Genomic DNA, 53,619 nt, shown 5'->3' on the forward strand with positions numbered 1-53,619 from the left:
CCATCGCCATCGCGGTGTTGGGCAATCTCGGCCCCGTCATCGTGCATCTGCACGAATCGAACTACCCGATCCACGTCAACATGCGCACGGGCACGGTGATGTCCCTCACGAACACGGCGACGGGCAAGGTTTTCGCGGCGCTGCTGCCGCCCAAGAAGATCGAAAGCCTGCTGCACGAGGACTTCCTGCGCCTAGGCGCGGTGCCGTCGCTGGGCAAGACCGAGAAATTCGAGCGGACGCTGCGGGAAGTGCGCCAGCGCGGCATCGCCCGCGCCGTCGGCGATCCCATCCCCGGCATCAACGGCCTGAGCGCTCCGGTGTTCGATTCGAACGGCAACGTCGTCCTCGTCGTCACGGCGATCGGCGCGGCCGGCGTATTCGACGCCCGCTGGAGCAGTCCGCTGGTCGACGAAATCAAACGCTGCGCGGACGCCATCTCCGCCGAGCTCGGCTGGCAGAATCGCGACGTGCGCGCCACGAGCCGCGGCTAGATGCAGGAAGGCCGCGGCACCGGTAACGCCCGGGCCGCGGCCTTTATGACATTCTGGATCGATGCGGCATGGCCGCCGCCATTCAACGCATCAGCACCTTGTCCAGCGATTCGGTGAAGCGCTTCGCATCCTGGAAGCCCACGACGCGGGCATCGGGCAATTCCTTGCCTCCGGGTTCGAAGAACATGATGCCAGGCGGACCGAACAGGCGGAACCGCTTGAGCAATGTACGGTCGTCAGCGTTGTTTGCCGTCACATCCGCCTGCACCAGCACCATGCCCGCCATGCGTTGCGCAACGCCTGGATCCGTGAAGGTGAACCGCTCCATCTCGCGGCACGACACGCACCAGTCCGCGTAGAAATCCAACATGACAGGCTGGCGGCTTTGCGCCAGCACGGCATCCAGTTCGGCGTTGTTGCGCACGCGGGTAAAGCGTACCTCTCCGCCGGCATTCGCCGCGGCGACGGATACATCGGAACGCGCCGCCAGGTGCGACAGGGGCTGCAGAACGTCCCGTCCGCCGCTCGCGGCTCCCACCAGCCATGCGGCGGCCGCCAGCGCCAGCAGCAAACCCATTCCCTTGCCGAACATGCGCCCGGCGCCCGCGCCCTCAGGCAGGGCGTCGAACGCGCGCAGCATCACGGCGGAAACTACCGCCAGGAAGGCCCAGCCCGTCATCTGCACCCACGTCGGCACGACGGGAATCAGCATCCACCACGCCGTCGCCAGCAACAGCATGCCGAACAAGCGCTTCACACCGTCCATCCATGGGCCGGCCTTGGGCAGCAACGCGCCCGAGGACGCGCCGACGATCAGCAGCGGCACGCCCATGCCCCACGCCATCGCGAACAACGCCGACCCGCCCAGCACCACGTCGCCGGTCTGCGAGATGTACAGCAGCGCGCCGGCCAGCGGCGCGGCCACGCACGGCCCGACGATGAGCGCGGACAAAGCGCCCATCACCAGCGCGCCGGTATAGCGGCCGCCGGGAATGCGCGACGAGCGCTCGGACAACCGGGCCTGGATACCCGACGGCATCTGGAAGGTGAATGCGCCGAACATGGCCAGCGCCAGCACGGCCAGCAGGGCCGCGAAGAGGCTCAGGATCCATGGGGTCTGCAGCCAGGCGGCCAGCCCCGCGCCGCTCAGGCCGGCAGCCACGCCCAGGGCGGTATACACGACGGACATGCCCAGCACGTACGTGGCCGCCAGCGCCAGGCCGCGCCCGCGCGAGGGCCGCGCTTGCGCCGAACCGCCGACCACGATGGAGGAAAGGATGGGAATCATGGGCAGCACGCAAGGCGTGAATGCCAACAGCAGGCCCAGGACCAGGAACACGCCCGCCGTTTTCACCCAGCCAAGCCCGCCGAGGGCGTCGGCCAGCCCGGTATCGCCGGCGTTCACCAGCGCACCCAGGCTTCCGGAAGCGCTCGACGAGCCTGCCGCCGGGCCTGCGGGTCCTGCCAGCGCATAGCCGCCGGCTACCGGGGTAAGCTTCACGCTGCTGTCCATAGGCGGATAGCACAGGCCGGCATCCGCGCAGCCCTGGCCAGTCAGCGTCAGTGTGAACGGCTGGCCGCCCGGTGCGATGGGCACGCGTATCGCCACGTCCTTGTGGAAGACCTCCATGTCTTTCTCGAAGGTCGGGTCATACTTGACCTCGCCCTTGGGATAGACGGGCTCGCCCAGCGTGGCGGCGCCGATGGGGCTGATGGTGATGCCGAAGCGTTCGCGGTACATGTAGTACGCCGGCGCGACGCGGTAACGCAGCTCCAGCATGTCCGGTGTCACCATCTCCGCGCTAAACACGAAGGCCTTCTCGGGGTCCAGGAAGTCCGCCTCGGCCCGCGCGGCGGCCTGCCAGCCCAGCAACACCAGCGCCATGGCCAACAGGGCGAGGCATCGCCCGAAGAACGCGCGGAACGCGTGGGGCTGGCGCCTCGGCGCGCTGACGAAACCGGCAAATTGCAACATCAGTCTCTCTTGTTCTGCGTGACAGCCGTCTGTTCGCGCACCCAGTCCAGGTAGGGCGCGGCGCCGCCGATAACCGGCAGCACGATGATCTCGGGCACATCGTAGGGGTGCATCTGCGCCAGGGCCTGCACAACGGCCTGGTGGCGCGCATAGGTGGTCTTGATGTGGATGGGGATTTCCTCTGCCCCTTCGACTTCTCCTTTCCACATGTAGATGGACAGGCCCGGCGCGCCAAGGTTCACGCAGGCGGCGAGCCCGTCTTCGACCAGGACATGCGCGATCCGCTTGGCCAGAAGCAGGTCGGGCGCATTGCTGATGACCAGCACAACGTCGTCATCGCGCAACATGATGCCTCCTTGGAATACCCGTATAGGACGTAACTCAGGGTATTTTATCGGTATTGCGGCCATCGCCCGGATCCTGCGGACCCGCAAGCGCCGCCATGCAACCTGTTTTCACCGAGGCCCGCATGTCCGATAACTGTCTGTTCTGCCGCATCGCCCGCCACGAGATCCCCGCGCACATCGTCCACGAGGACGAGCGCCTCCTGGCCTTTCTCGACATCCAGCCCGTGCGCCCAGGGCATACGCTGATCATCCCCAAGCAGCACTATCCCTACTACGAGGACATGCCGGCCGATCTGGCGGGCCATATCCTCAACCTGGGCCAGAAGCTGGGACGCCACATGAAGCGCCTGTACGGCGTGGACCGGGTGGGTTTCGCGTTCACGGGCATCCACGTGGCGCATGCGCATGCGCACATCATCCCCATGCACCACCCGCAAGACGTCACCTCCACTCAGTACATCGAGCAGCAGGACCTGACATTCAAGATGCCGCCCCAGGCCGCGCCAGACGAACTGGCGACAACGGCCGCGCAATTGCGCGGTGAGCTGCACGCCTCCTGACACGCGCACGCCGCGGCCCATCCAGGCGGAGAAACGCGCGCGCAAATAGAACAAGGGCGGGTCCGAAGACCCGCCCTTGTCGCTTATCGCTCTGCCGAAACTTACTCGGCAGCGCTGTCCTCAGCGGCTTCATCGACTTCCGGACGGTCAACCAGTTCCATGAAGGCCATGGGAGCGTTGTCGCCTTGACGGAAGCCCATCTTCAGCACGCGGGTGTAGCCGCCGTTGCGGGCCGCGTAGCGCGGGCCGATTTCGGCGAACAACTTCACCACCGCATCGCGATCGCGCAGACGGGCAAAAGCCAGACGCTTGTTCGCGAGCGTGGGCTCCTTGCCCAGCGTGATCAGGGGTTCGATGACGCGGCGCAATTCTTTCGCCTTCGGCAGCGTGGTCTTGATCGCTTCGTGGGTGATCAACGAAACGGCCATGTTGCGGAACATGGCAAGACGGTGACTGCTGGTGCGGTTGAGCTTACGCAAGCCATTACCGTGACGCATGATAAGTTTCCTTTGAATCTAAAGACGGCGTTTCCGCCATCGGGTTGTCCGGCTCTTCTATCAACCTGCAATCAGGCCGCGGTCCGGTAGAAAACGGTGCATTTTACGACGATTTCGCAAACGGGCCGGCGCAAGGCCGGCTGCTTGCGGGAGCCGCCCCTTTCCAGGAACGGCCCCCTTTCAAGACTTAGGGACGCTCCAGGCCCAGGGGGGGCCAGTTTTCGAGCTTCATGCCCAGCGTCAGGCCGCGTGCGGCCAAGACTTCCTTGATCTCGTTGAGCGACTTGCGACCCAGGTTCGGGGTCTTGAGCAGCTCGTTTTCGGTACGCTGGATCAGGTCGCCGATGTAGTAGATGTTTTCGGCCTTCAGGCAGTTGGCCGAACGCACCGTCAGCTCCAGGTCGTCGACCGGACGCAGCAGCACCGGGTCGATCTGCGGCGTGCCGCGGACCGGGGCTTCGTACGAGTCGCCAGCGCCTTCCAGCGCGGCAAAGACCGAGATCTGGTCCATCAGGATGCGAGCCGACTGGCGCACCGCTTCCTCGGGCGAGATCACGCCGTTGGTTTCGATGTCCAGCACCAGCTTGTCCAGGTCGGTGCGCTGTTCCACGCGGGCGCTTTCAACGGCGTAGCTCACGCGGCGGACCGGGCTGAACGAAGCGTCCAGGACGATGCGGCCGATGGTGTGGGTGCGGTCTTCCGACAGCGCGCGCACGTTACCCGGCACGTAGCCACGGCCCTTTTCAACCTTGATCTGCATTTCCAGCTTGCCTGCGTCCGTCAGGTTGCAGATCGCATGGCCGGGGTTGATGATCTCGACGTCGTGCGGCAGCTCGATGTCGCTGGCCAGCACCGTGCCGGCGCCGGTCTTGCGCAGCACCAGGGTCACTTCGTCGCGATTGTGCAGCTTGAAAACCACGCCCTTCAAGTTCAGCAGGATGTCGACGACATCTTCGCGAACGCCCGGGATGGTCGAGTATTCGTGCACCACGCCCGTCATCTGCACTTCGGTCGGCGCGTAGCCGGTCATCGAAGACAGCAGGATGCGGCGCAGGGCGTTGCCCAGCGTATGACCGTAGCCACGCTCGAACGGCTCCATCACGATCTTGGCATGGTGCGTGCCGACCGGTTCGACTTCAATGGAGCGCGGCTTCAGGAAACCTTGAGTGGACATTTACTGTGTTCCTTTTCAATACCCTCGGCTCGTTACACCGATAAGGCTGATGGACAGGGTGAAACTTGAAACGCGGACGGCGCGAAAAACACCGGCCGATACTTACCGCAAAGCCCGCTCCGCCAAAAGGCGGAAAGCGGGCTGCTGCGGGACGTGCAAACGGGTCGCGAGACCAGCTCGCCGACGCCTTGCGAAGGTAGCGCCGGCAGGCTTGATTAACGCGAGTACAGTTCGACGACCATCGACTCGTTGATGTCGCGAGCGACGTCAGCGCGATCGGGGGCCGACTTGAACGTACCGGTCAACTTGGTCGTATCGACTTCCACCCACTGGGGGATGCCGATGCTGGTGGCCAGATCGAGCGATTCCTTGATGCGGCCTTGCTTCTTGGCCTTTTCGCGGATCGACACGACGTCGCCAGCCTTGACCAGCATCGAAGCGATGTCAGCCGTGTGGCCGTTCAGTTCGATGGCGCGGTGGCTCACCAGCTGGCGAGCTTCGGCGCGCGTCGAGCCGAAGCCCATGCGGTAGACGACGTTGTCCAGGCGCGATTCCAGCAGCTGGATCAGCGTTTCGCCGGTGTTGCCACGGCGACGCTCGGCTTCAGCGAAGTACTTGCGGAATTGCTTTTCCAGCACGCCGTACATGCGCTTGAGCTTTTGCTTTTCGCGCAGCTGCAGGCCGTAGTCGGAAGTGCGGGCACCCGAAGTGCGGCCGTGTTGGCCAGGCTTGGAATCCAGCTTGCACTTGGAATCCAGCGAGCGACGGGCGCTCTTCAGGAACAGGTCAGTACCCTCGCGGCGCGAGAGCTTGCATTTGGGTCCAATATAACGTGCCATGTGGATTCCCTTTAGATACGACGACGCTTCGGCGGACGGCAGCCGTTGTGCGGAACGGGCGTGATGTCGGCGATGGACGAAATCTTGATGCCCAGCGCGTTCAGAGCGCGGACCGACGATTCGCGACCGGGGCCGGGGCCCTTGATGCGCACTTCCAGCGTCTTGATGCCGTACTCCAGCGCGACGCGGCCAGCCGTTTCAGCAGCGACCTGCGCGGCGAACGGGGTCGACTTGCGCGAGCCCTTGAAGCCAGCACCGCCCGACGTGGCCCACGACAGTGCGTTGCCCTGACGATCGGTGATGGTGATGATGGTGTTGTTGAACGAAGCGTGAACGTGCGCGATGCCGTCCGAGACGTTCTTCTTGACCTTTTTGCGCACGCGCGAAGCGCCGCTGGTGGAAGCTTTCGCCATAATCCAGTTCCTCGATTATTTCTTCAGGGACGCAGCAGCACGACGCGGGCCCTTGCGGGTCCGGGCGTTGGTGCGAGTGCGCTGGCCGCGCACGGGCAAACCGCGCTTGTGACGCATACCGCGGTAGGTTCCCAGGTCGATCAAACGCTTGATCGAGAGCTGTACTTCACGACGCAGGTCGCCTTCAACCGTGAACAAACCAACATGTTCGCGGACGCGTTCCAATTCAGCGTCGTTCAGATCCTTGACCTTCTTGTCAAAGGGTACGTTTGCCGCTTCGCAAATCTTGCGAGCGCGCGTACGACCAATGCCAAAAATGGCGGTCAGTCCGATCTCGGCGTGCTGTTGCGGCGGGATGTTAATGCCAGCAATACGGGCCATGACTATTCCTTGAATAAATCTGTTGCGTAGTCGCTAACCCGAGTTAGCCTTGACGCTGCTTGTGACGCGGGTCGGTGCAGATAACGCGCACCACGCCGTGACGTTTGATAACTTTGCAGTTGCGGCAGATCCGCTTAACCGATGCCATTACTTTCATGGTTGACTCCTAATTTTCCGTAATCCGGTTCCGCTCATTTGGAGCGGAAAACTATCCTGGCTCGCGTCAGATCATAGGGCGTGAGCTCCACTGTGACCTTGTCACCCGGCAGGATCCGGATGTAATGCATACGCATCTTGCCGGAAATATGGCCCAACACCACGTGGCCGTTTTCGAGCTTGACGCGAAATGTCGCGTTGGGGAGGTTCTCAAGAACCTCGCCTTGCATCTGAATGACGTCGTCCTTGGACATCTTTTGCTTACCGCATCGGCAAACCCGAGCCCTTGAAGTTCGCCTTCTTGAGCAACGAGTCGTACTGGTGAGACATCATGTAGGCCTGAACCTGTGCCATGAAATCCATCGTCACCACCACAATAATCAACAGGGACGTACCACCGAAGTAGAAAGGAACGTTCCAGCGCATCACCAAGAATTCCGGCAACAGGCACACCAACGTGATGTAGATGGCACCTGCGAGCGTCAAACGCATCAGGATCTTGTCGATGTAGCGCGCTGTTTGTTCGCCCGGACGAATGCCCGGAACAAACGCACCACTCTTCTTCAGGTTGTCCGCCGTTTCGCGGCTGTTGAACACCAGAGCCGTGTAGAAAAAGCAGAAGAAAATAATCGCGACCGAGTACAGCGTGATGTAGAGCGGTTGACGAGGCGACAGGGCCGCAGCCAGGTCGCTAAGCCAGCGCATGTTCTCGCTGCTGGAAAACCAGCTCGTGATCGTGGCCGGGAACAGAATGATCGACGATGCGAAGATCGGCGGAATCACCCCTGCCATGTTCAGCTTCAGCGGCAAATGCGAGCTTTGGCCACCATAGATCTTGTTGCCGACCTGACGCTTGGCGTAGTTCACCGTGATCTTGCGCTGTCCGCGTTCCACGAACACCACAAAAGCGGTAACCAGCACCACCAGAGCCACGATGAACAGTGCCGACAGCACGGACATCGCGTTGGTGCGGACCAGGTCCAACAGTGCAGCCAGCGCGGCAGGCAAGCCTGCAACGATACCTGCGAAGATCAGGATGGAAATCCCGTTGCCCAGACCACGTTCCGTGATCTGCTCACCCAGCCACATGACGAACATGGTGCCGGTGACCAGGGTCACGACGGTCGTAAAGCGGAACAGCATGCCCGGATCGATCACCAGTCCCTGCTGGGACTCCAACGCTACCGAAATGCCCACTGCCTGCACCAGCGCCAGCACGACAGTGCCGTAGCGGGTGTATTGGGTAATCTTCCGACGGCCGGATTCGCCCTCTTTCTTGAGAGCTTCCAGCGACGGCACCACCACAGACATAAGCTGCATGATGATGGATGCCGAAATGTACGGCATGATCCCCAGGGCAAAAATCGAGAAGCGCGAGAGCGCCCCGCCCGAGAACATGTTGAACAGGCCGAGGATCCCGCCCTGGTTCTGGCGGAACAGGTCCGCCAGCGCATCCGGGTTGATGCCCGGTACCGGGATGTGAGTACCCAACCGGTAAACCACCAGGGCGAGCACCAGGAACACGAGACGGCGCTTTAGGTCGCCGTACCGTCCTCCGGTTTTGCCCAATGCCTGCGCGTTAGCCACTCGTCACCTCGTGATCAGGCAAGCGAGCCGCCCGCGGCTTCGATGGCGGCGCGAGCGCCGGCCGTCGCGGTAATGCCCTTCAGCACAACCTTGCGCGAGAGTTCACCCGACTTGATGACCTTGGCGTAACGAACCGCCTGGCCGATCACGCCAGCCGCCTTCAGCACTTGCACGTCGACTTCGTCGATGGGCAGGGCTTGCAGGTCCGACAGACGAACTTCGGCGTACAGGTGCTGGCCGAGCGGGGTGAAACCACGCTTGGGCAGACGACGCTGCAGCGGCATTTGACCGCCTTCGAAGCCAACCTTATGGAAACCGCCCGAGCGCGACTTCTGACCCTTGTGACCACGGCCGGCGGTCTTACCCAGACCCGAACCGATGCCACGGCCGACGCGGCGCTTGGCGTGCTTGCTGCCCTCAGCGGGCTTCAGCGAATTAAGTTGCATATCCGACATGGTGATTCCTTAGGCTTCCGAGACGGAAACGAGATAATCCACCTTACGGATCATCCCACGCACCTCGGGCGTATCGACCAACACGCGGCTGCTGTTGATGCGACCCAAGCCCAAACCGCGAACCGTATCACGGTGCGATTGCTTGGTACCGATCACCGAGCGCACGAGGGTCACTTTGATCTGCTTCTGAGCCATGATTTACCCCAGGATTTCTTCGACCGACTTGCCGCGCTTGGCAGCAACATCAGCCGGGGTCATGGAGGCGCGCAGGCCGTTCAACGTGGCGCGAACCATGTTGTAGGGGTTGCTCGAGCCCAGGCTCTTGGCAACCACGTTACGCACACCCATCACATCAAAAATAGCGCGCATCGGGCCGCCGGCGATAACACCGGTACCTTCAGCAGCGGGCGAGATCAGCACGGTAGCGGCGCCATGCTTGCCAACCACGGTGTGGTGCAGCGTGCCGTTCTTCAGGGCGACCTTGAACATGCCGCGGCGGGCCTGTTCCATCGCCTTCTGAACGGACACCGGCACTTCACGCGCCTTGCCCTTGCCCATGCCGATGCGACCATCGCCATCGCCAACCACGGTCAGCGCGGCAAAGCTCATGGTGCGACCACCCTTGACCACTTTGCTCACGCGGTTGACCGCGATCATCTTTTCGCGGAGGCCGTCATCGTTCTCTTTTTCCGCAGCGTTCTTGCCTTGTACTTTAGCCATTTGACAGATCCTCGCTTAGAACTTCAGGCCGGCTTCACGCGCGGCATCGGCCAGCGCTTTCACGCGGCCATGGTAACGAAAGCCCGAGCGATCGAAAGCGACCAGTTCGATACCGGCAGCCTTGGCCTTTTCGGCCACGCGCTTGCCAACCAGCGACGCAGCGGCTTTGTTGCCGCCCTGACCAGTTTGGCCGGCCAGTTGCGCGCGCACTTCGGCTTCGACAGTCGAGGCGCTGACCAGAACGCGATCGCCTTCCGGCGAAATGATGTTGGCGTAGATGTGCTGGTTCGAGCGGAAAATCGAGAGGCGATGAACGCGCAGCTCGTTGATCTTCCGGCGGGTCGGAACCGCACGACGCAAACGGGAAACTTTTTTGTCCATGATTCGTCCTTGCGTGCGCCGTTATTTCTTCTTGGTTTCTTTGATGACGACGCGTTCGTCCGAGTAACGCACGCCCTTGCCCTTGTAGGGTTCGGGTTCGCGGTACGCGCGGATTTCAGCGGCCACCTGACCGACGACTTGCTTGTTGGCGCCCTTGATGACGATTTCCGTCTGGGTGGGGCATTCGGCCTTGATACCGGCCGGCAACTGATGCACGACGTCGTGCGAGAAACCGAGCTGCAGCTTAACGGCGTCGCCTTGAACCGAGGCGCGGTAACCCACGCCAACCAGGTTCAGCTTGCGCTCGAATCCCTTGCTCACGCCGTTGACCATGTTGGCCACCAGCGCGCGCACGGTACCCGACATGGCATTGGCGTGACGGGTTTCGTTGGCGGCGGCAAACGTGAGCTTGCCTTCGTCCAGCGCAACCGTGACGTCGCCAGTCAGGGCTTGGGTCAAGGAACCCAGCGGGCCCTTGACGGTGATCTGATCCTGCTTGATGTCAGCTTCGACACCCTTGGGCAGCTCGACCGGATACTTAGCGATACGTGACATTCGAATTTCTCCTTAGGCCACGTAGCACAGCACTTCGCCGCCGACGCCGTTGGCGCGAGCCTTACGGTCGGTCATAACGCCGCGCGAGGTCGAAACGATAGCCACGCCCAGGCCGTTCATGACCTGAGGAATGCTGGTACGGCCCTTGTAGATACGCAGACCAGGGCGCGAGACGCGTTCGATGCGCTCGATAACCGGACGGCCAGCGTAGTACTTCAGGGTGATCTCGAGCTCAGGCTTGGCCTGGGTGCCCTTGATTTCAAAGCTGTCGATGTAGCCTTCGTCCTTCAGCACGGCGGCAATGGCCGCCTTCAGCTTCGAGGAGGGCATGTTCACCGTAACTTTGTCCACTTGCTGCGCATTGCGAATGCGGGTCAGCATATCGGCGATGGGATCGCTCATGCTCATATTGTTTCTCCTACCAGCTGGCCTTGGTGATGCCGGGGATTTCACCCTTCATCGCCATTTCACGCAGTTTGTGGCGCGTCAGGCCGAACTTGCGGAACACACCGCGCGGACGACCGGTGACCACGCAACGGTTACGTTGACGCGTCGGGTTGGCATTGCGCGGCAGCTGTTGCAGCTTGAGCCGAGCTTGGTAACGTTCTTCGTCGGTCTTCGACTGGTCGTCGATGATCGCCTTCAACTCAGCACGCTTGGCGGCGAACTTGTCAGCCAGCTTGGCGCGCTTGATGTCGCGATTGATGAGGGAAAGTTTAGCCACGTCATCAGCCCCTTAGTTACGGAACGGGAAGCTGAAGGCCGTCAACAGCGCCTTGGCTTCTTCGTCGGTCTTCGCGGAGGTGGTGATGCTGATGTTCAGCCCACGCAGCGCGTCGATCTTGTCGTACTCGATTTCGGGGAAAATGATCTGCTCTTTCACCCCGATGTTGTAGTTGCCACGGCCGTCGAACGCACGACCCGAGATGCCGCGGAAGTCGCGCACGCGAGGCAGCGCAACCGCCACCAGGCGATCCAGGAATTCGTACATGCGCTGACCACGCAGCGTGACCATGCAACCAATCGGGTAGTTTTCGCGGATCTTGAACCCGGCGATAGCCTTCTTGGTCTTCGTCACGACGGGCTTCTGGCCGGCGATCTTGGTCAGGTCCGAAACGGCGTGCTCGATGACCTTTTTGTCAGCGACGGCTTCCGAGACACCCATGTTCAGGGTGATCTTGGTGATGCGCGGCACTTCCATCGTGCTCTTGTAGCCAAACTTGGCCTGCAGGTCGGCAGCGACCTTGCTCTTATAGAGATCTTGCAAACGAGACATGTCTATCGCCCCTTACGCCTTGGCGCCGACAACGGCACCATTGGAACGGAACACGCGGACCTTGCGACCTTCGACTTCTTGCACGCCCACACGGTCGCCACGACCGGTCGCGGGGTTGAAGAGCGCCACATTCGAGATGTGGATCGGCATGGTCTTTTCGACGATTCCGCCCGGGTTGTTGGCCATCGGGTTGGCTTTCACGTGTTTCTTGACGACATTGACGCCTTCGACCAAAACGTGGTCGGCGTCAACGCGAGCAAGCACCGTACCGCGACGCTTCTTGTCGCGGCCGGTCAGGACGATGACTTCGTCGCCTTTACGAATGTTGTTCATCGTAGGGCTCCTTACAGCACTTCCGGGGCCAGCGACACGATCTTCATGAACTTCTCGGTACGCAGTTCACGCGTCACGGGTCCGAAGATGCGGGTGCCGATAGGCTCCAGCTTGGCGTTGAGCAACACGGCGGCATTGCCACCGAAACGAATCAGCGAACCGTCTTTACGGCGCACGCCCTTGGCGGTACGAACCACCACGGCATTGTAAATTTCGCCTTTCTTGACGCGTCCGCGCGGAGCCGCATCTTTGACGCTCACCTTGATGATGTCGCCGATACCGGCATAACGGCGCTTGGAGCCACCGAGCACCTTAATGCACATGACATGACGCGCACCAGTGTTATCGGCCACATCCAGCGTGGTCTGCATTTGGATCATGATTTTTCCTGTTCCAACTTAACTGGAAATACGGTTTTCCCAACAAGGGAACACTGCAATTCCTGCCAGTTTTGGTCCCGTCAGGTCTGCCGCCCTGCTTTAGTGTTGGCACGCCTAGTGCTTTCGCCCTACGCCTGCAACTGGTTGGCAACGCAACGACCCTGGGTTGAAATCCTGCGGGTATTCCCCCAACACGCCGAGTTAACTTGCCATTGGCTTGGGCCAACTCGATCGACAATCTGGGAAAGCTGATCATTCTAGCCTGGTTAAATTTTGAGCGCAAGCACTTTGTTGGGATAACGCACAAAAGACCACGTTTCGGCTTGGCGAGGCACCGCCGGCATCATGCGTCCCCTTATTTTTGACGATAGTACCCCTTCTCCCAGGCGTCGTGATTGGCCTTGCCGCGGCGGATTTCATCCGTGAATGGCGCGGCCATAAGCACCAGGCGGTTCAGCCACCTGACCGGCGCCCGGCACGGCCGTTCAAAGTCCACGAACAGCACGGCGCGCAGGCCGGCCGTATCGTTATGCACCTCGTGCGGGTACAGGTCGTCGAACACCACGGCCCGCCCTTCCTGCCAGCTATAGCGCTCGCCCCCGACCTCGATCCAGCACCGCTCGGCGGGCTCCGGCACCACCAGGCCCAGGTGCAGGCGCAGCACGCCGTTGTAAGGGCCGGTGTGCAGCGGAATTCTTTTGCCCGCCTCAAGGATGGAAAAGAACGCGGTGCGGATGCCCGGGATTCCCGCCAGCGCCCGGGCGGTGGCGGGACAGCGCGCCAGGTTACGGTCGGAACGCAGGCCATAACCCATGAACACGAACGTTTTCCATTGGTCGTCCGAGGTGATCTGCCCCACGTCGGGCGAGATCTCGTGGAAGGCGGGCAGGCGCTGGCGCTCGGACAGCAGCCCCGCCAATTCTGCGCGGATGGCGGGCGCCTGCGCCTCAAGCCCGGCCACCCAGGGAAACTGGCTGTTCCGGAAGATGGGATGGTCTCCCACCAGCGACGCCTGGGCAATACGATGGCGCAGCCAGTCTATGAACCGGAAAAAGACCCGCGAATAGACGCTGGGCTTGCCGGACGGACGCGCATCGACGGGTTGCACAATGGGTAATCCGGTAGGCAGCCAAAGATGCATCATTTTGTCCATGGCGGGGCACGCATGCAAGGTTTGCGCGCCGATTGGCTCCAAGGCTCCTGCCGCTATTGGACCTCCCCGCCGCCGGCAAGCTGGTTTAGACTGGCATGGGCGACAGCGATCGCTATCCACTCCTACTTCGCAAGGAAAGACAGGCATGTATGAACAGTTGGCGCTGTATATCGACGGCGAATTCGTCGCCGGAGAGGGCAGGCGCACCCAGGACGTCATCAACCCGGCCACGCTGGAAGTGCTCGGCCAGCTGCCCCACGCCACCGAAGCGGATCTGGATCGCGCGCTAGCCGCCGCCCAGCGCGCGTTCGAATCCTGGAAGAAATCTTCTCCCATGGATCGTTCCGCCATCCTGCGCAAGGTCGCCACCCTGTCGCGCGAGCGTGCCAAGGAAATCGGCCGCAACATGACCCTCGACCAGGGCAAGCCGCTGGCCGAAGCCGTCGGCGAGGTCACCTCCTGCGCCGAACATGCCGACTGGCACGCCGAGGAATGCCGCCGCATCTACGGCCGCGTGATCCAGCCGCGCAACCCTGACGTGCGCCAGATCGTGGTGCGCGAACCCATCGGCGTCTGCGCCGCCTTCACGCCCTGGAACTTCCCCTACAACCAAGCCATCCGCAAGATCGCCGCCGCGCTCGGCGCCGGTTGCACGGTGGTGCTGAAAGGTCCGGAAGACTCGCCCAGCGCCGTCATGGCCATCGCCCGCATGTTCCACGATGCCGGCCTGCCCAAGGGCTGCCTGAACATCGTTTGGGGCGAACCCGCCAAGATTTCCGACTATCTGATCCGTTCGCCGATCGTGCGCAAGGTCTCGTTCACCGGCTCCGTGCCGGTGGGCAAGCAACTGGCCGCGCTGGCCGGCGCCCACATGAAGCGCGTCACCATGGAGCTCGGCGGCCACTCGCCCGTGCTGGTGTTCGACGACGCCGACATCGACCGCGCCGCCACCATGCTGGCCAAGTTCAAGGTGCGCAACGCCGGCCAGGTGTGCGTGTCGCCCACCCGCTTCTACGTGCAGAACGGCGCCTACGAGCAGTTCCTGGCGCGCTTCTCCGAGGTGCTCAAGAACATCAAGGTCGGCGACGGCCTCGAAGCTGGCATCGACATGGGCCCGCTGGCGCACGAGCGCCGCGTCCCCGCCATGAGCGCTTTCATCGACGACGCCAAGAAGCATGGCGGCAAGGTGGTGGTCGGCGGTGGTCCGCTGGATCGCAAGGGCTTCTTCTTTGCCCCCACGGTTGTCACCGACCTGCCCGACAACGCCATGCTGATGACCGAAGAGCCCTTCGGCCCGGTGGCGCCGGTGGTCCGCTTCACCGACACCGATGAAGTGCTGGCGCGCGCCAACAGCCTGCCGTTCGGCCTGTCGTCCTACGTCTTCACCAACTCGCTGCAGACCGCCACCAAGGTCTCCAACGGCCTGGAAGCCGGCATGGTCAACATCAACCATTTCGGCAGCGCCCTGGCCGAGACGCCCTTCGGCGGTATCAAGGACAGCGGCATCGGCAGCGAAGGCGGCCTGGAAACGTTCGACGGCTACCTGGTCACGAAGTTCATCACGCACGTCTGATCCTGCCAGGCGCCAAGAAAAAGCCCCGGGCGTCGCCGTCCGGGGCTTTTTTTCGTCGTCGACGGCCGCGAGTCAGGCCGCCTCGACGCGCAATCCCGCCGCCTTCCATTCCGGAAAGCCAACATCCAGCCTGCGGGCGCGCAGGCCCCGGGCCTGCAGGGCGGCGACCGCATCCGACGACAGGACGCAGTACGGCCCCCGGCAATAGGCCACGATGTTGGCATCGGCCGGCAGGTCCGCCAGTCGGCCTTCCAGCTGCTCGGGCGGAATATTGACCGCCCCCGGCAGATGGCCCAGCGCGAATTCCTCCGCGGGACGCACATCCAGCAGCACGACGCTTCCGCTATCGAGCAGGCCGAGCAATTCGTCGACGGACACGCCGTCCAGGCGATCCCGCTGATGAATGCTGTCGGCGATGATTTCCTTGATCTCGGCGCGCTGGTGCTCGGCATAGCCGCGCAACGCCGCCAGCAACTGAGCGACCGGCCCCGTGCCCAGCCGGTACAGCACGCGCTTGCCGTCGCGCCGCGTCTGCACGAAACCTGCTCGGCGCAGGTGCTGCAAATGCTGGGACGTATTGGCCACCGACAGTCCGGACAGCTCGGCCAGGCGCTCGACCGCACGTTCGCCCTGGGCGACGTGCTCGAGCAGTACCAGGCGATGCGCATGCCCCAGGGTCTTGGCGACTTCGGCTAGCGCATCGAAATGCTGGGCGGGATAGGAATCGGCGGAAGCGTTCATTGACATGAAGATAGCATCACTCTAACATTCAATCAATAAATTGAATGTATTGAATATTCACGCTGCCTGGCACGACAACCGGAGATCCCATGGCCAACGAATCCGAATTCTTCCTGCGCGCGCTCCTGATCGGCGTGGGCGCAACCGCGGTCATGGACTTGTGGGCGGTTTTCCTCAAGCGCTGTCTGCGCCTGCCGTCGCTGGACTTTGCCATGGTAGGCAGATGGGTCGGCCATCTGGCGCGCGGCCAATTCACCCACGATGCCATCGGCCGGGCCGCCCCCGTGCCTGGCGAACGCGCGCTGGGCTGGGCCGCCCACTATGCGATCGGCGTGCTGTTCGCGGCGATCCTGCTGGCGGTCGCCGGCCTGGAATGGGCCCAGCGCCCGAGCTTGCTGCCCGCCCTGCTGTTCGGACTGGCCAGCTTGGCGGCCCCATTCTTCATTCTGCAGCCGGGCATGGGAGCCGGCATTGCCGCGTCCCGCACCCCCAGGCCCAACACGGCCCGCCTGCGCAGCCTGATGGCCCACACCGTTTTCGGCATCGGCCTGTACCTGGCCGCCTGGGGATCAACCCTGCTGTTGGCCCGGATCTGAAAGCCCTGGCTGGAAGCCCGCCCGCAGGTCGCGCGGCGTCACGCCGAAACGGCGCTTGAACAAGCGGCTGAAATGCGAAGGATGCGAAAAGCCCACCTGGTAGGCCAATTCCGCGATGCTGCGATGGCGATGCAGCGGATTCAGCAGCAGCTCGCGGCATTTGTCGAGCCGCAGTTCGAAAATGAAGGACTCCGCCGACAAGCCGCCCGCGCGCAGGATGCGATGCAGATAGGCCACGGACACCCCGCAGCCCTGCGCCACGTGCTGCGGCGAGAGCGCAGGATCGGCCAGATGCTGGCGAATGTAGGCCAGCACCCGTTGCCGATGCGCCACCGTCACGCTGCTGTCCGACTCCGACGCGTACCCCTGCCCCGGCTGCACGAGAAACAGCACGATCAGGTCGATCAGCCGTTCACCCAGCTCCGCCACCTCGGCCTCGGACCACCCGCCCATGCCCTTGAACAGATGATCCATATAGCTGGCCAGGAGCGCGCCCCGCGGCGAGCCGTCATCCACGCGCAGCTTGTAGAACGCTCCGATGCGGGAATCGCGCTGGGATAGCGCGCTGCGCGGGAACGACACACTCAGGCTGCGGTAGCCCGAGGCGCCCTGCGCCGTCGCCTGGTAGGGCAAGCTCTGGTTCATCAGGTATACGCACCCCGGCTCGACCTGGAACTCGCGCCCCTGCTGCTGCACCGCCAAGGGCCCGGCCAATGGCAGGCCGAAGGTATAGAACTCCTGATCCAGCCGCGACACATTGCCGGCCGTGCGCTCGAGCTTCTGTCCCTGATAGTGCAGGTCATTGAACTGCAGGCTGGCGCGGCGCACATAGCGCACGTGTCCAGAGAAATTGCCCGGCCTGCCGTGGTGCACCTCGAACGGACCGAACGCATCCGACAGAGCCGCGCGCCACGCATCGCGCCGGTCAGCGCCGGCGCTGGCCGAAATGGCGAATTCCGTATCGGACATGGCGCGGTCTCCTTGTGCGCAGGCATCGGCGCCAGGCGCCTGTGATCCTGCGTCTACATATTCTTGACTCACCCTGCTCTGGGGCGTCGGGCGCCTTGTTGGCGCGCTTGGCGCAAGTCTATATTCAGCCCGATAAGCACACAACCTGGACAACCCGGGAGGAGACCCATGGCGAACCCGTCCGCGCCGGCTTCGCGCTATCTGCGCTGCGAGGGCCGCGAACTGCATTACACGGAATGGGGTGCGGCGGACGCGCCGGCCGTCATCATGTGGCACGGCCTGGCCCGCACCGGACGCGATTTCGACGAGCTGGCGCAAGCGCTGGCGAACGAGTACCGCATCATCTGCCCCGACACGATCGGCCGCGGCCTGTCGCAATGGAGCCCCGATCCGGTCGCAGAATACCGCCTGGATTTCTATGCGGCGCTGGCCCGCGCCCTGCTCGACGGCCTGTCGCTGGCGCGCGTGCGCTGGGTAGGCACGTCCATGGGCGGCGCGACGGGCATGCATGCCGCGGCCACCACATTGCGCGACCGGATCTCGCACCTGGTGGTCAACGACATCGGGCCCGAACTGCCCCAGGCTGCCGTCGAGCGCATCGTGGCCTATGTCGGCGCGCCCCCCGCCTTCGACACGGTCACGGAACTGGAAGCGTGGCTGCGCACCGCCTACAAGCCCTATGGCTGGCAAAGCGACGAGCAATGGCGCCGAATGACCGAAACCTCCGTGCGCCGCCTGCCGGACGGGCGCATCACCGCCCACTACGATCCTGCCATCGTGGGGCAGTTCAGCCACCACCCCGGCGACTACGACCGCTGGAGCGGGTATGACTCGCTGCGCATGCCGGTCCTGCTGCTGCGAGGCGCCGATTCCGACCTGCTGCTGCCCGACGTGGCGGACGCCATGACGCAGCGCGGCCCGCGGGCGCAACGCATCGACTTCCCGGATTGCGGCCACGCCCCCGCCCTGAACGTCGCCCCCCAGATCGACGCCATCCGCCAATTCCTGGCCACGCCGGACCAACCGGCGGCCACCCGCCACTGATAACAGGAGCCCCCCATGAAACGCGTTCTGCTCGCCGCGCTGGTCGGCCTATGCATGAGTTCTGCAGCAGCGGCGAAGGATTTCGTCGTGGCCCACGTCTATGACAAGACGGGGCCGCTGGAAGCCTACGCCAAGCAAACCCAGAACGGCCTGATGCTGGGCCTGGAATACGCGACGCAAGGCACCATGACGGTGGCCGGCCGCAAGATCCGCGTGATCGAAAAGGACAACCAGGGCAAGCCCGACGTGGCGCGCGCGCAGCTGGCCTCGGCCTATGCCGACGACAACGCCGACATCGCCGTGGGCCCGACCTCCTCCGGGGTTGCGCTGGCCATGCTGCCGATCGCCGAGGAGTACGAAAAGATCCTGCTGGTCGAACCGGCCGTGGCGGATTCGATCACCGGCGACAAATGGAACCGCTACATCTTCCGCACCGGCCGCAACTCCTCGCAGGACGCCATCGCCAACGCGGTCGCTTTCGACCAGGCCGGCACCTCGATCGCCATGCTGGCGCAAGACTATGCGTTCGGCCGCGACGGCGTAAAGGCGTTCAAGGGCGCGTTGAAGAACGCCAAAATCGTGCACGAGGAATACCTGCCCGCCAACGCCACCGACTTTACCGCCGGCGCGCAGCGTCTGTTCGACGCACTGAAGGACAAGCCCGGCCGCAAGATCATCTTCATCCTCTGGGCCGGTGCGGGCAATCCCTTCAAGATCGCCGACCTGGATCCGAAACGCTTCGGTATCGAGATCGCCACGGGCGGCAACACGCTGGCCGCCATGACGCCGCTGAAGTCGCTGGCCGGCATGGAAGGCGCGACTTATTACTACTACGGCATCCCGAAGAACCCAGTCAACGACTGGCTGGTCGCGGAACACCAGAAGCGCTACGGACAGCCCCCCGACTTCTTCACCGCGGGCGGCATGTCGGCCGGTATCGCGATCGTGCAGGCGCTGTCCAAGACCGCGGGCAACTCCGACACCGACACGCTGATAAAGGCGATGGAAGGGATGAGCTTCGATACGCCCAAGGGCAAGATGACTTTCCGGCCCGAGGATCACCAGGCCATGCAGTCCATGTACCACTTCCGCATCAAGAACGATCCGTCGGTGCCGTGGGCCGTGCAGGATCTGATCAAGGAAATAACGCCCGACCAGATGTCGGTGCCGATCCTGAACAAACGCTGAGGCCGCGCCCCGCCCATGCTGGAAACCCAATCGCTCACCATCCGTTTCGGCGGACACGTGGCAGTCAACGAAGTCAGCTGCAGCTATGCGCCTGGCACCCTGACGGCCATCGTCGGCCCGAACGGCGCGGGCAAGACCACCTACTTCAATCTTATTTCCGGCCAGCTGCGCGCCAGCTCGGGAACGGTGCGCCTGAACGGGCGCGATCTCACGCCGCTTGGCGCCTCGGCCCGCATGCACGCGGGCCTGGGCCGCGCATTCCAGTTGACGCAGCTGTTCCCGCGCCTGAGCGTGCACGAGAACGTGCGGCTGGCCCTGCAGTCGCGCCAGCAGGGCATGGGCTGGCGGCAGATCCGGTTCTGGCGCATGTGGAACGACGATCGCGGTCTGATCGAACGCGCCGACGTGCTGCTGGAGCGCACCCGCCTGTCCGCGCGCAGCGGCCAGGCCGCCGCCGACCTGCCCCATGGCGACCAGCGCAAGCTGGAGATCGCGATGCTGGTGGCGCTGGATCCCCAGGTGTTCATGTTCGACGAGCCGACGGCCGGCATGAGCGTGGACGACGTGCCTGTCGTGCTGGAGCTGATCCGTGAAATAAAGACCGATCCATCGAAAACGATCCTGCTCGTGGAACACAAGATGGACGTGGTGCGCGAACTGGCCGACCGCATCGTGGTACTGCACAACGGGCAGTTGATGGCGGATGGCGAGCCCGCGGCGGTCATCGCCTCGCCGATCGTGCAACAGGCCTACCTGGGCATCAGTCCGACGGAGCAAACGGCATGACGCGCGCCTTGCTGGAACTGAAGGACGTGCACACGCACATCGGCGCGTATCACATCCTGCACGGCGTGGATCTCACCGTGCCCACGGCGGCCGTGACCATGCTGCTTGGACGCAACGGCGCCGGCAAGACCACCACGCTGCGCACGGTCATGAGCCTATGGCGCGCGTCGCAAGGCCAGGTAAGCTTCGACGGCGCTCCGGTGGGCGGTCCGGGCACGCGCGTGTCTGCGCCCGACATGGCGCGCATGGGCATAGCCTATGTGCCGGAGAACATGGGCATCTTCGCCGATCTCTCCGTCAAGGAGAACATCCTGCTGGCGGCTCGGCAGGCGAAGAATGCCGGCCAGCTCGACACGGCCAGGCTGGAGTGGATATTCGGCTTCTTCCCCGCGCTGAAGAAGTTCTGGCTGCATCCGGCGGGCAAGCTGTCGGGAGGCCAGAAGCAAATGCTGGCGGTGGCGCGCGCGATCATCGAACCGCGCCGGCTGCTGCTGGTCGACGAGCCCAGCAAGGGCCTCGCCCCCGCCATCGTCCAGAACATGATCGACGCCTTCATCGAACTGAAGCAGGCATCCACCACCATTCTGCTCGTCGAGCAGAATTTCAATTTCGCCCGCCTCGTGGGCGATCATGTCGCCGTGATGGACAACGGCCGCGTCGTCCATGCCGGAAACATGGCGCAGCTGGCGGCGGACGACGAACTGCAGACACGCCTGCTGGGCCTGTCGCTGGGAAGCCACCAATGAGCACCCTTGAACTCGACACTCCGCTGCCGCGCGTGCGCGCGGACCTGCGCCCCGCCCTGCTGGTGCTGGCGCTTGCCGCGATCGCCTTGCCGCTGGTGGGCTCCCTGTCCACTTGGGTGACCCTGACCCTTGCCGGCCTGGCCATGGGCATGATCATCTTCATCGTGGCCTCGGGCATGACGCTCGTCTTCGGCCTCATGGACGTGCTGAACTTCGGGCATGGCCTGTTCATCGCCATCGGCGCATACATGGCGGCCACCGTGCTGGGCTCCATGGCCGACTGGACGCAGTCCGGCAGCCTGTGGATGAATCTGATGGCCGTGCTGCCGGCCATGATCGTCGGCATGCTGGTGGCGGGCGCCGTCGGCCTGGCGTTCGAGCGCGTTATCGTCCGGCCGGTTTACGGGCAGCACCTCAAGCAGATCCTCATCACCATGGGCGGCATGATCATCGGCGAAGAGATCATCAAGATGCTGTGGGGACCGCAGACAATCTCGCTGCCGCTGCCCGAAGCGATGCGCGGCGCGTTCCTTCTGGGCGACGCCGCGATCGAGAAATTCCGGATCGTCGCGCTGGTGACGGGGCTGCTCGTGCTAGGCGGCATGCTGTGGCTGCTCAACCGCACCAAGCTGGGCCTCTTGATCCGGGCGGGCGTGGAAGACCGCGAAATGGTGGAAAGCCTGGGCTACCGGATCCGCCATCTTTTCGTGGGCGTGTTCGTTGCGGGTTCGATGCTGGCGGGACTCGGCGGCGTGCTCTGGGGCATGTACCAGCAATCGGTCGTCCCGCAGCTGGGTGCGCAGGTCAACGTGCTGATCTTCATTGTCATCATGATCGGCGGCCTGGGTTCGACCGTGGGATGCCTGATTGGCGCGCTGCTCGTCGGCCTGATGGCCAACTACACCGGGTTCCTGCTGCCCAAGGCCGCCCTGTTCTCGAACATCGCACTGATGGTCGCCATACTGCTGTGGCGTCCGCAGGGCGTGTACCCGGTCACGAACCGCTAGGAACCGCCGACATGTCCGTACGCCTGCTTTCCGGCGATCCTCCCCGCAGCGCCGTGCTGGCGCTTCTGCTCATCGCGATCGTGGCCGCCCTGGCCGTGGCGCCTTTCCTCTTTCCAGGTCCGAAATCACTTGCCGTCGCAGCGAAGATTCTGGTGTTCGTCATCCTCGTGGCCAGCTACGACCTGCTGCTGGGCTATACCGGCATCGTCAGCTTCGCCCACACGATGTTCTTCGGGATCGGCGCTTATGGCGTTGCCATCGCCAGCGTACGCCTGGAGCCGGGGTGGACGGCCATACTCGCAGGCACCGCTGCCGGCTTGGCGGTATCGCTGGCCTTCGCCCTGCTGATCGGCCTGGCCAGCTTGCGCGTGCGCGCCATCTTCTACGCCATGATCACGCTTGCGGTCGCGGCCGCGTTCCAGACGCTGGTCTCGCAGCTGTCCGACCTGACGGGCGGCGAGGACGGCTTGAACTTCAAGGTGCCGCAAATGTTGCGGCCCGCCTTCCGGCCCTTCTCGGAACCGATCTTCGGCGTCACGGTCGACGGCCGCATCATTACGTACTACCTGATCGCCGCAGCCTGCGTAGTGCTGTTCCTGCTGTTGCTGCGCATCGTGAATTCGCCGTTCGGCCGGGTCCTGCAGGCGATCCGGGAGAATCCCTTCCGCGCCGAGGCCATCGGCTACCGCACGGTGCTGTACCGCAGCCTGTCCAATCTGCTGGCCGCCGCCTTCGCGACGCTAGCGGGCGCAATGTACGCGCTCTGGCTGCGGTACAACGGTCCGGACACCTCGCTATCGTTCGAGATCATGCTCAACATCCTCCTGATGCTCGTGATCGGCGGAATGGGCACCATGTACGGCGCGGTGGTGGGCGCAGGCCTCTTCGTCTTCGCGCAGAGTTACTTGCAGGACGGCCTGCACCACATCCACGAGCTCGTGTCAGGCGTCGCGCCCCTGGCCCTCTTGTTCGAGCCGGACCGCTGGCTGCTGTGGCTGGGAATTCTGTTCGTCGTGTCCGTGTACTACTTCCCCACCGGCATTGCCGGCCGCCTGCGCGAGCTCACGCCAAAGCGCTAGCCTGCGCGCACGCTGGCGCAGGGCTACCGGCCGCGCTGGCGCAGCTCGTCGGCCTCGCGGCGCAAGCCATCGACCCGGTGCTGCATCTCGTCCATGCTGCGCCGCGTTCCATTTCCGGCATCGTCCAGCCTAGAACCGGCAGGCGCGGGCGCCAATGGCCGCATGGGGGCAACACCGCCGTTCAGGGGTATCGTGGCCGGGGGATGCGGATCCACGTAGGCTGGCCTGCTGTCCAGGATGCGCTCCAGCAGCTTGAGCTGGCTGCGCTGCGTATCGAGCGCGCGCTCCTGCCCGGCCAGAGCCAGTTCGTCCTCGTCTTCGGTGCCGAAGATCGCCGCATGGTCTGGCGACCCTTGCACGCGCACCCGGGGTTCGGGCCCTGCCGTCAACGCATTTCTGCCCACCGGCGCTTCGGCGTCGAAGGGCGCGCCATTCGCCTGGGGAGTGCCCGCCGCTTGCGGCTGCGCCCAGACGGGCGGCATGAGCCCCGCCAGCAGGCAGAACACGAACAGGCGGGCCCGCGCCCTATTGGATGAACCTGGCATCCGGCCTCCAAGTCCGCAGGATGGGTGTGGCGCGCAAACCCAGAGCAGGAGCGCGGACGAAAAAAAACGGCAAGGGTGTTATCCCTTGCCGTCTTATATCAGAACGGCGAACCGTTCCGATGAACTGCTTTTACTTAGATGATACGTGCGGCTTCAACCAGACGCACCACGCGCCACGACTTCGAGCGCGAGATGGGACGGCCTTCAGCGATTTCAACCGTATCGCCTTCGTTGTACTGGTTCGATTCGTCGTGCGCCTTGTACTTCGCGGAGCGCATGATGATCTTGCCGAAGATGGGGTGCTTGACGCGGCGTTCAACCAGAACGACGACAGTCTTGTCCATCTTGTTGCTGACGACCTTGCCGACCAGCGTACGCTGGCGCTTGGCCACTTGGGTGTTTTGAGTTTCGCTCATCTTTATTTCCCTGCCTTCTCGGTCAGCAAGGTACGCACGCGCGCGATGTCGCGACGCACATTGCGCAGCTGGCTGGTATTGGCAAGCTGCTGCGTGGCCTTCTGCATACGCAGACCGAATTGTGCCTTCAGCAGGCTTTCGAGCTCTTTGCCGAGCTCGGCGGCGTCTTTCGAACGGAGTTCGCTGGCTTTCATCTTAGTACTCCTTAAGCACCGATATGACGCGCGACGAACGTGGTCGAAATCGGCAGCTTGGCAGCGGCCAGGCGGAAAGCTTCACGCGCGAGCTCTTCGCTAACCCCTTCCATTTCGTAGAGCACCTTGCCGGGCTGGATTTCGGCGACCCAGTACTCCGGGTTGCCCTTACCGTTACCCATACGGACTTCGGCAGGCTTCTGCGAGATGGGCTTATCCGGGAAAATGCGAATCCAGATACGGCCGCCACGCTTGATGTGACGATTGATGGCACGACGAGCGGCTTCGATCTGACGAGCGGTCAGACGGCCACGGCCGGTGGCCTTCAGACCGAATTCGCCGAACGACACGTGGGTGCCACGGGTCGCCAGACCGGTGTTGCGGCCCTTCTGCTCTTTGCGATACTTTCTGCGAGAGGGTTGCAGCATGGTTATTCTCCTTCAGGCGCCGGAGCAGCGTCCGCCTTGCGGGGACCACGGCCACGACCACCCGGACGACCGGTGCGAGCACCGTCCGGACGATCACCACGCGGAGCGCGGCGCGGACGACGTTCTTCTTCACGCGGGGCGGCGGTTTCCGGCGGCAATTCGCCGTTGGCCAGCATGTCGCCCTTATAGACCCAGACCTTGATGCCGATCACGCCATACGTGGTGTGGGCTTCGGAGGTGCCGTAGTCGATGTTGGCCTTGAGGGTGTGCAGCGGCACACGGCCTTCGCGATACCACTCGGTGCGAGCAATTTCGATACCGTTCAGACGGCCCGAGCTCATGATCTTGATGCCTTGGGCACCCAGACGCATGGCGTTCTGCATCGCGCGCTTCATCGCGCGGCGGAACATGATGCGCTTCTCGAGCTGTTGCGAGATCGAGTCGGCGATCAGTTGAGCATCGGTTTCCGGCTTGCGGATTTCTTCGATGTTGACGTGCACAGGCACGCCCATCAGACGCTGCAGATCAGCCTTCAGGCTTTCGATGTCTTCGCCGCGCTTGCCGATCACCACGCCCGGACGAGCCGAGTAGACGGTGATGCGGGCATTCTTGGCGGGACGCTCGATGATCACGCGACCGACGGAGGCGCTCTTGAGCTTCTTTTTCAGGTACTCGCGGACGCGGATGTCTTCGGCCAGCATGGAACCGAAGGCCTTGTCGTCGGCGAACCAACGCGAGGACCAATTACGGGTGACCGCGAGACGGAACCCAGTGGGGTGAATTTTCTGACCCATCGTGACTCCTTAAGCTCCGACCTTGACCGTGATGTGGCAGGTCTGCTTCTCGATACGGTTGCCGCGGCCCTTGGCGCGAGCGGAGAAGCGCTTCATCGACTGAGCCTTGTCCACGAAGATCGTGGTGACTTTCAGTTCGTCGATATCGGCGCCGTCGTTGTGCTCGGCGTTGGCGATGGCGGACTCGACAGCCTTCTTCAGGATGGCGGCGGCCTTCTTCGGCGAGAAGGTGAGGATGTTCAGCGCTTGCGAGACCGACTTGCCGCGGATCAGATCCGCAACCAGACGCGTCTTTTGAGCGGAGATGTGAACCCCACGGATAATGGCAGTAGTTTCCATCGCTTACCTCTTCGCCTTCTTGTCCGCGGCGTGACCCTTGAACGTACGGGTCAGCGCGAACTCGCCCAGCTTGTGACCGACCATGTTCTCGTTGATGTACACGGGAACATGCTGCTTGCCGTTGTGCACAGCGATCGTCAGACCGATGAACTCGGGCAGGATCGTCGAGCGACGCGACCAGGTCTTGATCGGCTTCTTGTCTTTGCCCGCGACGGCCGTGTCCACCTTTTTGATCAGGTGAGCATCGACAAACGGGCCTTTCTTGATCGAACGTGACATAGTGTTCGCCTCTTACTTGCGCTTGCGCCGTTGGACGATCATATTGCTCGTCCGCTTGTTGCGACGGGTCTTGAAACCCTTCGCCGGAGTGCCCCACGGGCTGACCGGTTCGCGTGCTTCACCGGTGCGGCCTTCACCGCCACCGTGCGGGTGATCCACCGGGTTCATGGCAACGCCACGGACCGTCGGGCGGACACCGCGCCAACGCATTGCACCGGCCTTGCCGATTTGGCGCAGGCTGTGTTCTTCGTTACCGACTTCACCGATGGTGGCGCGGCATTCGATGTGCACACGGCGGACTTCACCCGAGCGCAGACGCACCTGAGCGTAGACGCCTTCGCGAGCCAGCAGGACGGCGGAAGCGCCGGCCGAGCGGACCATCTGGGCACCCTTGCCAGGGATCATTTCGACGCAGTGAATCGTCGTACCCACCGGGATGTTGCGGATCGGCAGCGTGTTGCCGGCACGGATCGGGGCTTCGATGCCCGACACCAGCGTGGCGCCCACTTCCAGACCGCGCGGAGCGATGATGTAACGACGTTCGCCGTCGGCGTAGCACAGCAGAGCGATGTGCGCCGTACGGTTGGGGTCATATTCCAGACGCTCGACCTTCGCCGGGATACCGTCCTTGTCGCGACGGAAGTCGACGACACGGTAGTGCTGCTTGTGGCCACCGCCACGATGACGGATCGTGATGTGACCGTTGTTGTTACGGCCGGAACCACGGGTCTTCTTTTCCAGCAGCGGCGCGTAGGGCTCACCCTTGTGCAGGTTGGGGCTAACAACCTTCACCATGCCACGGCGGCCAGCCGAAGTCGGCTTAACTTTTACGAGGGCCATTTACTTCACCTCCGCAAAGTCGATTTCCTGGCCGTCCTTGAGCGAGACGTAGGCCTTGCGCTCATTGCGACGACGGCCAACGAATCGGCCAAAGCGCTTGACTTTGCCCTTACGGTTGAGGACCTGCACGGACTCGACCTGCACCTTGAAGAGCAGTTCGACGGCAGCCTTGATTTCCGGCTTGGTAGCGTCAGCCACGACACGGAAAGCGACTTGCTGATTCTTCTCGGCAACAAACGTGGCCTTTTCGGTCACGATCGGAGCAAGAATGACTTGCATCAAGCGTTCAGCGTTCATCCCAGCATCTCCTCGAGTTGAGCGATGGCCGGCTTGGTGATCAGCACTTTCTTGTAGTGGACCAGCGACAACGGATCGGCATAACGGGGCTCGACAACAGCAACGTGCGGCAGGTTGCGAGTGGCGAGGTAAACATTTTCATCAACGCTGTCGGTGATGATCAGGACCGAGTCCAGGCCCAGGCTCTTCAGCTTTGCAGCGGCGGCCTTGGTCTTGGGCGATTCCAGATCGAACGATTCGACAACGGCGATGCGGTCTTCACGAGCCAGCTGCGACAGGATCGAGCGGATCCCGGCGCGGTACATCTTCTTGTTGACCTTCTGGCTGAAGTTCTCTTCGGGCGAGTTCGGGAAAGTCCGACCACCGCCACGCCACAGCGGCGACGAAGTCATACCAGCGCGTGCGCGGCCGGTACCCTTCTGGCGCCAGGGCTTCTTGGTCGAGTGCTTGACTTCAGTGCGATCCTTCTGAGCGCGGTTGCCCGAACGGGCGTTGGCTTGGAAAGCCACCACGATCTGATGAATCAGCGCTTCGTTGAAGTCGCGGCCGAAGATCGTGTCGGGCGCGCTAAACGTAGCGGCAGCCTGACCTTGGTCATTCAGGAGCTTGAGATCCATTTACTTACGCTCCCTTCTTGGCCGGGGCCTTGATGGCCGGACGCACGACGATGTCGGCGCCAGCGTGGCCGGGGACAGCGCCCTTGACCAGCAGCAGGCCGCGCTCAGCGTCAACGCGAACGACGTCGAGGTTTTGAACGGTGCGGGTGACATCACCCAGGTGACCGGCCATGCGCTTACCCGGGAAAATACGGCCCGGATCTTGAGCTTGACCAATCGAGCCCGGGACGCGGTGCGAACGGGAGTTACCGTGCGACGCGCGTTGCGAACCGAAATTGTGGCGCTTGATGGTACCGGCGAAGCCTTTACCAATGCTGGTGCCCGTGACGTCGACCTGTTGGCCGGCTTCGAACACCGATTCCACGGCGATCACGGCACCAGCCGCAAATTCAGCGGCGCGAGCGGGATCAAGGCGGAATTCTTTGAGGATGCTGCCGGCTTCAGCGCCGGCTTTGGCGTAGTGGCCCGTTTGCGGCTGAGCCACACGCGAGGCACGACGAGTGCCATAAGCCACTTGGATCGCGGCGTAGCCGTCGGTTTCCAGCGACTTAACTTGGGTCACGCGGTTGTTCGACACGTCCAGCACGGTCACCGGGATGGATTCACCTTCCTCGGTAAAAATGCGGGTCATGCCGACCTTGCGACCCACCAGCCCCAGCCGGTGAGCGGCGGGCGTGGGTGTCGAATTCGACATCGTTTTCTCCATTCCCGACTGCGATTGGTCGGGGCTAATCAGGCAAAAGGTAACGGCCTTTGCCCTACGACTATGTTCAGCCTGGCTTTCATTCGGGCCCGCCCCCAAAGGGATTGGCCTTCCTTTCATCCATAGCTGCTCTTGCCACAAAATGGCAAGCTTGGCATATTAGCACGTTTTTTTCAGGCAGCACAAGCACTTAGCGCGATCAAGCGTTGTGCGCAGAAAACAAAATGGCCGCACTCCAAGGGAATGCGGCCATTTTTTTCGAGCCTACCGGCGAAGGTAGCAGGCCCGATATGCTTACTGCAGCGCGATTTCTACGTCGACGCCGGCCGGCAGGTCCAGACGCATCAGGGCGTCAACGGTCTTGTCGGTGGGATCCACGATGTCCATCAGGCGCTGATGGGTACGGATTTCGAACTGGTCGCGCGACGTCTTGTTCACGTGCGGCGAACGCAGGACGTCGTAGCGGCGGATACGCGTGGGCAGCGGCACCGGGCCACGGACAACGGCGCCGGTACGCTTGGCGGTATCGACGATTTCAGCGGCCGATTGATCGATCAGCTTGTAATCGAAGGCTTTCAAGCGGATACGGATCTTTTGGTTTTTCATGGCGTTTCCTAAAGAACGAAAGACGAGGGCGGCATTGCGCCCTCGCTGGTTGGGTGCTGCTTAACTGATCCCGATTACTTCAGGATCTTGGCGACGACGCCGGCGCCGACGGTACGACCGCCTTCACGGATGGCGAAACGCAGGCCTTCTTCCATGGCGATCGGGGCCAGCAGCTTGACGGTCATCGTCACGTTGTCGCCCGGCAGAACCATTTCCTTGTCGGCCGGCAGGTCGATCGTACCCGTCACGTCCGTCGTGCGGAAGTAGAACTGGGGACGATAGCCGTTGAAGAACGGGGTGTGGCGGCCGCCTTCTTCCTTCGACAGGATGTACACCTCGGACGTGAAGTCCGTGTGCGGGGTGATCGAGCCCGGCTTGGCCAGAACTTGGCCGCGCTGAACGTCTTCACGCTTGGTGCCGCGCAGCAGGATGCCCACGTTGTCGCCAGCTTGACCTTGGTCCAGCAGCTTGCGGAACATTTCCACGCCGGTGCAGGTCGTCTTGACCGTCGGGACGATACCCACGATTTCGATTTCTTCGCCGACCTTGATGATGCCGCGTTCGATACGGCCGGTCACCACGGTGCCGCGACCCGAGATCGAGAACACGTCTTCAACAGGCATCAGGAACGCGCCGTCAACCGCGCGCTCAGGCGTCGGGATGTACGAATCCAGTGCTTGGGCCAGCGACAGGATCGCCTGTTCGCCCAGTTCGCCCTTGTCGCCTTCCAGCGCCAGCTTGGCCGAACCCTTCACGATCGGGGTGTCGTCGCCCGGGAAGTCGTACTTCGACAGCAGTTCGCGGACTTCCATTTCCACCAGCTCGAGCAGCTCGGCGTCGTCAACCATGTCGGCCTTGTTCAGGAAGACGATGATGTACGGCACGCCAACCTGGCGCGACAGCAGAATGTGTTCACGCGTTTGCGGCATCGGGCCGTCAGCGGCAGACACCACCAGGATCGCGCCGTCCATTTGCGCCGCGCCCGTGATCATGTTCTTCACATAGTCAGCGTGGCCCGGGCAGTCAACGTGCGCGTAGTGACGCGTTTCCGTTTCGTACTCGACGTGCGCCGTGTTGATCGTGATACCGCGTGCCTTTTCTTCAGGAGCCGCATCGATCTGGTCGTAGCCCTTGGCTTCGCCACCAAACTTGTTCGACAGAACGGTCGTGATCGCCGCCGTCAACGTCGTTTTGCCGTGGTCAACGTGACCAATCGTACCCACGTTCACGTGCGGCTTGGTACGTTCAAACTTGCCTTTTGCCATGATCTCTATCCTTTGACTTTCAAGGAAACTTTGATATCTGCCGGGACCGCCTTATGGACGGACCCGGCAAGGGTTATTTACTTGGCCCGAGCGGCGATGACTTCGTCAGCGACGTTCTTGGGGGCCTCGGAGTAATGCTTGAATTCCATCGTGTACGTGGCACGGCCTTGCGTCAGCGAACGCAGGTTCGTGGCGTAACCGAACATCTCGGCCAGCGGAACTTCGGCCTTGATGGTCTTGCCACCGCCAACCATGTCATCCATGCCCTGAACCATGCCGCGACGCGAGGACAGATCGCCCATCACCGTACCAGCGTAGTCTTCAGGCGTTTCGACTTCAACGGCCATCATCGGTTCCAGCAGCACGGGGCTAGCCTTGCGCATGCCTTCCTTGAATGCCATCGAGCCGGCCATCTTGAACGCGTTTTCGTTCGAGTCCACGTCGTGGTACGAACCGAAGAACAGCGTGACCTTGACGTCCACGACCGGGTAGCCGGCCAGGATGCCCGACGGCAACGTTTCCGTGATGCCCTTGTCCACCGCGGGGATGAACTCGCGCGGCACAACGCCGCCCTTGATGGCGTCCACGAACTCGTAGCCACCGCCCGGCGGGAGCGGTTCGACCTTCAGGACCACGTGACCGTACTGACCACGACCGCCCGACTGCTTGACGAACTTGCCTTCGACTTCTTCGCAGGTCTTGCGGATGGTTTCGCGGTAGGCCACCTGGGGCTTGCCGACGTTCGCTTCCACGCCGAATTCGCGCTTCATGCGGTCGACCAGAATTTCCAGGTGCAACTCGCCCATGCCGGAAATGATGGTCTGGCCGGATTCTTCGTCGCTGCGCACGCGGAACGACGGATCTTCCTGCGCCAGGCGCGACAGCGCCAGGCCCATCTTTTCCTGGTCAGCCTTGGACTTGGGTTCCACGGCCTGCGAAATCACGGGCTCGGGGAATTCCATGCGCTCCAGCGTCACGTGCGAATCGACATCGCACAGCGTTTCGCCGGTGGTCACGTCCTTCAGGCCCACGACGGCGGCGATGTCGCCAGCCAGAACTTCCTTGATTTCCTCGCGGTTGTTCGCGTGCATCTGCAGGATGCGGCCGATACGTTCCTTCTTGCCCTTGATCGGGTTGTAAACGGTGTCGCCCGACTTCAGGACGCCCGAGTACACGCGGACGAAGGTCAGCTGGCCGACGAACGGGTCCGTCATCAGCTTGAAGGCCAGAGCCGAGAACTTCTCGCTGTCGTCGGCGCTGCGCTTGACTTCGTTGCCGGCGTCATCGGTGCCTTCGACCGGCGGAATGTCGACCGGCGAGGGCAGGTAGTCGATGACGGCGTCGAGCATGCGCTGCACGCCCTTGTTCTTGAAGGCGGTGCCGCACAGCATCGGCTGGATTTCGCCGGCGATGGTGCGCTGGCGGATGGCCAGGTTGATCTCGGCTTCGTCCAGCGAACCAGTCTCGAGGTACTTGTTCATCAGTTCCTCGGACGACTCGGCAGCCGCCTCGACCAGCTTTTCACGCCATTCTTCGGCGGTGCTTTGCAGTTCGGCCGGAATGTCTTCGTAGTCGAATTTGATGCCCTGGCTGGCTTCGTCCCAGATGATCGCTTTCATCTTGACGAGGTCGATGACGCCCTTGAAGGTGTCTTCGGCGCCGATGGGGATCACCACGGGCACCGGATTGGCGCGCAGGCGCATCTTCAGCTGCTCGTAGACCTTGAAGAAGTTGGCACCGGTACGGTCCATCTTGTTCACGAAGGCCAGACGCGGCACGCCGTACTTGTTGGCTTGGCGCCACACGGTTTCGGACTGAGGCTGAACACCGCCCACCGCGCAGTAGACCATGCAGGCACCGTCCAGGACGCGCATGGAACGCTCCACCTCGATGGTGAAGTCCACGTGCCCCGGGGTGTCGATGATGTTGATGCGGTGTTCGGGATAGTTCTTAGCCATGCCACGCCAAAACGCCGTCGTAGCTGCCGACGTAATGGTGATGCCACGCTCTTGCTCTTGTTCCATCCAGTCCATGGTGGCTGCGCCATCATGCACTTCGCCAATCTTGTGATTGACGCCGGTGTAGAACAGGATGCGTTCGGTCGTGGTGGTTTTCCCTGCATCGATGTGCGCAGAGATACCAATGTTGCGATAGCGCTCGATCGGGGTTTTGCGGGCCATGGTGGGTTAGTCCTTAAATTACCAGCGGAAATGGCTGAAGGCCTTGTTGGCCTCTGCCATCTTGTGCGTGTCTTCGCGCTTCTTCATCGCGGCGCCACGACCTTCGGAGGCGTCGATCAGTTCGCCAGCAAGACGCAGATCCATCGACTTCTCGCCACGCTTCTTGGCGGCTTCACGGAGCCAACGCATAGCCAGGGCCAGGCGGCGCACGGGGCGCACTTCAACCGGCACTTGGTAGTTGGCACCGCCAACGCGGCGGCTCTTCACTTCGACGATCGGCTTGATGTTGTTGATCGCCAGGCTGAAAACCTCGATCGGCTCCTTGCCGGTCTTGGTTTGCACTTGCTCGAGGGCGCCATAGACGATGCGCTCGGCGACGGCCTTCTTGCCGTCCAGCATGACGACGTTCATGAACTTGGCGAGCTCGACGCTGCCGAACTTGGGATCGGGCAGAATCTCGCGCTTGGGTACTTCGCGACGACGGGGCATTGTTGCTTCCTTGTGTCTGTTCAGTTGAACCGTGTTTCATTACACGGCCATGGCCGCCCAATGGGACGACCCCTTACGTGCCGCGCACCTTCCTGTATTCCGGACGGCGCGGTTGCACTTCCCTCGTGACGGACGTCCGCCACTGCGGGGTACTACCGACTCGTTATTAAGCCTTCTTCGGGCGCTTGGCGCCGTACTTCGAGCGGGCTTGCTTACGGTCCTTGACGCCTTGCAGGTCGAGGGAACCGCGCACGATGTGATAACGCACACCGGGCAAGTCCTTCACACGACCGCCGCGCACCAGAACCACCGAGTGCTCTTGCAGGTTGTGGCCTTCACCGCCGATGTACGAAATGACTTCGTAACCGTTGGTCAGACGCACTTTGGCAACCTTACGCAGAGCGGAGTTCGGCTTCTTGGGGGTGGTGGTGTACACGCGAGTGCACACGCCGCGGCGTTGCGGGCAGTTTTCGAGCGCGGGGCTCTTGCTTTTGATGATGCTGACTTCGCGCGGCTTGCGCACGAGTTGGCTAATGGTAGGCATGACCTTTGAAATCCCTTTTACGTACCACTGGTAAGTACTTGCGTACTAGTCTCCTAAGGCGGTGAGCTTCGGAGAAGGCAGTTCGCGCAAAACCGCCTCAAACGTTCGTATACGTAAAAGAGCGGGTTTGCCAACAAACTGTGACAAAACGCACAAGACCGGGTGCCGTGGGGTAGATGCCGCGGGGAAACCCCGCTGTGTGCCATGAAACGAAAGGCTCGTGACGCACCCCGTTTCCTGACCCTGAACTTCCGACCCTACCGCGACCAGATTTTGCGCGCGAAATAAAGCAGTTAGCCCTTTAGCATAACTGAGATTCGGGCGCACTGTCAAAGAATTTTGTAAATCCCGCGAGGCCGCGCGTTGCCGGCAGAAGACGGCCTGTTAGGCGCCAGTCATGAGAATTGGGGCCATATAGTTGGGCATTCCGGATGGGAATCCAGGACATATCCGGGGGAAATCCGGGAACAAAACCGAATCCGCGCCCGAGGCCGCGGGCAGCTGCGGCGAGGGTCCAGTGTACCCGCCCCTCGCCTTTCTTTCTATCTGCTATTGGTCGGCGAAAAGATAGCCGCTGCCGTAGACCGTGCGGATCGGCAGTATCACGCCGGCCAGTTCGGCCTTGCGGCGCAGCCGGCTGACGATCACGTCGATGCTGCGGGACCCGCTGGCCCTTGCGGTGCCGCCCTCGACCTGCAGTTCTTCGCCCAATTCGGACCGTCCGACCGCCCTGCCCGCCACGTCCAGCAGCGAACGCACGATCAGGCGCTCGTTGGCCGACAGCGAGATGGTCGTTCCCGAAGGCGCGGCCAGCGTCCAGCCCTGGTCGCGCAGTTCCCATTGGCCATTCGCGGGCGTGTCTCCCAGGGCCTCGTCCAGCCCCGCGGGCAGGCGGCGCGCCAGGGACAGCAGGATGCAGGCCAGCTCGCGCGGATCCTGCGGCTCGGGAAGGCAGGCGTCCGCGCCGCTTTGCAGGCAGCGCAGCCGGCTATCCAAGGACAGGTTGCTTCCCGTCACCACGATACCCAGGGACGAAGCGCCGCGCAGCCGCGCCACGAGGGCATAGCCGATTTCTCCCAGCGTCCCGACGTCCAGGACCACCACGTCGTAGACGCCGCCGTTAAGCAATCCGAACAATTCCAGGGACGTAGAGCAGCCGCGGGCGGAAATGCCGGCCTGCAGCAAAGCGGACACAGCGACCCCGCGGGCCGCTTCGTCCGGTGACATCATAAGTATGCGCAATTGATTCATAGTTGTTCCACCCAGCCAATTCAACCCGCTCACTTCAGTGCTGCCGGCGATGGGGCGATTGAGACAGTGTGGCGCGCTGCCACGCAACAACTCCAGTCAAGATTCGTCAACTTTGCAATGTTTGACAGTTCTTGGCATAACGTAGCCATCGGGGACACTACCCGAGTTATCATTCGTCTACTCGAATTCCCTTACCCTCTTGCAGTAGGGCGCCTTAGCGCGCGCTTGCGTAGCAAACCTTCGCGAGAACACGTCTGATGAAAATCGCGTCGCTGGAAGATGACCTGGACCAAGCACGCCGCATCCAGCAAGTCTTGACCACCGCGGGCTACACCTGCACCAGTTACCATCAAAGCCGGGATCTTCTGGCCGCATTGCGCGCCGAGCGCTTCGACCTGGTACTGCTGGACTGGCACTTGCCTGATATCGACGGCGACGATGTAGTGCGCTGGCTGCGCGCCAATATCGGCCCACGCATACCGGTCATTTTCCTGACCAACCGTTCCAGCGAGGACGATCTGGTGGAAGGCCTGCGCGCCGGCGCCGACGACTACATCGTCAAGCCCTTGCGCCCCCAGGAATTGTTGGCCCGCGTCGCGGCATTGCTGCGCCGCAGCCAGATCGCCGAGCCGGCCAACGACGGATTCGACGTCGCGCGCTACAGCATCGAACCCGCTGCCCGCGTGATCTCGCTGGATTCCACCCCGGTCGCGCTGGCGCCGAAGGAATTCGACCTGGCGCTGCTGTTCTTCCGCAATATCGGCCGCCTGATGTCGCGCGACGTCCTGGCCGAATGCGTCTGGAACCGGGAAATCCCCGCCACCTCCCGCACCCTGGACACGCATTTGTCGAACATTCGGCAAAAGCTCCAGCTGCGTCCCGAGCATGGCGTGCGCCTCTCTTCCTCTTACGCCCTCGGCTACCGGCTCGAGCTGGCCAGCCCGGCCGAGGACGTTCCCCCCAATCCGCAGTAAGTGCGCCCCCGCGCATTCCCGGAGAATTGATCGACATGAGCCGCTGCCGCGCGCTTTCTTTGCTTGTCCTGATGTCCTGCCTGATGCTCACGGCCCCGGCGCGCAGCCAGCCGGCCGGCGCGCTTGGAGACAATTTCATCTATCGGGTCCGCCAAGGCGACACCCTGATCGACCTTGCCACCCGGTACACGCGCAACGAGGCCAATTGGAACCACCTGCAGACACTGAACCGGGTCGTCACGCCGGAACTCCTGCCCGTGGGCCTGGAACTGCGCATCCCGCTTTCCATGATCCCGGAACGCGCCGCCAACGCGCGCGTGGTGCACGTCAGCGGCCAGGCGGACATCGATGGCAAATCCCTGCGGACCGGTGACACCGTGGCCGAAGGCAGCACCGTCGCCACGGCTGCCAACGGTTTCGTCACGCTGGAATTGGCCGACGGCTCCAAGCTGACCCTGCCTGCCGGCGGAGCGGTCGAGCTGACCCGCCTGCGCCAATTCGAAGGCACCTCGCTGACCGACTCGATCGTCCAGGTGCGGCGGGGCGGGGTCGAGTCTTCCGTGGCCCCCGCAGGAGAAGGCGTCGGCCGCTTCGAAGTCCGTACCCCGGTCGCAGTGACCGGCGTGCGCGGCACGCGGTTCCGGGTGCAAAGCAGCGAACACGGCGTGCACAGCGAAGTGCTGGAAGGCAGCGTGCGCCTGCAACCCCATGCGCCGGGCGCCCGCCCCGACAAGCCGGTCGCGGTAGCCAAGGGCTATGGCGCGGCGGTCGGCGCGGATGGCGTCGTCTCGGGTGTGCGTACCCTGCTCGACGCGCCGCAGCTGGGCGAGCCGGCACGCGCGGGTGGCGGCGCCTGGACCGCCGACGTGTCTCCCGTGGCCGGCGCGCAAAGCTACCTGGTGCGCGTATCGCGCGATGCCGAGGGCACGTTGCCGGTATCGTCGGCAAGATTCCCCGGCACCGACATCCGCTTTTCCGCGCCCGGACCTGGCACCTATTACGTATCGGTGCGCGCGGTCGACGACCTGGGCCTGAGCGGCAAGGACGCGATCGCGACCTTCGAAGGCGCGAACCAGCTCATGACTTCCTACGGTCTGGGCGTGGCAAGCGGCACGGGCGGCTTCATCACGCTCACCGAGTACTAGGGCCCGCCGCCGGCACCCGGGAAGAAACCTCATGGCCACCGCCGATCCGCCGGACCGGACCTCGCGCTCAGGGCTGTGGCTGACGATAGCGCTGGCGGTATTGGCTGCGGTTCTGGGCTCTCTGAACGGCCTTGGCCGTTTCGACCAGATTCTCTATGACCGCGCCGTATCGGCGACCGGCCGCGCCGCCGACCCCGACATTCTGATCGTGGCGATCGATGACACCAGCATCGACGCCCTGGGACGCTGGCCCTGGCGGCGCGCGGTCCACGCCGCGTTGCTGGACCGGCTGCACGGGGCGCGAGCAGTAGGAATGGACCTGATCTTCGCGGAAGCGGACACGGTCAACCCCAACGACGACCGCATCCTTGCCGACAGCATCCGGCGCAACGGGCGCACCGTCCTGCCAGTCGTGCTGGACCGGCTCAACCGCCCTTCGAGCGTCAGCACCCCCCTCCCGGACCTGGAGGCGGCAGCGGCCTCGAAAGGTTTCATCAACGCGCGGATCGACCCCGACGGCGCCGTCCGCGAGGCGGTATTGACCGCGCAGGTGGCCGGCGAACGCTGGAACCACATGGCCATATCGATGCTGGAAGTCGGAGGCGAAGCGCAGCGCGCGCAAAGCCTCCTGCGGCGCGCCCGGCCGGACGGCAGCATCCTGATTCCTTACGCCGGGCCCACCGCCCACGTGCGCACGGTGCCGTATCTTTCTGTGCTGCGCGGGGACCTGTCGCCGGAAGCGCTGCGCGGCAAATACGTGCTGATCGGCGCGTGGGCCACCGGCTTGGGCGATGCCTATCCGACGCCCGTCTCCCACGAGGTCAGCGGCATGGCGGGGGTCGAGATCATCGCGAACCTGCTGCAGGCGGCGCGCGACGGCATCATTTTCCAGCAACCTCCTGCGTGGTGGAACGGGTTGTTCTCGGCGCTGCCTGTGCTGCTGGCCTGCCTTGCCCTGTGGCGCTTGTCGCCCAAGCGGGCCCTGCTGGTGTGCGTCGCACTGCTGGCCGCGATCCTCGTGGCCGCACTGTTGCTGCTTGCCTACGGTAATTTCTGGTTCGCCCCGACCGCGGCGCTCCTGGGGGTTGCGCTGTGCTATCCGTTATGGAGCTGGCGCAGCCAGGAGGCGGCGCTGCGCTACATGGATAACGAGCTGCGCCGCCTGCAGCGCGAGTATCCGCCGGTGCTGAACGAGGCCCGCGCACAGGCTGCGGGGCCCAGCGCGTCGCTCGAAAGCCGCGTCGGCGAATTGCGCCGGGCCCTGGCACGCGTGCGCAACCTGCGGCGCTTCCTGGCCGACGGCCTGGACGGCATGCCCGACGCCACGCTTGTCTTCGACCAGGACGGCCGCATGCGATTCCGCAACCAGGCCGCCGTCATGTATTTCCAGCGGCTGGGCATGCGCCCTCCCCGCGTCGGCCGCCCGGCCATCCACCTGCTCGAGAAGACTATCTCCGATCCCGCCACGCGGCAGCGCGTCGTCGAGGCGCTGAACGGCCAGGGGCCGGTCGTGGGAACGTCGCCGTGGAGCGCAGACCTCGAACTGCGCGACGGCGCCGGGCGCGACCTCATCCTGAAGTGCGCCCCCATCCATACCGCCGAAGGAAACTTCGCCGGCACGGTCGCCACGCTGACCGACATCTCGCGCATCCGTCAGGCCGAACGCCAGCGCGAAGAGACGCTGCGCTTCATCTCGCACGACATGCGCGCACCCCAGAGCTCGATCCTGGCGCTGGTGGAGATGAAGCAGGAGGGCGGATCGCAGGAAGGGCAAAGCGAGACGCTCACGCGCATCGCGACGCTGGCCCGGCGCACGCTGCACCTGGTCGACGATTTCGTGCACCTGACGCGCGCCGAGTCGATGACCATCAGCGCGGTGGAGCTGGATCTGAGCAGCCTGCTGCAGGACGCCGTAGACGAGTTCTGGGCCTCGGCGCAAAAGCGCGGCATCGCGCTGGAGCTCCGGTTGCCGCTCCCCGTCGCCTACATCCGAGGCGATCAGACCCTGCTCATGCGCGCGCTGTGCAACCTGATCGACAATGCGATCAAGTACAGCCCCCCGCAAACTCGCATCGAGTGCGGCATCGGCGAAGCGCCCGGTTTCTGGCGGGTCGGCATACACGATCAAGGCCACGGCATCGCAGCCGAGGATCAGGCCCGCTTGTTCGAGCCATTTTCGCGCGTGGGGGTCGAAACCCGCGGCGACGTGGGCGGCGCGGGCCTCGGGTTGGCATTCGTGCGCACCGTGGCCGAGCGCCACGGCGGCTCCGTGGAAGTGAGCAGCGAACTGGGCGCCGGCTCGACCTTCACGCTGCGCCTGCCGATGGCGCCAGAGGCGCCCTAGTGTCGGCTCAAGGGCGCTCCAGCCGCCCGGCCGCCTACTGGAAGGTGTGCGAAATCACCGCCGGCCGCCCAGCCTTGACCTCCAGGGTCGCTCGGTACGGCGGCAGATTCGCATTGCGCAGCACCACCTGGTACTTGCCCGGAATCAGCCTGAGTTCCTTGACGGGCGGGCTGATGCCACGCGCTACCCCGTTGATCCACACTTCTCCCCAGGGACGGATATCCAGCCGCACCAGTACGGGCACAGGCTTGGGCTTGGCAGGCTCGTCAGCCGCGGCGGCAGACGTGTCGGGGAGCGCGGACGCCGGCGGCGTCTGAGGCGCGGGCGGCGCTTCGGCGGGCGGTGCGTCGGCGGGCGGCGCGGCAGGAGCCGGTGCAGGCGTTTCCGCGGATCCTGCGCCGGCCGAAGCCTGGCCCGGGAGCACGGGCGGCGGCTGGGGCGCGGGCACGGGAGCAGCCTGCGGCGCCACTTGCGGTAAAGGATGGACGACGGGCGGATTCGGCTGGACGACTTCGGAGCGGGTAATCAGGGCATTCGGCTCGCCAAGGCCCGACGCCAGCCAGGCATAGACACCCGCGCCGGCCAATGCCGCGATGAACAGCAGCCACAAGAGGACACGACGCGCGCGCGCGGGCCGGCGCTCCGAGGCGGCCGCCGCTGCCGGCACAGTATGGGCCGCAACCGCCTCGGCGGCATCGGCCTGGGCAGGCACCGTCTCGAGTTCCGCGGCAACACCCAGCATCTCCGCCAGGCCGGCCAGCGTTTGCGGGCGGTCGGCCGGCGCCATCGACAGGCCGGCGTCGATCACGGACAGGAACTCATGGCTGTATTTCGGCAAACCCAGGGAGGCGAGCGGTTCGTAGGTGTCGGCCGCGCGGCGCTCGGGTGCAGGCGGGGGACGGCACCCGATGACCAGCGCATGCATCACCGCGCACAGGGCGTAGATATCGCTCCAGGGGCCGCGCGGCCATTCCATGGAATCGGTATAGAGCTCGAACGGCGCAAAACCGGCGGTCGGGGTACGGCTGACGCGGCGCGAGCGCGCCACGATCAGCTCCGGCACCAGATGCGCCCGCGCGTTCTCGTCCATTCCCACCGTTTCCAGGGAAATGTCACCACAGATTTCGCCCTGCGCATGCAGGGATATGAGGGACGGCAAAAGATCCGACAGGAGCCGCTTGATGCGCGCCTCCGGGACGCCCCCCGCCGCGCTGGCGGCGATGGCGCTCAATGGACGCAGCGCAAGCGGCGCGGCGCCGGAGAATGGGCCACGCGGCGTCAGCAGGCCGGCGGAAGGAGACATGATTGAAAGTTGCGCCACGGCGCGAATACAGATTGAAAAGTGAATAGGGCGAATATTATCGAATCCGCTACGCAAGGACATTGCCGAAAATGTCCGAGCGCATCAGGCTGTGGCACGATAGCGTACGGCCCCATCATCCTACCCCTTTGGAAGTCCATGAAAATTCGCATCCTGAGTAGTCTGCTTGGCTTATCCGCCCTCCTGACGGGTTGCGCCGGCATCACCTCCCTGAAACCGGAGGGGCCGCCGACCGCGGAAGCGCTGGAGCAATTGCAACAAGTGCGCGACAAGTACGGCGCGGGCCGCTATGGGGAAGTCATCCGCACCGTGGCCACGTCCGATACCCTGGCCACGTCCACCAAGGCCGTGCGCATCGAAGCGTACAAGTTGCAGGCATTCAGCTACTGCGTCAGCAAGTATGCGCAGCTTTGCGAAGACAGTTTCTCCCGCATCCTCGCCCTGGATCCGGCTTTCGTGCTGGCGCCCAACGAAGCCGGCCATCCCGTCTGGGGGCCCGTCTTCCAGCGCGCCCAGGCGCAGGCGTCGAAGTAATCCTCTCGCGTGAAAAGCGTTCCCGGAACGTCCTGGGGGCGAAAAAAAGGCCGCTGATTCGCATCAGCGGCCTTTTTGCTTGCCGGGCTCCCGCGCACGGCGGCGCGGGAATCCTGCCGGGAGTTCCGCTTATTCGGCGGAGTCCTCGGCGCCCAGATCAGCGGCAGGCGTTTCCGCATCCGAGCCCACCGTGACCGGCGAGTCTTCGAACGGGTTGGCCTGCTGGCGGGCGGCTTCGCGTTCCGCCGCCTCCAGCGCTTCCTTGTCGCGACGGGCATGGTGGTACGCCAGGCCGGTACCGGCCGGGATCAGACGGCCAACGATGACGTTTTCCTTCAAGCCGCGCAGGTCGTCGCGCTTGCCCATGATGGCAGCCTCGGTCAGGACCCGCGTGGTTTCCTGGAACGAAGCGGCCGAGATGAACGAGTCGGTCGACAGAGAAGCCTTCGTGATACCCAGCAGCACGTTGTCGTACGAGGCAGGACGGCGGTCTTCGGCCGTGACGCGATCGTTCTCGTTCAACAGCTCGGAGCGCTCGACCTGCTCGCCCGGGATGAACTCGGTATCGCCCGCGTCAACGATGTTCACACGGCGCAGCATCTGACGAACAATCACTTCGATGTGCTTGTCGTTGATCTTCACGCCCTGCAGACGGTACACGTCCTGCACTTCGTCGACGATGTAGGTCGCCAGCTTCTCGATGCCCTGCAGGCGCAGGATGTCGTGGGGATCGGCCGGGCCGTCCACGATCATTTCGCCCTTGTTCACGACTTGGCCGTCGTGCACCAGCACCTGCTTTTCCTTCGGAATCAGGAACTCGTGGCTCACACCTTCCAGGTCGGTGATGACCAGGCGCTGCTTGCCCTTGGTGTCCTTGCCGAACGAGACCGTGCCGGTGACGTCGGCCAGCATGCCGGCGTCCTTCGGCGAACGGGCTTCGAACAGCTCGGCCACGCGCGGCAGACCGCCGGTAATGTCGCGGGTCTTTTGCGATTCCTGCGGAATACGCGCCAGGACTTCACCCACAGCGACCTGCTGGCCGTCGCGCACGGTGATCAGCGCGCCAACCGGGAACGAGATGTTCACCGAATGGTCGGTGCCGGCGATCTTGACGTCTTCGCCGTTCTCGTTGACCAGCTTGATCTGCGGACGCATGACGATCTTGCCGCCACGGGTCTTGGGCGTGATGACGACGAGCGTCGACAGGCCGGTAACTTCGTCCACCTGCTTGGCAACGGTCACGCCCTCTTCGATGTTCTCGAAGCGGACGGCGCCACCGTATTCCGACACGATCGGACGGGTCAGCGGATCCCACGTCGCCAGACGGGCGCCAGCCTTCACGGCTTCGCCATCGCCCACCAGCACGGTTGCGCCGTACGGGATCTTGTGGCGTTCGCGTTCGCGGCCGTTGTCGTCGAAGATCGCCAGTTCGCCGGAGCGCGAGATCGCCACGCGTTCGCCCTTGGCGTTGGTGACGTAGCGCATCGTGCTGGCAAAGCCCACGGTACCGCTGGACTTGGTTTCCACCGCGCTGGCCAGGGCCGAACGCGACGCCGCGCCACCGATGTGGAACGTACGCATCGTGAGCTGCGTGCCCGGTTCGCCGATGGACTGGGCGGCGATGACGCCAACCGCTTCGCCCTGGTTGACCGGGGAGCCGCGGCCGAGATCGCGGCCGTAGCAGTGCGCGCACAGGCCGTGACGCGTTTCGCACGTCAGCGGCGTGCGGACCTTGACTTCGTCCACGCCGATGCGGTCAATGGTGTCGACCAGGTCTTCGTCCAGCAGGGTGCCGGCGACGATGGCCGTTTCCTGCGTGTCCGGGTTGACGATGTCAACGGCAGCCACGCGGCCCAGGATGCGGTCGCGCAACGGTTCGATGACTTCGCCGCCTTCGACCAGGGCTTTCATGTTGTAGCCCTGCGAGGTGCCGCAATCGTCTTCGGTAATGACCAGGTCCTGCGTCACGTCGACCAGACGACGGGTCAGGTAGCCCGAGTTGGCGGTCTTCAGCGCCGTATCGGCCAGACCCTTACGCGCGCCGTGAGTCGAGATGAAGTACTGGAGTACGTTCAGGCCTTCACGGAAGTTCGCGGTAATCGGCGTTTCGATAATGGAGCCGTCCGGCTTGGCCATCAGGCCGCGCATACCGGCCAGCTGGCGGATCTGGGCGGCCGAACCGCGGGCGCCCGAGTCAGCCATCATGTAGATGGAGTTGAACGATTCCTGGCGCACTTCCTCGCCGTGACGGTTGGTCACGGGTTCGGTGGCCAGCTGTTCCATCATCGCCTTGCCGACCTTGTCGCCGGCCTTGCCCCAGATGTCCACCACGTTGTTGTAGCGTTCCTGGGACGTGACCAGACCCGACGAGTACTGCTTGTCGATTTCCTTCACTTCACGGCTGGCTTCGGCCAGGATGCCTTCCTTGGCGGTCGGGATCAGCATGTCGCCCATGGCGATCGAGATACCGCCGCGGGTAGCCAGGCGGAAGCCCGACTGCATCAGCTTGTCGGCGAAGATAACCGTGTCGCGCAGGCCGCAACGGCGGAACGACTGGTTGATCAGGCGCGAGATTTCCTTCTTCTTCAGCGCCTTGTTCAGGACGGTGAAGGGCAGGCCCTTGGGCAGGATCTCGGACAGCAGCGCGCGGCCGACCGTCGTTTCGTGACGGCGGATGACCGGCTGCCAATCGCCGTTTTCGTCGCGCTCGTGCTCCTTCAGGCGCACGGTGATGCGGGTTTGCAGTTCGACTTCACCGTTGTCATAGGCGCGCTGGACTTCAGCGACGTCCATGAAGAAGATGCCTTCGCCCTTGCCGTTGATACGTTCGCGGGTCGTGTAGTACAGACCCAGCACGATCTCCTGCGACGGCACGATCGACGGTTCGCCGTTGGCCGGGAACAGCACGTTGTTGGACGCCAGCATCAGCGTGCGGGCTTCCAGCTGGGCTTCCAGCGACAGCGGCACGTGGACGGCCATCTGGTCACCGTCGAAGTCGGCGTTGAACGCCGCGCAAACCAGCGGGTGCAGCTGGATGGCCTTGCCTTCGATCAGGACGGGCTCGAACGCCTGGATGCCCAAACGGTGCAGCGTGGGCGCACGGTTCAGCATGACCGGGTGTTCGCGGATGACTTCTTCCAGGATGTCCCAGACCACCGGTTCCTGGCTTTCCACCAGCTTCTTGGCGGCCTTGATGGTCGTGGCCAGGCCCATCATCTCCAGACGATTGAAGATGAACGGCTTGAACAGTTCCAGGGCCATCAGCTTGGGCAGACCGCACTGGTGCAGCTTCAGCTGCGGACCCACCACGATGACCGAACGGCCCGAGTAGTCGACGCGCTTGCCCAGCAGGTTCTGGCGGAAGCGGCCGCTCTTGCCCTTGATCATGTCGGCCAGCGACTTCAACTGGCGCTTGTTGGCGCCCGTCATGGCCTTGCCGCGGCGACCGTTGTCCAGCAGCGAGTCGACGGCTTCCTGCAGCATCCGCTTTTCGTTGCGCAGGATGATTTCCGGCGCCTTGAGCTCCAGCAGACGCTTCAAGCGGTTGTTGCGGTTGATGACGCGGCGGTACAGGTCGTTCAGGTCGGAGGTCGCGAAACGGCCGCCGTCCAGCGGCACCAGCGGACGCAGGTCCGGCGGCAGCACGGGCAGCACTTCCATGACCATCCACTCGGCCTTGATGCCCGACTTCTGGAAGCCTTCCAGCACCTTCAGGCGCTTGGAGATCTTCTTGATCTTGGCTTCCGAGCTGGTGGCCTTCAGTTCGCCGCGCAGCGTTTCCACTTCGCGGTCGATGTCGATGGTGCGCAGCAGTTCGCGGACGGCTTCCGCGCCCATCAGGGCACGGAAATCGTCGCCGTATTCTTCCGTCTTGGCGAGGAAGTCGTCATCCGACATGATCTGACCGCGCTTGAGCGGCGTCATGCCGGGTTCGATCACGCACCAGGCTTCGAAGTACAGCACGCGTTCGATGTCGCGCAGGGTCATGTCGAGCACCATGCCCAGACGCGACGGCAGGCTCTTCAGGAACCAGATGTGCGCGACGGGGCTGGCCAGCTCGATGTGGCCCATGCGTTCACGGCGAACCTTGGCGACGGTGACTTCAACGCCGCACTTTTCGCAGATCACGCCGCGGTGCTTCAGGCGCTTGTACTTGCCGCACAAGCACTCGTAGTCCTTGATCGGGCCAAAGATCTTGGAGCAGAACAGGCCGTCGCGCTCGGGTTTGAACGTGCGGTAGTTGATGGTCTCGGGCTTGCGAACTTCGCCGTAGGACCACGAACGGATCTTCTCGGGCGAGGCGATGCCGATCTTGATGGCATCGAACTGCTCGTCTTGCGAGACTTGCTTAAAGAGGTCGAGTAGCGCTTTCATTAGTTACGCTCCAAATCCATGTCCAGGGCCAACGAGCGGATTTCCTTGACCAGCACGTTGAACGATTCCGGCATGCCGGCATCGATGACGTGATCGCCCTTGACGATGTTTTCGTATACCTTGGTACGGCCGGTGATGTCGTCGGACTTCACCGTCAGCATTTCCTGCAGGGTGTAGGCGGCGCCGTAGGCTTCCAGCGCCCACACTTCCATTTCCCCGAAACGCTGGCCGCCGAACTGCGCCTTGCCGCCCAGCGGTTGCTGGGTAACGAGCGAGTACGGACCCGTCGAACGCGCGTGCATCTTGTCGTCGACCAAGTGGTGCAGCTTCAGGTAGTGCATGTAGCCGACGGTCACGGGACGCTCGAACTGCTCGCCGGTGCGGCCGTCGAACAGCCACGCCTGCGTGCGCGAGGGCGTCAACGCCATGCGCTTGGCGACGTCGTCCGGGTAGGCCAGTTCCAGCATCGTGGTGATTTCCTCTTCGGTCGCGCCGTCGAAGACGGGAGTCGCGAACGGCACGCCGTTCTTGAGGTTCTGGGCCATTTCCATGACTTCTTCGTCGGTCAGCTCGTCGATGCGCGCGCCGGAGCCGGTCGTGTTGTAGACCTTGTCCAGGTAGGCACGGACGTTCTTGACCTGCGCGGTGCGCTCGTCGCGCAGCATGTCGGCGATGCGGTGGCCCACGCCCTTGGCAGCCCAGCCCAAGTGCACTTCCAGCACCTGGCCCACGTTCATCCGCGAGGGCACGCCCAGCGGGTTCAGAACGATGTCGGCCGGCGTGCCGTCAGCCATGTGCGGCATGTCTTCCACCGGGGTGATGCGCGAGACCACGCCCTTGTTGCCGTGACGGCCTGCCATCTTGTCGCCAGGCTGCAGACGACGCTTCACGGCCAGATAGACCTTGATCATCTTCAGCACGCCCGGGGGCAGCTCGTCGCCCTGCGTCAGCTTCTTGCGCTTCTCTTCGAAGGCCAGGTCGAACTGGTGACGCTTCTGCTCGAGCGATTCCTTGGCCTGCTCCAGCACGACAGCGTGCGGCTCATCGGCCAGGCGGATGTCGAACCACTGCCAGCGGTCCAGATCGGCCAGGTAGGCCTTGGTGATCGTGGCGCCCTTGGCCAGCTTGCGCGGACCGCCGTTGACGGTCTTGTTGACCAGCATCTTTTCGATACGGTCGAACTGGTCGTTTTCAACGATACGCAGCTGGTCGTTCAGGTCCTGGCGATAGCGGCGCAGTTCATCGTCGATGATGGACTGGGCGCGCTTGTCGCGCACGATGCCTTCACGCGTGAACACCTGCACGTCGATGACGGTGCCGGTCATGCCCGAGGGCACGCGCAGCGAGGTGTCCTTAACATCGGATGCCTTCTCGCCGAAGATGGCGCGCAGCAGCTTTTCTTCCGGCGTCAGCTGGGTTTCGCCCTTCGGCGTGACCTTGCCGACCAGCACGTCGTCGGCGCTGACTTCGGCGCCGATGTACGTGATGCCGGAATCGTCCAGGCGGTTCAGTTGCGTCTCAGCCAAGTTGCTGATGTCGCGCGTGATTTCTTCCGGACCGAGCTTCGTGTCGCGGGCAACAACCGTCAGTTCCTCGATGTGCGCCGAGGTGTAGCGATCGTCAGCCACAACCTTTTCGGAGATCAGGATCGAGTCTTCGAAGTTGTAGCCGTTCCAGGGCATGAACGCGATCAGCATGTTCTGGCCCAGGGCGAGTTCGCCCAGGTCCGTCGATGCGCCGTCAGCCAGCACGTCGCCCTTGGCGACGCGGTCGCCGCGCTTGACGATGGGACGCTGGTTGATGTTCGTGTTCTGGTTGGAACGCGTGTACTTGATCAGGTTGTAGATATCGACGCCGACTTCGCCAGCGACGTTTTCTTCGTCGTTCACGCGGATAACCACGCGTTCGGCGTCGACGTGGTCGACCAGGCCACCACGCAGCGCCTGCACGGTGGTGCCCGAGTCAACGGCCACGGTGCGCTCGATACCCGTACCCACGACCGGCTTTTCCGGACGCAGGCAAGGCACGGCCTGACGTTGCATGTTGGCGCCCATCAGCGCGCGGTTCGCGTCGTCGTGCTCCAGGAACGGAATCAGCGAGGCGGCGACCGACACGATCTGCGACGGGGCAACGTCCATGTAGTGCACGTTGGCGGGGGCGGTCAACATCGTTTCGCCAGCTTCACGGCAAGCGACCAGGTCGTCCACGAAACGGCCTTCTTCGTCGAGCGCGGCGTTGGCCTGCGCAATGACGTAGTGGCTTTCTTCGATGGCCGAGAGGTAATCGATCTGCTCGCTGACGCGGCCGTCGATGATCTTGCGGTAAGGCGTTTCCAGGAAGCCGTACTCGTTCAGGCGAGCGTACAGCGCCATGGAGTTGATCAGGCCGATGTTCGGGCCTTCCGGCGTTTCGATCGGGCAGACGCGGCCGTAGTGGGTCGGGTGCACGTCACGGACTTCGAAGCCGGCGCGCTCGCGGGTCAGACCGCCCGGGCCCAGTGCGGAAACACGGCGCTTGTGCGTGATTTCCGACAAGGGGTTGGTCTGGTCCATGAACTGCGACAGCTGGCTCGAACCGAAGAACTCCTTGATGGCGGCCGAGATCGGCTTGGAGTTGATCAGGTCGTGCGGCATCAGGTTTTCCGTCTCGGCCTGGCCCAGACGTTCCTTGACGGCGCGCTCGACACGCACGAGGCCGGCACGGAACTGGTTCTCGGCCAGTTCGCCGACGCAACGCACGCGGCGGTTGCCCAGGTGATCGATGTCATCGATCTGGCCACGGCCGTTACGCAGCTCGACCAGCACCTTGATGGTTTCAAGGATGTCTTCGTTGGTCAGCGTCATCGGGCCGGTGGTGTCTTCACCACGGCCGAGGCGGCTGTTGACCTTCATGCGGCCGACGCGCGACAGATCGTACGTTTCTTCGCTGTAGAACAGGCGCTGGAACAGGGCTTCCACCGCTTCTTCGGTGGGGGGCTCGCCAGGACGCATCATGCGGTAGATAGCGACGCGCGCGGCCATCTGGTCGGCGGTTTCGTCGGTGCGCAGCGTCTGCGAGATGTACGGACCACGGTCCAGGTCGTTCGTGTAGAGCGTCTGGATGTCGTGGACGTTGCCGGCGCGCAGGGCGCCCAGCACGCTTTCGGTAATCTCGTCGTTGGCGTTGGCGATGACTTCGCCGGTGTCCGGATCAACGATGTTCTTGGCCAGCACACGGCCGTACAGGAAGTCTTCCGGCACGGAGATGCGCTGGATGCCGCCGGCAGCCAGGTCGCGCAGGTGCTTCGCGTTGATGCGCTTGTCCTTCTCGACGATGACCTTGCCAGCGCGGTCCGAGATGTCGAAACGGGCCATCTCGCCCTTCCAGCGCTCGGGCACGAATTCCATCATCGCGCCTTCGCTCTTCAGTTCGAAGTTGTCGAAGTCGAAGAAGTTGGCCAGGATCGATTCCGGCGTCATGCCGATCGCCTTGCACAGGATCGTGACGGGCATCTTGCGGCGACGGTCGACGCGGAAGAACAGGACGTCCTTCGGGTCGAATTCGAAGTCCAGCCACGAACCGCGGTAGGGAATCACGCGGGCCGAGAACAGAAGCTTGCCGGAGCTGTGCGTTTTGCCGCGGTCATGTTCGAAGAACACGCCAGGCGAACGGTGCAGCTGCGACACGATGACACGCTCGGTGCCATTGATGACGAAGGAACCCGTGCCCGTCATGAGCGGAATTTCGCCCATGTAGACTTCCTGTTCCTTCACTTCCTTCACGGTGGGCTTGCTGACTTCGCGGTCAAGCAGCACCAGGCGGACCTTGGCTCGCAGGGGCGAAGCATAGGTCAGGCCACGTTGCTGACATTCCTTGACATCGAACACCGGTTCGCCGAGCACGTAGCTCACGAACTCCAAGCGCGCCATACCGTTGTGACTAACGATCGGGAAAATCGACGAAAACGCCGCCTGCAAACCGTCGGCTACGCGATCGGACGGGGCGGTATCCGCCTGCAGGAAAGTTAGGTAGGATTGAAGCTGTGTCGCCAACAGGAAAGGAACGTTTTGAACGTCTTCACGCTTGGCGAAGCTTTTGCGGATGCGCTTTTTTTCGGTGTACGAGTAAGGCATGAGCACTCCGACTCGAGGTTGCATGGGCCGTCAACCACGGCCCCAGGTGATACGACTCCAGGAAACCCCCCTGAAAAGGGCATGCCCCCAGTAGGGGTTTCCTGGAAACGCAAAAGCCCGGGGACTGCAAACTGCGCTGTCCCCGGGCAAGTTGACGCAGGTCTTACTTGACTTCGACCTTGGCGCCAGCTTCTTCCAGCTTCTTCTTGGCGGCTTCGGCGTCAGCCTTGGCCACAGCTTCCTTGACGGGCTTCGGAGCGCCGTCAACCAGGTCCTTGGCTTCCTTCAGACCCAGACCGGTCAGTTCGCGCACGGCCTTGATGACGCTAACCTTGTTGGCGCCAGCTTCGGTCAGGACGACGGTGAACTCGGTCTGCTCTTCAGCAGCGGCGGCAGCGCCACCAGCAGCGGGAGCAGCGACAGCGACAGCGGCGGCAGCAGCCGACACGCCGAACTTCTCTTCCATTTCCTTGATCAGCTCGGACAGCTCGAGCACGGTCATGCCAGCGATGGCGTCAAGGATTTCAGCTTTGTTAAGTGCCATTTTTCAGAACTCCAAATAATTTGGTAATGCCAGGGTTTGGGTGTCGCTCGGTCGTTCAGCGAATTCCGGACAGCAGGGCGATTAGGCCGCTGCCTTCTGGTCGCGCACGGCGGCGAGGCCACGGGCGAACTTGGTCGGAACTTCGTTGAGCGTACGCACGAATTGCGCGATGGGGGCTTGCATGGTGCCCAGCAGTTTCGAAAGCAACTCTTCGCGCGAGGGCATGGTGGCCAGGGCCTTCACACCTTCTTGGGTCAACAGGCTGTTGGGCAGCGAGCCCGCCTTGATGACCAGCTTGTCATTGCTCTTCGAGAAACCTGCGAGGACCTTGGCCGCCGCTACCGGATCAGCGCTGATACCGTAGATCAGCGGACCGGTCAGTTGCTCAGCCAACGGCTCGAAAGCCGTGCCGGCAACAGCACGACGGGCCAGCGAGTTCTTCAGAACACGCAGATACACGCCCGATTCACGCGCAGTTTTGCGCAGTACGGTGACAGAGGCGACGTCCAGACCACGGTACTCAGCGATAACAATCGATTGGGCCTTGGCGACTTCCGCCGAGACTTCCTCGATCACCACCGCTTTCTCTTGACGATTGAGACTCACGGTTTGAACACTCCATCAAAAGACGCTTGGGGCGAATGCCTTGCACGTCAACCGAATGCGGCGCCTGGTCGAGTTCTTCGTGTAAAGAAATCTTCCTGGGGACGCCGTCTACGCTGGATCCGAACTGTGTGAGCTTCGGGATTAAGCGGGGCAGCGGGACTGCCTTCCACACAAGCAAAGCGAGACGCTTGCTACCCTGCTCCAGCGGTCTTTGACAGCAGCATCCGGAGAAATCCGGATGCGGCCCAAAGTACGTTTACTACTGCCGGCTTAGGCCGACAGCGAGGCGATTTCCACGCGCGCACCGCCGCCCATCGTGGACGAAACGGCCAGCTTGCGCAGGTAAATGCCCTTGGCAGCTGCGGGACGAGCCTTTTGCAGGGCGTCGACCAGAGCGGCCAGGTTGGTTTGCAGCTGTTCCACGCCGAACGACGCGCGGCCGATCGTTGCGTGGATGATGCCAGCCTTGTCGGTACGGTACTGAACCTGACCGGCCTTGGCGTTCTTCACAGCGGTCGCGACGTCGGGCGTCACGGTGCCGACCTTCGGGTTCGGCATCAGGCCACGGGGGCCCAGGATCTGGCCCAGGGCACCCACGACACGCATCGTGTCGGGCGAGGCGATGACGACGTCGAAGTCCATCTGACCGGCCTTGATCTGGTCAGCCAGATCGTCCAGACCGACGATGTCGGCGCCAGCGGCCTTGGCGGCTTCAGCCTTTTCGCCTTGGGCGAACACGGCGACGCGGACCGACTTGCCGGTACCAGCGGGCAGCACGACCGAACCGCGGACCAGTTGGTCCGACTTCTTCGGGTCGATGCCGAGCTGAACGGCCACGTCAATGGATTCATTGAACTTGGCGACAGCGGTTTCCTTGACCAGGGTCAGGGCTTCAGCGACCGGGTACAGCTTGGTGCGGTCGATCTTTTGTGCAATAGCGGCGGCGCGCTTGGACAGTTTTGCCATGATTAGATCCCCTCAACCGTGATGCCCATGCTGCGGGCGCTGCCAGCGATCGTGCGCACGGCGGCATCCAGATCAGCGGCGGTCAGATCGGGGCCCTTGGCCTTGGCGATCTCTTCAGCTTGAGCGCGGGTCAGCGTGCCAACCTTGTCGGTATGCGGCTTGGACGAACCCTTTTGCACGCCAGCGGCCTTCTTGATGAGGACCGTCGCGGGCGGGGTCTTCATGATGAAGGTGAAGCTCTTGTCCGCGAAGGCGGTGATCACCACCGGAATCGGCAGACCGGGCTCCATGCCCTGGGTCTTGGCGTTGAACGCCTTGCAGAATTCCATGATGTTCAGGCCACGTTGACCCAGTGCCGGGCCAATCGGGGGGGAGGGGTTAGCCTTACCAGCCGGTACTTGCAGCTTGATAAAGCCGACGATCTTCTTCGCCATGCTTTGCTCCTTGCGGGTTATATCGCTTCGTACCGTTCAGGCCCGAAGCTCCCCGGGGGTTGAAAATTAGGTCTTTTCGACCTGACTGAAATCGAGTTCGACGGGCGTAGCGCGACCAAAAATGGTGACAGACACGCGCACCTTGCTCTTTTCGTAATTGACTTCTTCGACGTTGCCGTTGAAGTCTGCAAACGGACCTTCCTTGACCCGAACCATCTCGCCCACTTCGAACAGGATCTTGGGGCGGGGTTTCTCGACGCCCTCTTCCATCTGGGAGAGGATCTTCTCGACTTCCTTTTCGGAAATCGGGGTCGGACGGTTGCCCGAGCCACCCAAAAAGCCGGTGACGCGGTTCGTGTTCTTGACCAAGTGCCACGTTTCGTCGGTCAGGTCCATTTCAACCAGGACGTAACCGGGGAAAATGCGGCGCTCGGTAATCGACTTCTGACCACCCTTGACCTCGACGACTTCCTCGGAGGGCACAAGAATGCGGCCAAAAGACGTTTGCAGGCCTGCGCGCTCGATGCGCTCGTTCAGGGCCTTGTGTACGCTTTTTTCCATGCCGGAGTACACATGGACGACATACCAACGCTTACTCATTCGCCGTCCTTATTTCCAGCCCAACAACAGGCCGTAGAGAATCCATTCGATGCCCTTGTCGAGCACCCACATGAAAATGCCCATGACCGCCACAAACGCGAAAACGATGCCCGTCATCTGGGTCGTTTCCTTGCGCGTAGGCCACGAGACACGCTTGACTTCGTTGTAGGACTCGCTGGCGAAGCTCAAAGTGCGGCGGCCGGGCTCACTGAACCAGGCGATCACTGCTGCGATCACGAGGCCGCCGACGAACACGCCGATACGGGCAGGCATCGGCTGCGCGCTGAGCACGGAGAACCCGACGATGCCAGCAATAACGACAAGAACCGCCAGCCCGAGCTTCACCCGGTCGGCGGTACTGGTTACGGTTTCTACGCTGGTATTAGACATATTGCGACGCGAGCCGCCGTGAATGCGTAACTCGCGATGATCTCCCGCGGGTTTATCCTGGCGGTGGCAGGGGCAGTAGGAATCGA

General features: G+C 63.2%; 63 protein-coding genes and 1 tRNA gene (2 of these 64 cut by a window edge). 14 read left to right on the plus strand and 50 right to left on the minus strand.

Annotation, left to right across the window (positions count from 1 at the left end):
- On the plus strand, positions 1-491 hold the 3' portion of the coding sequence (locus tag AGI3411_RS01875) for an IclR family transcriptional regulator (protein ID WP_129525736.1). The gene continues 361 nt to the left of window position 1, outside the view; the window shows 491 of its 852 coding nt (coding positions 362-852); its start codon lies off the left edge, out of view; its stop codon occupies positions 489-491.
- Between the two features lie 82 nt (positions 492-573).
- On the opposite strand, the gene dsbD is transcribed toward AGI3411_RS01875, so the two are convergent.
- Positions 574-2,376 (minus strand): protein-disulfide reductase DsbD, encoded by a 1,803-nt coding sequence (gene dsbD / locus AGI3411_RS01880; RefSeq protein WP_165359041.1) that lies wholly within the window; start codon positions 2,374-2,376, stop codon positions 574-576.
- Between the two features lie 89 nt (positions 2,377-2,465).
- Positions 2,466-2,813, minus strand: a complete 348-nt coding sequence (cutA, locus tag AGI3411_RS01885; protein WP_054457254.1) for a divalent-cation tolerance protein CutA — start codon at positions 2,811-2,813, stop codon at positions 2,466-2,468.
- 122 nt (positions 2,814-2,935) lie between these two features.
- Between cutA and AGI3411_RS01890 the strand changes: the two genes are divergently transcribed.
- Positions 2,936-3,373, plus strand: a complete 438-nt coding sequence (locus AGI3411_RS01890; RefSeq protein ID WP_129525738.1) for an HIT family protein — start codon at positions 2,936-2,938, stop codon at positions 3,371-3,373.
- A gap of 101 nt (positions 3,374-3,474) precedes the next feature.
- Here the strand turns inward: AGI3411_RS01890 and rplQ are convergent, their stop codons facing one another.
- From rplQ to AGI3411_RS01985, 19 genes are all read right to left on the minus strand, one after another.
- The gene (gene rplQ / locus AGI3411_RS01895; protein ID WP_025136324.1) at positions 3,475-3,870 is read right to left on the minus strand and encodes a 50S ribosomal protein L17; all 396 of its coding nucleotides are present in this window, start codon (positions 3,868-3,870) and stop codon (positions 3,475-3,477) included.
- 187 nt (positions 3,871-4,057) lie between these two features.
- On the minus strand, positions 4,058-5,044 hold the full coding sequence (locus AGI3411_RS01900; protein WP_006216514.1) for a DNA-directed RNA polymerase subunit alpha: 987 nt from the start codon (positions 5,042-5,044) through the stop codon (positions 4,058-4,060).
- A gap of 215 nt (positions 5,045-5,259) precedes the next feature.
- The gene (gene rpsD / locus AGI3411_RS01905) at positions 5,260-5,883 is read right to left on the minus strand and encodes a 30S ribosomal protein S4 (RefSeq protein WP_013397000.1); all 624 of its coding nucleotides are present in this window, start codon (positions 5,881-5,883) and stop codon (positions 5,260-5,262) included.
- Positions 5,884-5,894: 11 nt separating this feature from the next.
- Entirely contained in the window at positions 5,895-6,296 is a 402-nt protein-coding gene (gene rpsK, locus AGI3411_RS01910; RefSeq protein WP_006216516.1) for a 30S ribosomal protein S11, read from the minus strand.
- Between the two features lie 15 nt (positions 6,297-6,311).
- The gene (gene rpsM, locus AGI3411_RS01915) at positions 6,312-6,677 is read right to left on the minus strand and encodes a 30S ribosomal protein S13 (protein WP_006216517.1); all 366 of its coding nucleotides are present in this window, start codon (positions 6,675-6,677) and stop codon (positions 6,312-6,314) included.
- 43 nt (positions 6,678-6,720) lie between these two features.
- Complete coding sequence (rpmJ, locus tag AGI3411_RS01920; protein WP_003806928.1) at positions 6,721-6,834, minus strand: 50S ribosomal protein L36; 114 nt, start codon at positions 6,832-6,834, stop codon at positions 6,721-6,723.
- A 34-nt stretch (positions 6,835-6,868) separates the two neighbouring features.
- Positions 6,869-7,087: a translation initiation factor IF-1 gene (gene infA, locus AGI3411_RS01925; protein WP_003806927.1), complete on the minus strand. Its 219-nt coding sequence runs from the start codon at positions 7,085-7,087 to the stop codon at positions 6,869-6,871.
- A 7-nt stretch (positions 7,088-7,094) separates the two neighbouring features.
- Positions 7,095-8,420, minus strand: coding sequence for a preprotein translocase subunit SecY (gene secY / locus AGI3411_RS01930; protein ID WP_129242267.1), 1,326 nt, complete (start codon positions 8,418-8,420; stop codon positions 7,095-7,097).
- A 14-nt stretch (positions 8,421-8,434) separates the two neighbouring features.
- Positions 8,435-8,875, minus strand: a complete 441-nt coding sequence (gene rplO / locus AGI3411_RS01935) for a 50S ribosomal protein L15 (RefSeq protein WP_043541568.1) — start codon at positions 8,873-8,875, stop codon at positions 8,435-8,437.
- 9 nt (positions 8,876-8,884) lie between these two features.
- Positions 8,885-9,070, minus strand: coding sequence for a 50S ribosomal protein L30 (gene rpmD / locus AGI3411_RS01940; protein WP_006216520.1), 186 nt, complete (start codon positions 9,068-9,070; stop codon positions 8,885-8,887).
- 3 nt (positions 9,071-9,073) lie between these two features.
- Positions 9,074-9,595 carry a 30S ribosomal protein S5 gene (gene rpsE, locus AGI3411_RS01945; RefSeq protein WP_013397003.1) on the minus strand — a complete coding sequence of 174 codons (522 nt, stop codon included), beginning with the start codon at positions 9,593-9,595 and terminating at the stop codon, positions 9,074-9,076.
- A gap of 15 nt (positions 9,596-9,610) precedes the next feature.
- The gene (gene rplR / locus AGI3411_RS01950) at positions 9,611-9,976 is read right to left on the minus strand and encodes a 50S ribosomal protein L18 (protein WP_013397004.1); all 366 of its coding nucleotides are present in this window, start codon (positions 9,974-9,976) and stop codon (positions 9,611-9,613) included.
- A gap of 21 nt (positions 9,977-9,997) precedes the next feature.
- Positions 9,998-10,531: a 50S ribosomal protein L6 gene (gene rplF / locus AGI3411_RS01955; protein ID WP_129525739.1), complete on the minus strand. Its 534-nt coding sequence runs from the start codon at positions 10,529-10,531 to the stop codon at positions 9,998-10,000.
- Positions 10,532-10,543: 12 nt separating this feature from the next.
- Entirely contained in the window at positions 10,544-10,939 is a 396-nt protein-coding gene (rpsH, locus tag AGI3411_RS01960; protein ID WP_006392029.1) for a 30S ribosomal protein S8, read from the minus strand.
- Positions 10,940-10,949: 10 nt separating this feature from the next.
- Complete coding sequence (rpsN, locus tag AGI3411_RS01965; protein WP_006216527.1) at positions 10,950-11,255, minus strand: 30S ribosomal protein S14; 306 nt, start codon at positions 11,253-11,255, stop codon at positions 10,950-10,952.
- A gap of 12 nt (positions 11,256-11,267) precedes the next feature.
- On the minus strand, positions 11,268-11,807 hold the full coding sequence (gene rplE / locus AGI3411_RS01970) for a 50S ribosomal protein L5 (protein ID WP_043541565.1): 540 nt from the start codon (positions 11,805-11,807) through the stop codon (positions 11,268-11,270).
- Positions 11,808-11,819: 12 nt separating this feature from the next.
- Positions 11,820-12,140 (minus strand): 50S ribosomal protein L24, encoded by a 321-nt coding sequence (gene rplX, locus AGI3411_RS01975; protein WP_006389623.1) that lies wholly within the window; start codon positions 12,138-12,140, stop codon positions 11,820-11,822.
- An 11-nt stretch (positions 12,141-12,151) separates the two neighbouring features.
- On the minus strand, positions 12,152-12,520 hold the full coding sequence (gene rplN / locus AGI3411_RS01980) for a 50S ribosomal protein L14 (RefSeq protein ID WP_006216531.1): 369 nt from the start codon (positions 12,518-12,520) through the stop codon (positions 12,152-12,154).
- Positions 12,521-12,875: 355 nt separating this feature from the next.
- On the minus strand, positions 12,876-13,628 hold the full coding sequence (locus AGI3411_RS01985) for an aspartyl/asparaginyl beta-hydroxylase domain-containing protein (protein ID WP_129525740.1): 753 nt from the start codon (positions 13,626-13,628) through the stop codon (positions 12,876-12,878).
- A gap of 190 nt (positions 13,629-13,818) precedes the next feature.
- Here AGI3411_RS01985 and AGI3411_RS01990 point away from each other — a divergent pair, with 190 nt between their 5' ends.
- Positions 13,819-15,246 carry an NAD-dependent succinate-semialdehyde dehydrogenase gene (locus tag AGI3411_RS01990; protein WP_129525741.1) on the plus strand — a complete coding sequence of 476 codons (1,428 nt, stop codon included), beginning with the start codon at positions 13,819-13,821 and terminating at the stop codon, positions 15,244-15,246.
- Between the two features lie 72 nt (positions 15,247-15,318).
- On the opposite strand, the gene AGI3411_RS01995 is transcribed toward AGI3411_RS01990, so the two are convergent.
- Positions 15,319-15,987 carry an ArsR/SmtB family transcription factor gene (locus tag AGI3411_RS01995; RefSeq protein WP_129525784.1) on the minus strand — a complete coding sequence of 223 codons (669 nt, stop codon included), beginning with the start codon at positions 15,985-15,987 and terminating at the stop codon, positions 15,319-15,321.
- A gap of 89 nt (positions 15,988-16,076) precedes the next feature.
- Here AGI3411_RS01995 and AGI3411_RS02000 point away from each other — a divergent pair, with 89 nt between their 5' ends.
- Entirely contained in the window at positions 16,077-16,583 is a 507-nt protein-coding gene (locus AGI3411_RS02000) for a DUF2938 domain-containing protein (protein WP_129525742.1), read from the plus strand.
- Here the strand turns inward: AGI3411_RS02000 and AGI3411_RS02005 are convergent.
- Positions 16,557-17,552, minus strand: coding sequence for an AraC-like ligand-binding domain-containing protein (locus AGI3411_RS02005; RefSeq protein WP_129525743.1), 996 nt, complete (start codon positions 17,550-17,552; stop codon positions 16,557-16,559). The two genes, AGI3411_RS02000 and AGI3411_RS02005, sit on opposite strands and share 27 nt — an antisense overlap.
- A 168-nt stretch (positions 17,553-17,720) precedes the next feature.
- Between AGI3411_RS02005 and AGI3411_RS02010 the strand changes: the two genes are divergently transcribed.
- Genes AGI3411_RS02010 through AGI3411_RS02035 form a run of 6 tightly spaced genes read left to right on the plus strand, consistent with a single transcriptional unit; the run spans position 17,721 to position 23,402 of the window.
- A complete protein-coding gene (locus AGI3411_RS02010; RefSeq protein ID WP_129525744.1) occupies positions 17,721-18,596 on the plus strand; it encodes an alpha/beta fold hydrolase in 876 nt (291 codons plus the stop codon).
- Between the two features lie 15 nt (positions 18,597-18,611).
- On the plus strand, positions 18,612-19,784 hold the full coding sequence (locus AGI3411_RS02015; RefSeq protein ID WP_129525745.1) for a substrate-binding domain-containing protein: 1,173 nt from the start codon (positions 18,612-18,614) through the stop codon (positions 19,782-19,784).
- A gap of 15 nt (positions 19,785-19,799) precedes the next feature.
- Positions 19,800-20,570 carry an ABC transporter ATP-binding protein gene (locus AGI3411_RS02020; RefSeq protein WP_129525746.1) on the plus strand — a complete coding sequence of 257 codons (771 nt, stop codon included), beginning with the start codon at positions 19,800-19,802 and terminating at the stop codon, positions 20,568-20,570.
- Positions 20,567-21,316, plus strand: coding sequence for an ABC transporter ATP-binding protein (locus AGI3411_RS02025; RefSeq protein WP_129525747.1), 750 nt, complete (start codon positions 20,567-20,569; stop codon positions 21,314-21,316). The genes AGI3411_RS02020 and AGI3411_RS02025 overlap by 4 nt, the downstream gene beginning before the upstream one ends.
- Positions 21,313-22,323 carry a branched-chain amino acid ABC transporter permease gene (locus AGI3411_RS02030; protein WP_129525748.1) on the plus strand — a complete coding sequence of 337 codons (1,011 nt, stop codon included), beginning with the start codon at positions 21,313-21,315 and terminating at the stop codon, positions 22,321-22,323. Before AGI3411_RS02025 ends, AGI3411_RS02030 begins: the two co-directional genes overlap by 4 nt.
- Before the next feature lie 11 nt (positions 22,324-22,334).
- Complete coding sequence (locus AGI3411_RS02035) at positions 22,335-23,402, plus strand: branched-chain amino acid ABC transporter permease (RefSeq protein ID WP_129525749.1); 1,068 nt, start codon at positions 22,335-22,337, stop codon at positions 23,400-23,402.
- Between the two features lie 23 nt (positions 23,403-23,425).
- Here the strand turns inward: AGI3411_RS02035 and AGI3411_RS02040 are convergent, their stop codons facing one another.
- The 17 genes from AGI3411_RS02040 to AGI3411_RS02120 all read right to left on the minus strand — a co-directional run bounded on the left by AGI3411_RS02040 (position 23,426) and on the right by AGI3411_RS02120 (position 35,189).
- Positions 23,426-23,947 (minus strand): hypothetical protein, encoded by a 522-nt coding sequence (locus tag AGI3411_RS02040; protein ID WP_244240227.1) that lies wholly within the window; start codon positions 23,945-23,947, stop codon positions 23,426-23,428.
- A 134-nt stretch (positions 23,948-24,081) separates the two neighbouring features.
- Positions 24,082-24,363, minus strand: coding sequence for a 30S ribosomal protein S17 (rpsQ, locus tag AGI3411_RS02045; protein ID WP_006216549.1), 282 nt, complete (start codon positions 24,361-24,363; stop codon positions 24,082-24,084).
- Between the two features lie 2 nt (positions 24,364-24,365).
- The gene (rpmC, locus tag AGI3411_RS02050; RefSeq protein ID WP_003806912.1) at positions 24,366-24,557 is read right to left on the minus strand and encodes a 50S ribosomal protein L29; all 192 of its coding nucleotides are present in this window, start codon (positions 24,555-24,557) and stop codon (positions 24,366-24,368) included.
- A gap of 11 nt (positions 24,558-24,568) precedes the next feature.
- Entirely contained in the window at positions 24,569-24,985 is a 417-nt protein-coding gene (gene rplP, locus AGI3411_RS02055) for a 50S ribosomal protein L16 (protein ID WP_006389610.1), read from the minus strand.
- Positions 24,986-24,987: 2 nt separating this feature from the next.
- A complete protein-coding gene (gene rpsC, locus AGI3411_RS02060) occupies positions 24,988-25,779 on the minus strand; it encodes a 30S ribosomal protein S3 (protein WP_006389609.1) in 792 nt (263 codons plus the stop codon).
- A 9-nt stretch (positions 25,780-25,788) separates the two neighbouring features.
- Complete coding sequence (gene rplV, locus AGI3411_RS02065) at positions 25,789-26,118, minus strand: 50S ribosomal protein L22 (RefSeq protein ID WP_043541551.1); 330 nt, start codon at positions 26,116-26,118, stop codon at positions 25,789-25,791.
- A gap of 3 nt (positions 26,119-26,121) precedes the next feature.
- Complete coding sequence (rpsS, locus tag AGI3411_RS02070) at positions 26,122-26,397, minus strand: 30S ribosomal protein S19 (RefSeq protein WP_006216555.1); 276 nt, start codon at positions 26,395-26,397, stop codon at positions 26,122-26,124.
- A gap of 12 nt (positions 26,398-26,409) precedes the next feature.
- Entirely contained in the window at positions 26,410-27,237 is an 828-nt protein-coding gene (rplB, locus tag AGI3411_RS02075) for a 50S ribosomal protein L2 (RefSeq protein WP_129525750.1), read from the minus strand.
- Positions 27,238-27,534, minus strand: a complete 297-nt coding sequence (rplW, locus tag AGI3411_RS02080) for a 50S ribosomal protein L23 (RefSeq protein WP_006216557.1) — start codon at positions 27,532-27,534, stop codon at positions 27,238-27,240.
- Positions 27,531-28,151, minus strand: a complete 621-nt coding sequence (gene rplD / locus AGI3411_RS02085) for a 50S ribosomal protein L4 (protein WP_008168948.1) — start codon at positions 28,149-28,151, stop codon at positions 27,531-27,533. The genes rplW and rplD overlap by 4 nt, the downstream gene beginning before the upstream one ends.
- A gap of 4 nt (positions 28,152-28,155) precedes the next feature.
- Positions 28,156-28,845: a 50S ribosomal protein L3 gene (gene rplC, locus AGI3411_RS02090; RefSeq protein WP_043541546.1), complete on the minus strand. Its 690-nt coding sequence runs from the start codon at positions 28,843-28,845 to the stop codon at positions 28,156-28,158.
- A gap of 303 nt (positions 28,846-29,148) precedes the next feature.
- Positions 29,149-29,460: a 30S ribosomal protein S10 gene (gene rpsJ, locus AGI3411_RS02095; RefSeq protein WP_003806903.1), complete on the minus strand. Its 312-nt coding sequence runs from the start codon at positions 29,458-29,460 to the stop codon at positions 29,149-29,151.
- Positions 29,461-29,534: 74 nt separating this feature from the next.
- Entirely contained in the window at positions 29,535-30,725 is a 1,191-nt protein-coding gene (tuf, locus tag AGI3411_RS02100) for an elongation factor Tu (RefSeq protein ID WP_129525751.1), read from the minus strand.
- 77 nt (positions 30,726-30,802) lie between these two features.
- Positions 30,803-32,905: an elongation factor G gene (fusA, locus tag AGI3411_RS02105; protein ID WP_062680863.1), complete on the minus strand. Its 2,103-nt coding sequence runs from the start codon at positions 32,903-32,905 to the stop codon at positions 30,803-30,805.
- A gap of 18 nt (positions 32,906-32,923) precedes the next feature.
- Positions 32,924-33,394: a 30S ribosomal protein S7 gene (gene rpsG, locus AGI3411_RS02110; RefSeq protein ID WP_006216561.1), complete on the minus strand. Its 471-nt coding sequence runs from the start codon at positions 33,392-33,394 to the stop codon at positions 32,924-32,926.
- A gap of 166 nt (positions 33,395-33,560) precedes the next feature.
- The gene (rpsL, locus tag AGI3411_RS02115; RefSeq protein WP_005017264.1) at positions 33,561-33,938 is read right to left on the minus strand and encodes a 30S ribosomal protein S12; all 378 of its coding nucleotides are present in this window, start codon (positions 33,936-33,938) and stop codon (positions 33,561-33,563) included.
- Positions 33,939-34,487: 549 nt separating this feature from the next.
- Entirely contained in the window at positions 34,488-35,189 is a 702-nt protein-coding gene (locus AGI3411_RS02120) for a response regulator transcription factor (protein ID WP_129525752.1), read from the minus strand.
- A gap of 257 nt (positions 35,190-35,446) precedes the next feature.
- Between AGI3411_RS02120 and AGI3411_RS02125 the strand changes: the two genes are divergently transcribed.
- Genes AGI3411_RS02125 through AGI3411_RS02135 form a run of 3 tightly spaced genes read left to right on the plus strand, consistent with a single transcriptional unit; the run spans position 35,447 to position 39,652 of the window.
- Positions 35,447-36,163 (plus strand): response regulator transcription factor, encoded by a 717-nt coding sequence (locus AGI3411_RS02125; RefSeq protein WP_129525753.1) that lies wholly within the window; start codon positions 35,447-35,449, stop codon positions 36,161-36,163.
- Positions 36,164-36,198: 35 nt separating this feature from the next.
- Positions 36,199-37,308 carry a FecR domain-containing protein gene (locus tag AGI3411_RS02130; protein ID WP_129525754.1) on the plus strand — a complete coding sequence of 370 codons (1,110 nt, stop codon included), beginning with the start codon at positions 36,199-36,201 and terminating at the stop codon, positions 37,306-37,308.
- A gap of 31 nt (positions 37,309-37,339) precedes the next feature.
- Positions 37,340-39,652, plus strand: a complete 2,313-nt coding sequence (locus tag AGI3411_RS02135) for a CHASE2 domain-containing protein (protein WP_129525755.1) — start codon at positions 37,340-37,342, stop codon at positions 39,650-39,652.
- Positions 39,653-39,686: 34 nt separating this feature from the next.
- Here the strand turns inward: AGI3411_RS02135 and AGI3411_RS02140 are convergent, their stop codons facing one another.
- On the minus strand, positions 39,687-40,955 hold the full coding sequence (locus AGI3411_RS02140) for a serine/threonine-protein kinase (RefSeq protein ID WP_129525756.1): 1,269 nt from the start codon (positions 40,953-40,955) through the stop codon (positions 39,687-39,689).
- A 156-nt stretch (positions 40,956-41,111) separates the two neighbouring features.
- Here AGI3411_RS02140 and AGI3411_RS02145 point away from each other — a divergent pair, with 156 nt between their 5' ends.
- A complete protein-coding gene (locus AGI3411_RS02145) occupies positions 41,112-41,507 on the plus strand; it encodes a TssQ family T6SS-associated lipoprotein (RefSeq protein WP_129525757.1) in 396 nt (131 codons plus the stop codon).
- A gap of 129 nt (positions 41,508-41,636) precedes the next feature.
- Here the strand turns inward: AGI3411_RS02145 and rpoC are convergent, their stop codons facing one another.
- From rpoC to AGI3411_RS02190, 9 genes are all read right to left on the minus strand, one after another.
- Positions 41,637-45,881, minus strand: coding sequence for a DNA-directed RNA polymerase subunit beta' (gene rpoC / locus AGI3411_RS02150; protein WP_129525758.1), 4,245 nt, complete (start codon positions 45,879-45,881; stop codon positions 41,637-41,639).
- Positions 45,881-49,993, minus strand: coding sequence for a DNA-directed RNA polymerase subunit beta (rpoB, locus tag AGI3411_RS02155; protein ID WP_129525759.1), 4,113 nt, complete (start codon positions 49,991-49,993; stop codon positions 45,881-45,883). The genes rpoC and rpoB overlap by 1 nt, the downstream gene beginning before the upstream one ends.
- Before the next feature lie 163 nt (positions 49,994-50,156).
- A complete protein-coding gene (rplL, locus tag AGI3411_RS02160) occupies positions 50,157-50,537 on the minus strand; it encodes a 50S ribosomal protein L7/L12 (protein WP_013397031.1) in 381 nt (126 codons plus the stop codon).
- 81 nt (positions 50,538-50,618) lie between these two features.
- Complete coding sequence (gene rplJ, locus AGI3411_RS02165) at positions 50,619-51,143, minus strand: 50S ribosomal protein L10 (protein WP_129525760.1); 525 nt, start codon at positions 51,141-51,143, stop codon at positions 50,619-50,621.
- A gap of 270 nt (positions 51,144-51,413) precedes the next feature.
- Complete coding sequence (rplA, locus tag AGI3411_RS02170) at positions 51,414-52,109, minus strand: 50S ribosomal protein L1 (protein ID WP_129525761.1); 696 nt, start codon at positions 52,107-52,109, stop codon at positions 51,414-51,416.
- Positions 52,110-52,111: 2 nt separating this feature from the next.
- Positions 52,112-52,543, minus strand: a complete 432-nt coding sequence (rplK, locus tag AGI3411_RS02175; protein ID WP_006389587.1) for a 50S ribosomal protein L11 — start codon at positions 52,541-52,543, stop codon at positions 52,112-52,114.
- Between the two features lie 66 nt (positions 52,544-52,609).
- On the minus strand, positions 52,610-53,143 hold the full coding sequence (nusG, locus tag AGI3411_RS02180) for a transcription termination/antitermination protein NusG (protein WP_006389586.1): 534 nt from the start codon (positions 53,141-53,143) through the stop codon (positions 52,610-52,612).
- A gap of 9 nt (positions 53,144-53,152) precedes the next feature.
- Positions 53,153-53,533, minus strand: coding sequence for a preprotein translocase subunit SecE (gene secE / locus AGI3411_RS02185; protein WP_006389585.1), 381 nt, complete (start codon positions 53,531-53,533; stop codon positions 53,153-53,155).
- A gap of 64 nt (positions 53,534-53,597) precedes the next feature.
- Positions 53,598-53,619 (minus strand) — tRNA-Trp (locus AGI3411_RS02190) (it continues 54 nt past the right edge of the window).

Source organism: Achromobacter agilis (assembly GCF_900496965.1).
Taxonomy (GTDB): domain Bacteria; phylum Pseudomonadota; class Gammaproteobacteria; order Burkholderiales; family Burkholderiaceae_B; genus Achromobacter; species Achromobacter agilis.

Excerpts from the sequence above, each read along its gene's own strand:
- dsbD (WP_165359041.1), bottom strand. The coding sequence starts at position 2,376 with ATGGCGCTGGTGTTGCTGGGCTGGCAGGCCGCCGCGCGGGCCGAGGCG.
- cutA (WP_054457254.1), bottom strand. The coding sequence starts at position 2,813 with ATGTTGCGCGATGACGACGTTGTGCTGGTCATCAGCAATGCGCCCGAC.
- AGI3411_RS01890 (WP_129525738.1), top strand. The coding sequence starts at position 2,936 with ATGTCCGATAACTGTCTGTTCTGCCGCATCGCCCGCCACGAGATCCCC.
- rplQ (WP_025136324.1), bottom strand. The coding sequence starts at position 3,870 with ATGCGTCACGGTAATGGCTTGCGTAAGCTCAACCGCACCAGCAGTCAC.
- AGI3411_RS01900 (WP_006216514.1), bottom strand. The coding sequence starts at position 5,044 with ATGTCCACTCAAGGTTTCCTGAAGCCGCGCTCCATTGAAGTCGAACCG.
- rpsD (WP_013397000.1), bottom strand. The coding sequence starts at position 5,883 with ATGGCACGTTATATTGGACCCAAATGCAAGCTCTCGCGCCGCGAGGGT.
- rpsK (WP_006216516.1), bottom strand. The coding sequence starts at position 6,296 with ATGGCGAAAGCTTCCACCAGCGGCGCTTCGCGCGTGCGCAAAAAGGTC.
- rpsM (WP_006216517.1), bottom strand. The coding sequence starts at position 6,677 with ATGGCCCGTATTGCTGGCATTAACATCCCGCCGCAACAGCACGCCGAG.
- rpmJ (WP_003806928.1), bottom strand. The coding sequence starts at position 6,834 with ATGAAAGTAATGGCATCGGTTAAGCGGATCTGCCGCAACTGCAAAGTT.
- infA (WP_003806927.1), bottom strand. The coding sequence starts at position 7,087 with ATGTCCAAGGACGACGTCATTCAGATGCAAGGCGAGGTTCTTGAGAAC.
- rplO (WP_043541568.1), bottom strand. The coding sequence starts at position 8,875 with ATGTCGGATATGCAACTTAATTCGCTGAAGCCCGCTGAGGGCAGCAAG.
- rpmD (WP_006216520.1), bottom strand. The coding sequence starts at position 9,070 with ATGGCTCAGAAGCAGATCAAAGTGACCCTCGTGCGCTCGGTGATCGGT.
- rpsE (WP_013397003.1), bottom strand. The coding sequence starts at position 9,595 with ATGGCTAAAGTACAAGGCAAGAACGCTGCGGAAAAAGAGAACGATGAC.
- rplR (WP_013397004.1), bottom strand. The coding sequence starts at position 9,976 with ATGGACAAAAAAGTTTCCCGTTTGCGTCGTGCGGTTCCGACCCGCCGG.
- rplF (WP_129525739.1), bottom strand. The coding sequence starts at position 10,531 with ATGTCACGTATCGCTAAGTATCCGGTCGAGCTGCCCAAGGGTGTCGAA.
- rpsH (WP_006392029.1), bottom strand. The coding sequence starts at position 10,939 with ATGAGCATGAGCGATCCCATCGCCGATATGCTGACCCGCATTCGCAAT.
- rplE (WP_043541565.1), bottom strand. The coding sequence starts at position 11,807 with ATGTCTCGTTTGCAAGATCTCTATAAGAGCAAGGTCGCTGCCGACCTG.
- rplX (WP_006389623.1), bottom strand. The coding sequence starts at position 12,140 with ATGAACAACATTCGTAAAGGCGACGAAGTCATCGTCCTGACCGGCCGC.
- rplN (WP_006216531.1), bottom strand. The coding sequence starts at position 12,520 with ATGATCCAAATGCAGACCACGCTGGATGTGGCCGATAACACTGGTGCG.
- AGI3411_RS01990 (WP_129525741.1), top strand. The coding sequence starts at position 13,819 with ATGTATGAACAGTTGGCGCTGTATATCGACGGCGAATTCGTCGCCGGA.
- AGI3411_RS01995 (WP_129525784.1), bottom strand. The coding sequence starts at position 15,987 with ATGAACGCTTCCGCCGATTCCTATCCCGCCCAGCATTTCGATGCGCTA.
- AGI3411_RS02000 (WP_129525742.1), top strand. The coding sequence starts at position 16,077 with ATGGCCAACGAATCCGAATTCTTCCTGCGCGCGCTCCTGATCGGCGTG.
- AGI3411_RS02005 (WP_129525743.1), bottom strand. The coding sequence starts at position 17,552 with ATGTCCGATACGGAATTCGCCATTTCGGCCAGCGCCGGCGCTGACCGG.
- AGI3411_RS02010 (WP_129525744.1), top strand. The coding sequence starts at position 17,721 with ATGGCGAACCCGTCCGCGCCGGCTTCGCGCTATCTGCGCTGCGAGGGC.
- AGI3411_RS02015 (WP_129525745.1), top strand. The coding sequence starts at position 18,612 with ATGAAACGCGTTCTGCTCGCCGCGCTGGTCGGCCTATGCATGAGTTCT.
- AGI3411_RS02020 (WP_129525746.1), top strand. The coding sequence starts at position 19,800 with ATGCTGGAAACCCAATCGCTCACCATCCGTTTCGGCGGACACGTGGCA.
- AGI3411_RS02025 (WP_129525747.1), top strand. The coding sequence starts at position 20,567 with ATGACGCGCGCCTTGCTGGAACTGAAGGACGTGCACACGCACATCGGC.
- AGI3411_RS02030 (WP_129525748.1), top strand. The coding sequence starts at position 21,313 with ATGAGCACCCTTGAACTCGACACTCCGCTGCCGCGCGTGCGCGCGGAC.
- AGI3411_RS02035 (WP_129525749.1), top strand. The coding sequence starts at position 22,335 with ATGTCCGTACGCCTGCTTTCCGGCGATCCTCCCCGCAGCGCCGTGCTG.
- AGI3411_RS02040 (WP_244240227.1), bottom strand. The coding sequence starts at position 23,947 with ATGCCAGGTTCATCCAATAGGGCGCGGGCCCGCCTGTTCGTGTTCTGC.
- rpsQ (WP_006216549.1), bottom strand. The coding sequence starts at position 24,363 with ATGAGCGAAACTCAAAACACCCAAGTGGCCAAGCGCCAGCGTACGCTG.
- rpmC (WP_003806912.1), bottom strand. The coding sequence starts at position 24,557 with ATGAAAGCCAGCGAACTCCGTTCGAAAGACGCCGCCGAGCTCGGCAAA.
- rplP (WP_006389610.1), bottom strand. The coding sequence starts at position 24,985 with ATGCTGCAACCCTCTCGCAGAAAGTATCGCAAAGAGCAGAAGGGCCGC.
- rpsC (WP_006389609.1), bottom strand. The coding sequence starts at position 25,779 with ATGGGTCAGAAAATTCACCCCACTGGGTTCCGTCTCGCGGTCACCCGT.
- rplV (WP_043541551.1), bottom strand. The coding sequence starts at position 26,118 with ATGGAAACTACTGCCATTATCCGTGGGGTTCACATCTCCGCTCAAAAG.
- rpsS (WP_006216555.1), bottom strand. The coding sequence starts at position 26,397 with ATGTCACGTTCGATCAAGAAAGGCCCGTTTGTCGATGCTCACCTGATC.
- rplB (WP_129525750.1), bottom strand. The coding sequence starts at position 27,237 with ATGGCCCTCGTAAAAGTTAAGCCGACTTCGGCTGGCCGCCGTGGCATG.
- rplW (WP_006216557.1), bottom strand. The coding sequence starts at position 27,534 with ATGAACGCTGAACGCTTGATGCAAGTCATTCTTGCTCCGATCGTGACC.
- rplD (WP_008168948.1), bottom strand. The coding sequence starts at position 28,151 with ATGGATCTCAAGCTCCTGAATGACCAAGGTCAGGCTGCCGCTACGTTT.
- rplC (WP_043541546.1), bottom strand. The coding sequence starts at position 28,845 with ATGTCGAATTCGACACCCACGCCCGCCGCTCACCGGCTGGGGCTGGTG.
- rpsJ (WP_003806903.1), bottom strand. The coding sequence starts at position 29,460 with ATGAAAAACCAAAAGATCCGTATCCGCTTGAAAGCCTTCGATTACAAG.
- tuf (WP_129525751.1), bottom strand. The coding sequence starts at position 30,725 with ATGGCAAAAGGCAAGTTTGAACGTACCAAGCCGCACGTGAACGTGGGT.
- fusA (WP_062680863.1), bottom strand. The coding sequence starts at position 32,905 with ATGGCCCGCAAAACCCCGATCGAGCGCTATCGCAACATTGGTATCTCT.
- rpsG (WP_006216561.1), bottom strand. The coding sequence starts at position 33,394 with ATGCCCCGTCGTCGCGAAGTACCCAAGCGCGAGATTCTGCCCGATCCC.
- rpsL (WP_005017264.1), bottom strand. The coding sequence starts at position 33,938 with ATGCCTACCATTAGCCAACTCGTGCGCAAGCCGCGCGAAGTCAGCATC.
- AGI3411_RS02120 (WP_129525752.1), bottom strand. The coding sequence starts at position 35,189 with ATGAATCAATTGCGCATACTTATGATGTCACCGGACGAAGCGGCCCGC.
- AGI3411_RS02125 (WP_129525753.1), top strand. The coding sequence starts at position 35,447 with ATGAAAATCGCGTCGCTGGAAGATGACCTGGACCAAGCACGCCGCATC.
- AGI3411_RS02130 (WP_129525754.1), top strand. The coding sequence starts at position 36,199 with ATGAGCCGCTGCCGCGCGCTTTCTTTGCTTGTCCTGATGTCCTGCCTG.
- AGI3411_RS02135 (WP_129525755.1), top strand. The coding sequence starts at position 37,340 with ATGGCCACCGCCGATCCGCCGGACCGGACCTCGCGCTCAGGGCTGTGG.
- AGI3411_RS02140 (WP_129525756.1), bottom strand. The coding sequence starts at position 40,955 with ATGTCTCCTTCCGCCGGCCTGCTGACGCCGCGTGGCCCATTCTCCGGC.
- AGI3411_RS02145 (WP_129525757.1), top strand. The coding sequence starts at position 41,112 with ATGAAAATTCGCATCCTGAGTAGTCTGCTTGGCTTATCCGCCCTCCTG.
- rpoC (WP_129525758.1), bottom strand. The coding sequence starts at position 45,881 with ATGAAAGCGCTACTCGACCTCTTTAAGCAAGTCTCGCAAGACGAGCAG.
- rpoB (WP_129525759.1), bottom strand. The coding sequence starts at position 49,993 with ATGCCTTACTCGTACACCGAAAAAAAGCGCATCCGCAAAAGCTTCGCC.
- rplL (WP_013397031.1), bottom strand. The coding sequence starts at position 50,537 with ATGGCACTTAACAAAGCTGAAATCCTTGACGCCATCGCTGGCATGACC.
- rplA (WP_129525761.1), bottom strand. The coding sequence starts at position 52,109 with ATGGCAAAACTGTCCAAGCGCGCCGCCGCTATTGCACAAAAGATCGAC.
- rplK (WP_006389587.1), bottom strand. The coding sequence starts at position 52,543 with ATGGCGAAGAAGATCGTCGGCTTTATCAAGCTGCAAGTACCGGCTGGT.
- nusG (WP_006389586.1), bottom strand. The coding sequence starts at position 53,143 with ATGAGTAAGCGTTGGTATGTCGTCCATGTGTACTCCGGCATGGAAAAA.
- secE (WP_006389585.1), bottom strand. The coding sequence starts at position 53,533 with ATGTCTAATACCAGCGTAGAAACCGTAACCAGTACCGCCGACCGGGTG.